The organism is Methanothermobacter sp. EMTCatA1 (assembly GCF_002356395.1).
In the GTDB taxonomy this organism is placed as follows: domain Archaea; phylum Methanobacteriota; class Methanobacteria; order Methanobacteriales; family Methanothermobacteraceae; genus Methanothermobacter; species Methanothermobacter thermautotrophicus.
This window is the reverse complement of record NZ_AP018336.1, coordinates 519,045-574,441: the sequence shown is the minus strand read 5'-3', so window position 1 is coordinate 574,441 and position 55,397 is coordinate 519,045. Positions and strand designations below refer to the sequence as shown.

General features: G+C 49.7%; 65 protein-coding genes, 1 tRNA gene and 1 CRISPR repeat array (2 of these 67 cut by a window edge). Of the genes, 33 read left to right on the top strand and 33 right to left on the bottom strand.

The features are described from left to right. The 5 genes from purF to tca_RS03010 all read left to right on the top strand — a co-directional run. Positions 1-648, top strand: the final stretch of a protein-coding gene (gene purF, locus tca_RS03030) for an amidophosphoribosyltransferase (RefSeq protein ID WP_048175428.1). It extends 759 nt beyond the left edge of the window; the window shows 648 of its 1,407 coding nt (coding positions 760-1,407); its start codon lies beyond the left edge, outside the window; the stop codon is at positions 646-648. Between the two features lie 63 nt (positions 649-711). Continuing rightward, positions 712-1,908: a peptidase U32 family protein gene (locus tca_RS03025; protein WP_048175427.1), complete on the top strand. Its 1,197-nt coding sequence runs from the start codon at positions 712-714 to the stop codon at positions 1,906-1,908. Positions 1,909-2,053: 145 nt separating this feature from the next. Continuing rightward, positions 2,054-2,527 carry a CBS domain-containing protein gene (locus tca_RS03020; protein ID WP_048176560.1) on the top strand — a complete coding sequence of 158 codons (474 nt, stop codon included), beginning with the start codon at positions 2,054-2,056 and terminating at the stop codon, positions 2,525-2,527. A gap of 18 nt (positions 2,528-2,545) precedes the next feature. Continuing rightward, positions 2,546-3,343 (top strand): Ni-sirohydrochlorin a,c-diamide reductive cyclase ATP-dependent reductase subunit, encoded by a 798-nt coding sequence (gene cfbC / locus tca_RS03015; protein WP_048175426.1) that lies wholly within the window; start codon positions 2,546-2,548, stop codon positions 3,341-3,343. 130 nt (positions 3,344-3,473) lie between these two features. Beyond that, entirely contained in the window at positions 3,474-3,656 is a 183-nt protein-coding gene (locus tca_RS03010; protein WP_048175425.1) for a hypothetical protein, read from the top strand. Here tca_RS03010 and tca_RS03005 read toward each other — a convergent pair whose 3' ends face one another. Continuing rightward, positions 3,657-4,070, bottom strand: a complete 414-nt coding sequence (locus tag tca_RS03005; RefSeq protein ID WP_048176558.1) for a DUF123 domain-containing protein — start codon at positions 4,068-4,070, stop codon at positions 3,657-3,659. It lies immediately after the preceding gene. Between the two features lie 226 nt (positions 4,071-4,296). Here tca_RS03005 and tca_RS03000 point away from each other — a divergent pair, with 226 nt between their 5' ends. After that, entirely contained in the window at positions 4,297-4,467 is a 171-nt protein-coding gene (locus tag tca_RS03000) for a hypothetical protein (protein ID WP_173402627.1), read from the top strand. 72 nt (positions 4,468-4,539) lie between these two features. Continuing rightward, positions 4,540-4,956 carry a DUF371 domain-containing protein gene (locus tca_RS02995; protein ID WP_269899813.1) on the top strand — a complete coding sequence of 139 codons (417 nt, stop codon included), beginning with the start codon at positions 4,540-4,542 and terminating at the stop codon, positions 4,954-4,956. Positions 4,957-5,075: 119 nt separating this feature from the next. Here tca_RS02995 and tca_RS02990 read toward each other — a convergent pair. Next, positions 5,076-5,159, bottom strand: a tRNA-Leu gene (locus tca_RS02990). A 189-nt stretch (positions 5,160-5,348) separates the two neighbouring features. Here tca_RS02990 and tca_RS02985 point away from each other — a divergent pair. The 4 genes from tca_RS02985 (at position 5,349) to galU (ending at position 7,507) form a co-directional block, all read left to right on the top strand. After that, complete coding sequence (locus tag tca_RS02985; RefSeq protein WP_048060863.1) at positions 5,349-5,654, top strand: DUF167 domain-containing protein; 306 nt, start codon at positions 5,349-5,351, stop codon at positions 5,652-5,654. 77 nt (positions 5,655-5,731) lie between these two features. Then, entirely contained in the window at positions 5,732-5,971 is a 240-nt protein-coding gene (locus tag tca_RS02980; RefSeq protein ID WP_048060862.1) for a hypothetical protein, read from the top strand. Between the two features lie 12 nt (positions 5,972-5,983). Further along, the gene (locus tag tca_RS02975; RefSeq protein WP_010876274.1) at positions 5,984-6,607 is read left to right on the top strand and encodes a hypothetical protein; all 624 of its coding nucleotides are present in this window, start codon (positions 5,984-5,986) and stop codon (positions 6,605-6,607) included. Between the two features lie 42 nt (positions 6,608-6,649). Then, a complete protein-coding gene (gene galU, locus tca_RS02970) occupies positions 6,650-7,507 on the top strand; it encodes a UTP--glucose-1-phosphate uridylyltransferase GalU (RefSeq protein ID WP_010876273.1) in 858 nt (285 codons plus the stop codon). Between the two features lie 75 nt (positions 7,508-7,582). Here the strand turns inward: galU and tca_RS02965 are convergent, their stop codons facing one another. The 3 genes from tca_RS02965 to galE all read right to left on the bottom strand — a co-directional run bounded on the left by tca_RS02965 (position 7,583) and on the right by galE (position 11,821). Beyond that, positions 7,583-8,845, bottom strand: coding sequence for a CPBP family intramembrane glutamic endopeptidase (locus tca_RS02965; RefSeq protein ID WP_010876272.1), 1,263 nt, complete (start codon positions 8,843-8,845; stop codon positions 7,583-7,585). A 70-nt stretch (positions 8,846-8,915) separates the two neighbouring features. After that, positions 8,916-10,847 carry a hypothetical protein gene (locus tca_RS02960; protein WP_048176557.1) on the bottom strand — a complete coding sequence of 644 codons (1,932 nt, stop codon included), beginning with the start codon at positions 10,845-10,847 and terminating at the stop codon, positions 8,916-8,918. Next, positions 10,844-11,821, bottom strand: a complete 978-nt coding sequence (gene galE / locus tca_RS02955) for a UDP-glucose 4-epimerase GalE (protein ID WP_010876270.1) — start codon at positions 11,819-11,821, stop codon at positions 10,844-10,846. The genes tca_RS02960 and galE overlap by 4 nt, the downstream gene beginning before the upstream one ends. Before the next feature lie 143 nt (positions 11,822-11,964). Here galE and tca_RS02950 point away from each other — a divergent pair, with 143 nt between their 5' ends. Both tca_RS02950 and tca_RS02945 read left to right on the top strand, forming a co-directional pair. Continuing rightward, a complete protein-coding gene (locus tag tca_RS02950) occupies positions 11,965-12,384 on the top strand; it encodes an EamA family transporter (protein ID WP_269889795.1) in 420 nt (139 codons plus the stop codon). 74 nt (positions 12,385-12,458) lie between these two features. Continuing rightward, positions 12,459-12,920, top strand: a complete 462-nt coding sequence (locus tca_RS02945) for a GyrI-like domain-containing protein (RefSeq protein WP_048060861.1) — start codon at positions 12,459-12,461, stop codon at positions 12,918-12,920. A gap of 70 nt (positions 12,921-12,990) precedes the next feature. Here the strand turns inward: tca_RS02945 and tca_RS02940 are convergent, their stop codons facing one another. Beyond that, on the bottom strand, positions 12,991-13,524 hold the full coding sequence (locus tca_RS02940) for a hypothetical protein (protein WP_238374236.1): 534 nt from the start codon (positions 13,522-13,524) through the stop codon (positions 12,991-12,993). 72 nt (positions 13,525-13,596) lie between these two features. On the opposite strand from tca_RS02940, the gene tca_RS02935 reads away from it, so the two are divergent. The 4 genes from tca_RS02935 to tca_RS02920 are packed head-to-tail and all read left to right on the top strand — an operon-like array spanning position 13,597 to position 15,612. Beyond that, positions 13,597-13,983, top strand: coding sequence for a GerW family sporulation protein (locus tca_RS02935; protein WP_010876265.1), 387 nt, complete (start codon positions 13,597-13,599; stop codon positions 13,981-13,983). Positions 13,984-13,990: 7 nt separating this feature from the next. Further along, on the top strand, positions 13,991-14,545 hold the full coding sequence (locus tca_RS02930; protein ID WP_269889794.1) for a DUF2953 domain-containing protein: 555 nt from the start codon (positions 13,991-13,993) through the stop codon (positions 14,543-14,545). 24 nt (positions 14,546-14,569) lie between these two features. After that, on the top strand, positions 14,570-14,773 hold the full coding sequence (locus tag tca_RS02925; protein ID WP_048175416.1) for a hypothetical protein: 204 nt from the start codon (positions 14,570-14,572) through the stop codon (positions 14,771-14,773). A 29-nt stretch (positions 14,774-14,802) separates the two neighbouring features. Beyond that, positions 14,803-15,612: a CPBP family intramembrane glutamic endopeptidase gene (locus tca_RS02920; protein WP_048060859.1), complete on the top strand. Its 810-nt coding sequence runs from the start codon at positions 14,803-14,805 to the stop codon at positions 15,610-15,612. A 35-nt stretch (positions 15,613-15,647) separates the two neighbouring features. On the opposite strand, the gene tca_RS02915 is transcribed toward tca_RS02920, so the two are convergent. From tca_RS02915 to tca_RS02900, 4 genes are all read right to left on the bottom strand, one after another. Beyond that, the gene (locus tag tca_RS02915) at positions 15,648-16,508 is read right to left on the bottom strand and encodes a sulfurtransferase (protein ID WP_010876261.1); all 861 of its coding nucleotides are present in this window, start codon (positions 16,506-16,508) and stop codon (positions 15,648-15,650) included. 105 nt (positions 16,509-16,613) lie between these two features. Then, on the bottom strand, positions 16,614-17,018 hold the full coding sequence (locus tag tca_RS02910; protein ID WP_010876260.1) for a hypothetical protein: 405 nt from the start codon (positions 17,016-17,018) through the stop codon (positions 16,614-16,616). Between the two features lie 39 nt (positions 17,019-17,057). Next, positions 17,058-17,987: a magnesium transporter gene (locus tca_RS02905; RefSeq protein ID WP_143485753.1), complete on the bottom strand. Its 930-nt coding sequence runs from the start codon at positions 17,985-17,987 to the stop codon at positions 17,058-17,060. Between the two features lie 10 nt (positions 17,988-17,997). After that, positions 17,998-20,247: a histidine kinase dimerization/phosphoacceptor domain -containing protein gene (locus tca_RS02900; protein ID WP_010876258.1), complete on the bottom strand. Its 2,250-nt coding sequence runs from the start codon at positions 20,245-20,247 to the stop codon at positions 17,998-18,000. Between the two features lie 98 nt (positions 20,248-20,345). Between tca_RS02900 and tca_RS02895 the strand changes: the two genes are divergently transcribed. Beyond that, a complete protein-coding gene (locus tca_RS02895) occupies positions 20,346-20,801 on the top strand; it encodes a methylated-DNA--[protein]-cysteine S-methyltransferase (protein ID WP_231855346.1) in 456 nt (151 codons plus the stop codon). Between the two features lie 49 nt (positions 20,802-20,850). Here tca_RS02895 and tca_RS02890 read toward each other — a convergent pair whose 3' ends face one another. Then, on the bottom strand, positions 20,851-21,123 hold the full coding sequence (locus tca_RS02890) for a hypothetical protein (protein WP_048060858.1): 273 nt from the start codon (positions 21,121-21,123) through the stop codon (positions 20,851-20,853). 257 nt (positions 21,124-21,380) lie between these two features. On the opposite strand from tca_RS02890, the gene tca_RS02885 reads away from it, so the two are divergent. Continuing rightward, a complete protein-coding gene (locus tag tca_RS02885) occupies positions 21,381-22,709 on the top strand; it encodes a YifB family Mg chelatase-like AAA ATPase (RefSeq protein WP_286709122.1) in 1,329 nt (442 codons plus the stop codon). A 170-nt stretch (positions 22,710-22,879) separates the two neighbouring features. After that, positions 22,880-23,902: an adenylosuccinate synthetase gene (locus tca_RS02880; protein WP_286709121.1), complete on the top strand. Its 1,023-nt coding sequence runs from the start codon at positions 22,880-22,882 to the stop codon at positions 23,900-23,902. Between the two features lie 205 nt (positions 23,903-24,107). On the opposite strand, the gene thiD is transcribed toward tca_RS02880, so the two are convergent. From thiD to proS, 4 genes are read right to left on the bottom strand one after another with little or no spacing between them, the layout of a single operon-like run. Continuing rightward, positions 24,108-24,869, bottom strand: coding sequence for a bifunctional hydroxymethylpyrimidine kinase/phosphomethylpyrimidine kinase (gene thiD, locus tca_RS02875; RefSeq protein WP_286709120.1), 762 nt, complete (start codon positions 24,867-24,869; stop codon positions 24,108-24,110). Between the two features lie 13 nt (positions 24,870-24,882). Then, on the bottom strand, positions 24,883-25,554 hold the full coding sequence (cofC, locus tag tca_RS02870) for a 2-phospho-L-lactate guanylyltransferase (protein WP_286709119.1): 672 nt from the start codon (positions 25,552-25,554) through the stop codon (positions 24,883-24,885). Then, on the bottom strand, positions 25,551-26,252 hold the full coding sequence (locus tag tca_RS02865; RefSeq protein WP_286709118.1) for a hypothetical protein: 702 nt from the start codon (positions 26,250-26,252) through the stop codon (positions 25,551-25,553). Before tca_RS02865 ends, cofC begins: the two co-directional genes overlap by 4 nt. 54 nt (positions 26,253-26,306) lie before the next feature. Next, entirely contained in the window at positions 26,307-27,704 is a 1,398-nt protein-coding gene (proS, locus tag tca_RS02860; protein ID WP_286709117.1) for a proline--tRNA ligase, read from the bottom strand. 132 nt (positions 27,705-27,836) lie between these two features. Between proS and tca_RS02855 the strand changes: the two genes are divergently transcribed. Genes tca_RS02855 through rpiA form a run of 3 tightly spaced genes read left to right on the top strand, consistent with a single transcriptional unit; the run spans position 27,837 to position 30,006 of the window. Next, positions 27,837-28,880 carry an NAD(P)-dependent glycerol-1-phosphate dehydrogenase gene (locus tag tca_RS02855; protein WP_286709116.1) on the top strand — a complete coding sequence of 348 codons (1,044 nt, stop codon included), beginning with the start codon at positions 27,837-27,839 and terminating at the stop codon, positions 28,878-28,880. Further along, entirely contained in the window at positions 28,881-29,324 is a 444-nt protein-coding gene (locus tag tca_RS02850; protein ID WP_286709115.1) for a UPF0179 family protein, read from the top strand. Between the two features lie 13 nt (positions 29,325-29,337). After that, positions 29,338-30,006, top strand: a complete 669-nt coding sequence (gene rpiA, locus tca_RS02845; protein WP_048175399.1) for a ribose-5-phosphate isomerase RpiA — start codon at positions 29,338-29,340, stop codon at positions 30,004-30,006. 75 nt (positions 30,007-30,081) lie between these two features. On the opposite strand, the gene tca_RS02840 is transcribed toward rpiA, so the two are convergent. The 4 genes from tca_RS02840 to tca_RS02825 all read right to left on the bottom strand — a co-directional run bounded on the left by tca_RS02840 (position 30,082) and on the right by tca_RS02825 (position 35,807). After that, a complete protein-coding gene (locus tag tca_RS02840; RefSeq protein WP_048175398.1) occupies positions 30,082-30,288 on the bottom strand; it encodes a hypothetical protein in 207 nt (68 codons plus the stop codon). A 690-nt stretch (positions 30,289-30,978) separates the two neighbouring features. Then, positions 30,979-33,061: a CRISPR direct-repeat array (repeat unit 30 nt; unit sequence GTTAAAATCAGACCAAAATGGGATTGAAAT). A 168-nt stretch (positions 33,062-33,229) separates the two neighbouring features. Continuing rightward, complete coding sequence (locus tag tca_RS02835) at positions 33,230-34,036, bottom strand: metal ABC transporter permease (protein ID WP_048175397.1); 807 nt, start codon at positions 34,034-34,036, stop codon at positions 33,230-33,232. A gap of 94 nt (positions 34,037-34,130) precedes the next feature. Next, positions 34,131-34,877, bottom strand: a complete 747-nt coding sequence (locus tca_RS02830) for a metal ABC transporter ATP-binding protein (RefSeq protein ID WP_333473167.1) — start codon at positions 34,875-34,877, stop codon at positions 34,131-34,133. Between the two features lie 42 nt (positions 34,878-34,919). Then, on the bottom strand, positions 34,920-35,807 hold the full coding sequence (locus tca_RS02825; RefSeq protein WP_048175396.1) for a metal ABC transporter solute-binding protein, Zn/Mn family: 888 nt from the start codon (positions 35,805-35,807) through the stop codon (positions 34,920-34,922). A 116-nt stretch (positions 35,808-35,923) separates the two neighbouring features. Here tca_RS02825 and tca_RS02820 point away from each other — a divergent pair, with 116 nt between their 5' ends. Next, on the top strand, positions 35,924-36,307 hold the full coding sequence (locus tag tca_RS02820) for a CopG family ribbon-helix-helix protein (RefSeq protein WP_048175395.1): 384 nt from the start codon (positions 35,924-35,926) through the stop codon (positions 36,305-36,307). Positions 36,308-36,377: 70 nt separating this feature from the next. On the opposite strand, the gene cobM is transcribed toward tca_RS02820, so the two are convergent. The 7 genes from cobM to tca_RS02785 form a co-directional block, all read right to left on the bottom strand. After that, entirely contained in the window at positions 36,378-37,112 is a 735-nt protein-coding gene (gene cobM / locus tca_RS02815) for a precorrin-4 C(11)-methyltransferase (RefSeq protein ID WP_048175394.1), read from the bottom strand. Positions 37,113-37,175: 63 nt separating this feature from the next. Next, complete coding sequence (locus tag tca_RS02810; RefSeq protein ID WP_269899623.1) at positions 37,176-38,051, bottom strand: DUF166 domain-containing protein; 876 nt, start codon at positions 38,049-38,051, stop codon at positions 37,176-37,178. 10 nt (positions 38,052-38,061) lie between these two features. Next, positions 38,062-38,307 (bottom strand): TIGR00304 family protein, encoded by a 246-nt coding sequence (locus tca_RS02805; protein ID WP_269889790.1) that lies wholly within the window; start codon positions 38,305-38,307, stop codon positions 38,062-38,064. 51 nt (positions 38,308-38,358) lie between these two features. After that, on the bottom strand, positions 38,359-38,589 hold the full coding sequence (locus tca_RS02800; RefSeq protein ID WP_269899622.1) for a hypothetical protein: 231 nt from the start codon (positions 38,587-38,589) through the stop codon (positions 38,359-38,361). Between the two features lie 13 nt (positions 38,590-38,602). Then, positions 38,603-38,812, bottom strand: a complete 210-nt coding sequence (locus tca_RS02795; RefSeq protein WP_269899621.1) for a hypothetical protein — start codon at positions 38,810-38,812, stop codon at positions 38,603-38,605. Between the two features lie 211 nt (positions 38,813-39,023). Further along, on the bottom strand, positions 39,024-39,293 hold the full coding sequence (locus tag tca_RS02790; protein ID WP_286709114.1) for a hypothetical protein: 270 nt from the start codon (positions 39,291-39,293) through the stop codon (positions 39,024-39,026). A 42-nt stretch (positions 39,294-39,335) separates the two neighbouring features. After that, a complete protein-coding gene (locus tca_RS02785) occupies positions 39,336-39,779 on the bottom strand; it encodes a methyl-coenzyme M reductase family protein (protein WP_269899620.1) in 444 nt (147 codons plus the stop codon). 57 nt (positions 39,780-39,836) lie between these two features. Here tca_RS02785 and tca_RS02780 point away from each other — a divergent pair, with 57 nt between their 5' ends. From tca_RS02780 to tca_RS02750, 7 genes are all read left to right on the top strand, one after another. Further along, positions 39,837-40,274, top strand: a complete 438-nt coding sequence (locus tag tca_RS02780; RefSeq protein WP_048175389.1) for a hypothetical protein — start codon at positions 39,837-39,839, stop codon at positions 40,272-40,274. A 12-nt stretch (positions 40,275-40,286) separates the two neighbouring features. Beyond that, complete coding sequence (locus tca_RS02775) at positions 40,287-40,808, top strand: hypothetical protein (RefSeq protein WP_231855344.1); 522 nt, start codon at positions 40,287-40,289, stop codon at positions 40,806-40,808. Positions 40,809-40,954: 146 nt separating this feature from the next. Continuing rightward, a complete protein-coding gene (locus tca_RS02770) occupies positions 40,955-41,332 on the top strand; it encodes a roadblock/LC7 domain-containing protein (RefSeq protein ID WP_048060853.1) in 378 nt (125 codons plus the stop codon). A 2-nt stretch (positions 41,333-41,334) separates the two neighbouring features. Then, on the top strand, positions 41,335-42,510 hold the full coding sequence (locus tca_RS02765; RefSeq protein ID WP_269899619.1) for an ATPase domain-containing protein: 1,176 nt from the start codon (positions 41,335-41,337) through the stop codon (positions 42,508-42,510). Continuing rightward, positions 42,511-43,212, top strand: coding sequence for an RAD55 family ATPase (locus tag tca_RS02760; RefSeq protein ID WP_269899618.1), 702 nt, complete (start codon positions 42,511-42,513; stop codon positions 43,210-43,212). Position 43,213: 1 nt separating this feature from the next. Continuing rightward, on the top strand, positions 43,214-43,888 hold the full coding sequence (locus tag tca_RS02755) for an RAD55 family ATPase (RefSeq protein ID WP_048175386.1): 675 nt from the start codon (positions 43,214-43,216) through the stop codon (positions 43,886-43,888). A 169-nt stretch (positions 43,889-44,057) separates the two neighbouring features. Next, positions 44,058-44,942, top strand: a complete 885-nt coding sequence (locus tca_RS02750; protein WP_286709113.1) for a tetratricopeptide repeat protein — start codon at positions 44,058-44,060, stop codon at positions 44,940-44,942. Between the two features lie 11 nt (positions 44,943-44,953). Here tca_RS02750 and tca_RS02745 read toward each other — a convergent pair whose 3' ends face one another. From tca_RS02745 to metG, 4 genes are all read right to left on the bottom strand, one after another. Further along, a complete protein-coding gene (locus tca_RS02745; protein WP_048175384.1) occupies positions 44,954-45,925 on the bottom strand; it encodes a glycosyltransferase 4 family protein in 972 nt (323 codons plus the stop codon). A gap of 150 nt (positions 45,926-46,075) precedes the next feature. After that, positions 46,076-46,540 (bottom strand): DUF1699 family protein, encoded by a 465-nt coding sequence (locus tag tca_RS02740; RefSeq protein ID WP_048175383.1) that lies wholly within the window; start codon positions 46,538-46,540, stop codon positions 46,076-46,078. Positions 46,541-46,544: 4 nt separating this feature from the next. Continuing rightward, complete coding sequence (locus tca_RS02735) at positions 46,545-48,122, bottom strand: DUF530 domain-containing protein (RefSeq protein ID WP_048175382.1); 1,578 nt, start codon at positions 48,120-48,122, stop codon at positions 46,545-46,547. A gap of 37 nt (positions 48,123-48,159) precedes the next feature. Further along, a complete protein-coding gene (metG, locus tag tca_RS02730) occupies positions 48,160-50,115 on the bottom strand; it encodes a methionine--tRNA ligase (protein WP_048175381.1) in 1,956 nt (651 codons plus the stop codon). A 263-nt stretch (positions 50,116-50,378) separates the two neighbouring features. Between metG and tca_RS02725 the strand changes: the two genes are divergently transcribed. Together tca_RS02725 and priS are read left to right on the top strand one after the other, a co-directional pair. Beyond that, entirely contained in the window at positions 50,379-51,683 is a 1,305-nt protein-coding gene (locus tca_RS02725) for a DNA primase (protein ID WP_048175380.1), read from the top strand. A gap of 3 nt (positions 51,684-51,686) precedes the next feature. Then, positions 51,687-52,649, top strand: coding sequence for a DNA primase catalytic subunit PriS (gene priS / locus tca_RS02720; RefSeq protein WP_048175379.1), 963 nt, complete (start codon positions 51,687-51,689; stop codon positions 52,647-52,649). Between the two features lie 26 nt (positions 52,650-52,675). Here priS and cca read toward each other — a convergent pair whose 3' ends face one another. From cca to tca_RS02705, 3 genes are all read right to left on the bottom strand, one after another. Next, the gene (cca, locus tag tca_RS02715; protein WP_269899612.1) at positions 52,676-54,040 is read right to left on the bottom strand and encodes a CCA tRNA nucleotidyltransferase; all 1,365 of its coding nucleotides are present in this window, start codon (positions 54,038-54,040) and stop codon (positions 52,676-52,678) included. Between the two features lie 140 nt (positions 54,041-54,180). Further along, positions 54,181-54,735 carry an RNA 2',3'-cyclic phosphodiesterase gene (gene thpR, locus tca_RS02710; protein ID WP_010876222.1) on the bottom strand — a complete coding sequence of 185 codons (555 nt, stop codon included), beginning with the start codon at positions 54,733-54,735 and terminating at the stop codon, positions 54,181-54,183. After that, a protein-coding gene (locus tca_RS02705) for a hypothetical protein (RefSeq protein WP_048175377.1) crosses the window boundary here: on the bottom strand, positions 54,732-55,397 show its 3' portion. The gene runs 285 nt beyond the window's last position; the window shows 666 of its 951 coding nt (coding positions 286-951); the start codon falls outside the window, past its right edge; it ends in the stop codon at positions 54,732-54,734. Before tca_RS02705 ends, thpR begins: the two co-directional genes overlap by 4 nt.

The window sequence follows — 55,397 nt, the reverse complement described above, 5'->3', positions numbered from 1 at the left end:
CCGGACAGTGTAATCGACGGGCGCAACGTATACAGGGTCCGCCTCAATATTGGGGAGGCCCTCTACAGGGAGCACCCGGCCAACGCAGACGTGGTTGTACCCGTACCTGACTCATCCATCCCGGCGGCCATAGGATACTCAAGGGCCTCAGGGATACCCTACGGTGAGGGCCTGATAAAGAACAGGTACGTGGGCCGTACATTTATAATGCCGACCCAGGAGGAACGTGAAACAGCGGTTAAACTCAAGATGAACCCCATAAGGTCCGAACTTGAGGGTAAACGCATAGTACTCATCGATGACAGTATAGTGAGGGGGACAACCTCAAGGGCACTCATTGACATCATAAGGGATGCCGGGGCAGAGGAGATACATCTGAGGATAGGTTGCCCACCAATAAAGTCCCCATGCTACTATGGCATAGCAATGGCAACAAAGAAGGAGCTCATAGCATCCAGCAGGAACGTTGAGGAGATAAGGAGGATAATAGGTGTTGATTCCCTGGGCTACCTCAGCATCGAGTCCCTGGTGGAGTGCATAGGTATAAAGAAGGGATTCCTGTGCACGGGATGCCTTGATGGGGACTACCCCACACCCCTACCATCTGACATAAGTGAATATGAGGCCATGAGGTCCTGCTCCAGGTGATGGGGCCCTGGCTGCAGATTTTCATTGTTGTATAAAATTAAGGATTGTTTTTCAGTGATTGAGATGCCTGAACTCCTATCACCGGCCGGAGACTTTTCTTCCCTCATGGCAGCCCTCAGGTCAGGGGCGGATGCAGTCTACATTGGACTCGAGGGCTGCAACATGAGGGCGCGGGCAGATAATTTCAGGGTAAGTGAGGTTGCAGAGGCTGTGGAGAGGGCCCACGACCACGGCTCAAGGCTGTATGTCTGCACCAACACGGCCCTCAGGGATGATGATGTTGAGAGGCTCAAGAATATCTTTCCGGAACTCCACTCCGCAGGTGTTGATGCTGTCATAGCCTCTGACCTTGCAGCGGTGGACCTTGCAGCTGAATGCGGTCTGGATGTCCATGTAAGTGTACAGGCAAACATTACAAACACCCGTACACTCACCATACTCAGGGACATGGGGGTCTCAAGGGCTATACTCTCAAGGGAACTGTCCCTCAGAGAAATCGCAGGGATTGCGTCGGCTTCACCGGTTGAGGTTGAGGTCTTTGTTCACGGAGCCCTCTGCACCGCCATCTCAGGGAGGTGCTACCTGAGTTCCTACCTCTATGGCAGAAGTGCAAACTGTGGTGACTGCCTGCAGCCCTGCAGGAAGAGCTGGAGACTGGTATCAGAGGACGGTGAATTCGACCTTGAGGTGTCAGCTTCAGAGGCTGTAAGGAGCTACCTCCTGAGTCCCGCGGATCTCTGCATGATCGAGCACATACCTGAACTTGTTGATGCAGGGGTCCATGCACTTAAAATTGAGGGCCGAGGGCGCCCTGCTGATTACGTTGCAACGGTGACAGGTGTCTACAGGGAGGCCCTGGACAGGTACCTCAGTGGTGAGTGGAGATTTGAGGAGCGCTGGCTCAGTGAACTTCGAAAGGTCTTCAACAGGGGCTTCAGCACGGGATTCTATTTCAGCGAACCTGAGAACGGTAGCAGTGGAAACATATCCGAATACATCAAGGAGGACATTGGAGAGGTAGTTAATTATTACAGGAAGGTCGGTGCAGCAAGGCTACGACTATGGAGACCCCTCAGGGTGGGTGATGAGGTTATAATCCAGGGAAAAACCACCGGGGCCCTCATACAGCGTGTTAAGTCCCTCCAGATAGAGGGGGAATCGGTAGAGGTGGCTGAAGGTGGGGAGGTTGGGCTCCTTGTTGAGGACAGGGTCCGGCCAGGGGATCTTGTCTACAGGAGGGTTAAGAGGTCTGATTCCTGAGAACCCGGTTTCTGAAAACCCACCTTCGATGTTCCAGTTGTTCCTTTTTTTCTGGCCTCCTAAACATCATCTTTCCAGGTTAGTATGTGGAGGGGGACTGTTATTTTTAAAAGTGATGGTCCACATATTAAAGATGGGTGAACAGATGATAAGGGTAAAGGATGCTATGCAGAGCGATGTTATAACCGTTAAGAGGACCAGCAGTATCCATGAGGCGGCAAGGGTACTCAGGGAGAACAGGATAAGCGGTGCCCCGGTTGTGGACGAGGACGGGAAACTTGTGGGTATCATCAGTGAGGGAGATATAATGAGGCTCATAGAGGTCCACTCCCCCAGCCTTAACCTCATCATGCCCTCACCACTGGACCTCCTTGAACTCCCCCTCCGCATGAAACACGAATATGATGAGATAGCGAGGGGTATAAGGAAGGCGGCGGTCATGCGCGTGGAGGAGATAATGACCCCTAAGGTTGTAACCGTGCCCCCACGCGCCTCGGTCTCAGATGCAGCTGAGCTCATGGAAAGGCATGACATCAAGAGACTGCCAGTGGTTGATGAGGATGGCAGGCTGGCCGGGATAATAACGAGGGGAGATATAATAGGGGCCTTTGTTAAGTGATCGCTCAGTGGTGTATCAATGAAGAGGATAGCCATCTATGGTAAGGGAGGTATAGGTAAATCCACCATCGTCTCAAACATGGCGGCGGCTTACTCATCGGAGCACAGGGTCCTTGTGATAGGATGTGACCCCAAGGCAGATACCACAAGGACCCTCTATGGTGAGAGGCTCCCCGCGGTTCTGGATGTGCTGAAGGAGAACAGAGAACCCGATGTTTCTGAGGTAATACACACAGGATTTGGGGGTGTAAGGTGCGTTGAATCAGGTGGCCCTGAACCAGGTGTGGGGTGTGCCGGGAGGGGCGTCATAGTTGCAATGAACCTCCTGGAAAGGCTTGGAGTATTCCGGGAGGACATTGATGTCGTTATCTATGATGTCCTTGGTGACGTTGTCTGCGGAGGCTTCGCAGTTCCCCTGAGGGAGGACTTTGCAGATGAGGTCTACATAGTTACGTCCGGGGAGTACATGTCCCTTTACGCAGCCAACAACATTGCACGGGGCATAAGGAAGCTCAAGGGTAAACTTGGAGGTGTCATATGTAACTGCAGGGGCATCAGGGATGAGGTGGAGATCGTATCTGAATTTGCTTCAAGGATAGGTTCAAGGCTGATTGGAGCTGTTCCCAGAAGCCATCTTGTCCAGGAGAGTGAGCTTGAGGCCAGGACTGTCATAGAACGGTTCCCTGAGTCTGAACAGGCCTCTGTTTACAGGAAACTCGCGGAGGATATCTACAGGAACACTGAATTCACGGTACCCGAACCAATGGATCAGGAGGAGTTTGAGGAATTCTTCAGAAAATTCAGGGTTGATGGTTAATGAAGGTGGTTCCTCGGATTCATGATTGGTTCCGGGTTGTTGAAAATTCAGGGTTGAGGGTTAATGGTGGTTCCTGAGATTCATCCTATCACAGGTTGGTCTTTCATGGTCTCTGATGGAGGATATGGTTATGGAGAGGTTTGAGCAGCTTGGAGTATTCCATCTGGCAGCTGGATTTCTGATAGTGATTATGGCTGTATGGGCACTCGACCCATCCGGTGCCCTTGGAACTGAGCCCCAATGGCACGCAACCCTTAAGTTAATCTTTGGGGCCGTGATGATGGCTGCAGGGGTTAAACTCCTGAGGGGATAGTCATATCCCCCATTCATGGACCTCAGCTCCCAGTTCCCTGAAGGCCCTCTTTACAGATTCGGTGGCATCATTTTTATTTTTGAAGTGATGCAGGTGTGATTTACACCTGCAGTCTGAACAGCCGAAGCCCCTGACAGATTTTTTGCCATGGAGCTTCTCTGAAACTGCACATTCAAGTCTTCTTTTATCTGTTGTGTAGAGGACACATTCAACCTCTGCACCGTCCAGGAAGTGGTCTATGTGCCACCTCCTCCTTTTCTCGGAGCTGAGGTGTCTTTTTATCCTTGCCTCAAGGGAGCTGAAGCCGGAACCAACATATACATAGAAGCCTGGAGGGAACCTTACGGTTCCAAGGCTTCCGATCCTCCTCTCAGTCCCTCTGCAGTTTATAATGAGACAGTATGTTCCCTTCATCAGCATCATTTCCTGATTTAACGGTTTTCATAGGTGCATATCTTCTGTACATCATGTATAATAATCTTAGCTGAACATTTACTAATTTAAGAGATGTACACTCATTTCAGGTAATAAATCGAATGGTTATTATCACAGCAAGAAACTTTTAGTAAAATTTATATCCATCACAATTTAATATTAATTCTGGTTTCTGCAGGGTACCATTACCAGTGGGGGTGATACCATGGCAGTGGCAAAATGGTTGCTTTACATAATTGGTATAATACTGGTACTGATGGGTATACTGGGTTACCTTGGGATTCCGTTCCCGGCTCTCAAGGACCCGGCATGGCACGCTGCCCTTAAAATAATTATCGGGCTTGTAGCTCTCTGGGGAGGTACGAAGGCAGAGTAGATTTTTTGCCAGCCAAACTCTTTTTTTGGGCCCTGCAGAAACCCAATTTTCCATGGTGATCCAATGGGAGTGTTGAGATATACTCTGAGGGCAAGGGGACATCCCAATGTCACAGCAGGCCACAGGACAACCTTTGAGGTCACTGTGGACCCTGAGATAGGTGAAACAGCAGACTGCATAATAGGTGTTTCATCATCTGATTCCATATCAACACTTCCTGATGAGATGAAGAGGGCCATAGCACGTGAATCATCACTGGTCAGGGTTATACTGAGGACAGAGAATGGTTATGATGAGATAAGGGGCTACGGGCACCCTGAACTTACCCTTGACCATCCAACAGATATAGTGTGCAGGAAGAGTGATTACATCTGCAGCAGGACGCTGATGATACGGGCTGATAAGGCGGCATGTGATCTTGATGAGAATCTTGTGAGGGATCTGAGGGAGGGCAGGGAACTCACGGTTGAGATAATAGTCGAATATTAATTCTGCGTTATCTATACTTGATGGAAGCCATTGAGAACATGAGATTCACTACAGTTTTGAATCTTACTATTAAAAAAACTTTGAAGTTTATTGCCTACTGAAAATTGATGAAATAGAAGTGCAGGGGACGGGATTCGAACCCGCGAAGGGACTCCCCCACTAGGCCCTCAACCTAGCGCCTTTGACCGCTCGACCACCCCTGCATGGGAAAATCAGTGCTGATCGGGGAGTGAAACAAAGTATCTACATTTTACTATTTAAAGTTTGCGGTAGTTCAGACATCTGCCATGAAACGGGACCTGCTGGTGCCATCATATTTATGCAGATGAAAGGATATACCGATAGGCTGAAAGCTGAATTCTCAGTTATTAGCGACCTGACGGGTGATCACTATGGACTGTCTTAGGGAGGTGGGTGATGACCTTCTTGTGAACATTGAGGTATCACCTGCATCGGGAAAATTTGGGATCCCATCCTACAATGAATGGCGGAAGAGGATTGAGGTGAAGATCCATTCACCCCCCCAGAAAGGGAAGGCAAACAGGGAGATAATAAAGGAATTCTCAGAGACCTTTGGAAGGGATGTTGAGATAGTGTCAGGGCAGAAGAGCCGTCAGAAGACAATCAGGATTCAGGGCATGGGAAGGGATCTCTTCCTGAAGCTGGTCTCAGAAAAATTTGGTCTTGAAATTCCATGAATGTTTTAAGAGCTGTTATTAAATGTACAGAAAACTTTATTAGTCATCAAGATAAAAAAAACAACTGGAGGTTAGAAATGATTTCGACAGTCACAACAACAACTACCACCACGGTGACAACCGCAGATGTCATGACATACAGCATAATAGCAGTAATTGCACTTATTGGTTTCCTGGCTGTTAAGGAGGTGCTCAGCTCCGATGAAACAGGAAACGAAACATTAAAGGCACTGGTATCCGGTTCCAACGTGGCAATTCTGCCACTGCTGATAGTGTTTGCAGCGATAGTGATATACAGGGTTCTGACAATTGTCTAAAGGGGGTAAAGGATGAACAGAAATGCTTTAATACTGGCCATAGTGGTTATAATCATCATAGTGGGAGCCGCGGCCCTCATGATGGGAAAACAGACAGTCACACCCCCTGTAGCAGGCGCAACACTCCTTGCATTCGACAACCATGCCACTGACCATCAGGTACATGCGGTTGCGGTTATAGAGAACGTATCAAAGGCTGATGGCTCACTAACGAACATATACATGGATTCATGGCTTCAGCCAAATGGAAGGGTCACAGCGGATCTATCAAAGGAACTTGGCTACAATGGATCATTACCTGCCGGAACAACATTTACACTGAAGATGTGGATCGATCCACATGGTAACAAAACAGGAAACGCCACCATCAACATGACAGTAAATGGAGGTAGCCAGGACAAAATCGATGACGAAACAAATGCATACCTTCTTACAGCATCACACGCATTCTACCCGGCATCCACCATAACTTCAAACCAGATCAACGTCACACAGGACAATGCAAGGGGCGCTGAATTCCTCAAGGGTATAAAATCAATATACGTCGAGCTTCTCATAACAGTGAATGCTGATGGGACGGTTACAATAACACAGCTTGCACCTCCAGTTCTATGTACTCTTGCAGCGGGTGGTTAAAACCTTTTTTTATTTTTTTTAAGTAACGGAGGTTTTTTTTCTATGAAGGCAGTTATACCAGCAGCTGGCCTTGGGACCCGTTTTCTGCCTGCAACCAAGGCACAGCCCAAGGAGATGCTACCGGTCTTTGACAAGCCAACAATACAGTACGTTGTTGAGGAGGCAGTAGCCTCGGGTATAGATGATATACTCATAATAACAGGTAAGGGTAAGAGGTCGATTGAGGACCACTTTGACCGTTCATTTGAACTTGAATACTTCCTGAGAAAGAATAACAAGATGAATTACCTTGACGAGGTTGAGGCGATTTCAGACCTTGCAGACATCTACTTCGTGAGACAGAAGGAGCAGAAGGGCCTCGGGGATGCAATATACTGTGCAAGGAAACATATAGACGGTGAGGACGCCTTCGCTGTTCTCCTTGGGGACACCATAACATCATCAGGGGTCCCCTGCACGCGCCAGTTAATGGATATATATGAGAGGTACGGGGCATCTGCAATTGCAGTGGAGGAGGTCCCCAGGGATAAGGTGGAGCGATACGGTATCATAGATGGTGAAGAGGTCTCAGAGGGAATCTACAGCATAAGGGATATGGTTGAGAAGCCACCTGTAACTGAGGCGCCTTCAAACCTTGCCATAATGGGCAGGTACGTCCTTGAGAGTGAAATATTTGACCACATAAGGGAGGTACCACCTGGATTTGGTGGCGAGATACAGCTCACAGATGCCATGAGGTGCCTCGAGGAGGTCTATGGTTGCGTTTTCAGGGGACGGACCTATGATATTGGTAACAGGGTTGACTGGCTTAAAACATCCCTTGAGTTTGCAATGAACGATGATGAGATAAGGCCCGAGTTAATTGAATATCTGAAGAATCTCATTGATGGTTACCGGTAGCCTCCCGGCACCATGACTCTTGAATTTTTTAATGTTGAAGGGAACTCCCATTTCTTTTTTGAATTTTAATGAAAATTAGAGGAAGGGCATTATCAGGAAGAGAATGGAATTCGATATGCCGTGGGATACGGTTATCCCTGAAATGCTCCTTGTTCTCTGGAAAGCCAGCCCATAGATCATGGCGACACTGAAAACAAATATAAGGTCGTAACCGGATTTCCAGCCAACGTGAAGGGCTGTGAAGAGGAGTGAAGCATACAGAAGTCCTGGAAGTTTTCCCATAACGTCCTCTGCATTTCTCTGAAGGATCCCCCTGAAGAGGAGCTCCTCTGCCAGTCCCGTCCCTATAAGCATGACCAGAAAGCCCACCAGTAGATTTGAAACTGAGGGCGAGGGTATCAGTGCTTCGGGTCTGAGTATCTGGTACTCGATGTAACCCATGGGAAAACCGGTAAGTGCAACAGCCAGCTGCCACTTCCGACCTTTAAGATTTAATCCAACATCATCCCTTCCAAGTTTCTGGGTCCTCATGAGGGCAGCGGATGCAGCAAACAGGGGTATTGCTATTATAACATACCAGTAAAGGTGTTTAATGACCGCGAGGGGCATTGAAAGCCCCACGATCCTTATGAGTGGCAGTATCATCATGGCGGCAAGGAGGACCTTCATCTTCTTCTTTGATAGGGCCGAATGGATAAAGAGGGCGAAAAGGAGAGACGCATGAATCACGAGGCCCAGTTTCATGCTTATGAACGTCGTCGAATACTCGGCGATGATGAGAATTGCAAGGTAGAGGAGCAGTACGGAGGCGTTGTACCTTAAAATCTCTTCCCTGAGTTCTGCCTCCAGTTCCTTCATCTTTGAATATGCGACAAGGACCTTGATTTTGTCCTGGTTCTTCATGCAGATCTCATTGTACTTTCTGTATGCCTCAAGGGCCTCATCGTGTTTCCCCATCTTCTCGAGGATCCTTGCACTGTAGAGTACAGCATCTGATTCCCTTTTAAGATCCCCTGTTTTACGGAAACCCGATGCTGCAAGGTTGTAGAACCATGCGGCCCTCTTCAGTTTGCCCTTACCCTCATAGGCCCTCCCCATGCAGAGTGAAACATCAGCCTCATGGGGGTCATCCACCTCCCTGTAGAGCTCTAGGGCATTCCTGTAACTCTCAATGGCAAGGTCTGTTCTGCTGATCCTGTGGTACTCCCTCCCGATTCTGAACAGGGTGTCAGCGGTCTTCTTTAGATCACCTGATTCGGCGTATTCATCAGCGACCCTGTTAAGGTATTTTAGTCTGTCAACGTAGTCCTCGGGTCTTAGAACTCTTCTTCTCTCCAATATATCACCTGATCCATTAATGGATTGTTTCGTCGAAGCTGACTATCATGGTATTCTCTCCGTACCACACCTAATCCATTGCCATTCTGTGGAATAGCTCGCCGTCCACGTGGAGGTCCAGCTGACCTGCAGAGGGAAGTGACGCCTTTTCAAACTTCCTGACGTCCTGGAGGATGCTCATATCAAGTATGGCCTCCATTGACCTCACACCATGTCTGTATTCAGGTATCATAAGGAAAGCGTTTAGAACTCCCTCATCGATTCTAAGGCGTCCGCTGGCATCAAAAAGGTGGGGAGCCTTCCTTTCGAACATGGATCTCAGGAGTATTGCCCTGCGTAGCATGAAAAACTTGTCGCGTCTGTGCTGTGGGTCTGGACCTATGATGTTCACGTATCCTCTGAGCCGGCTTATGAAGTCCCTGACCTTGGCCTCCTTCAGAACCTCAGGGTCCTGTGACTCAAACTCCTGGAAGGTGCTGCTCGTACCCCCGGCAAATACCAGGATGCATTTGCCCAGGGGATGCATGCTGTCGCCTTCCCTGAACTCTCCGTCCTGCATCGGTGCAAGGAAGTACTTAACCCAGCCCAGTTTTTTCTCGCCGATAGGGGAGTCGAATTCATCAAAGAATGCCTGGGGGACCATACCCTCAAGTACAGCGTCTCTTATCTGGTGGAAGGCGTCTATAAGATCATCCTCGCACCTGAACTGGGATATGTTGAAGTTTAGGTGCTTTATTCGCTCAGGATCAACACTTGCGGCAAGCTGGCTCACTGCGAAGGATTTGCCGGCACCGGGGGGCCCGAACACTCCAATGCAGAGGGGTCTCTCAGGGTTATCATTTTTCATGTACTCCACCATCAGGTTCCTTATGCTCTGATAACCCTCGATCTCCCTTCGGTCTGCTGTTATAAGTTTACCGAAGTGGGCAACAGGTAGCGGACATTTTTTTCTACTGTAACCGTTTATCACAATGTATCTTGAAACTGACTCTATGTCAAATAGTGGGGGTGAACTGGCGATTGTCCAGAGTCCCCGGGGGTGTTGAGGTATTTCAACAGCCCCTATCTCATCATCTGCACTCATGAATACATCAGATATTGGGTAGTCAGGTTCGGATGAAAACCCTCTTTCAAGGAGTCTGGCAGCGGCTGTAATACCCCGCCTTATGCATTCATCCATCTCACGACCCTCTGATAGGGCCGCGGTGAATGCTGCAGTGAACGCAGAGCCACAGCCCTGCATTTTTCCCGGGGCCCTCTCTGTAAGGTCGCCCTCAAAGAGCTGTGGGTGGTAGAATAGCCTGACATCCCCCCTGTTGTAATTTATGGCGCCCTCGAGGCCTATGCGGACCACCACGTTGAGGTCCCTGAGATCTTCGAGTGATCTGTTGTTCTCCATCTGCCAGATGAAGTCCTCTGCGGTCCTCTCCCATGAGAGCCTTCTTGTTATGTTGGCACCGTGCTCCCTGAGGTCATCTGCGGTTATTATGACTATTAGCTTCTCTGGATGTTCTTCCAGGAGGTGCTCCCAGAGGCTGCCTCTGAACAGTGGTGATGACATCTTAAGCACAATGAGGGGGTCTCCACCCATGATCTGGGACGGCCACCGCTCCTCCATCTCCCTGAACCCGTTCCCAGCGTCATCGATCACTATGATGGGGGATTCATGTTCCTTTAAACTGAATGGCATTGATGGAAGACCGCTGTCCGGGCCGGTGTAACCCATGAACTTCTTGACATGATAACCATCGCCTGTGGCTTTGAGTTCCGCGAAGGAGTGTATGAACTCTGAGGGGTCAGTGTTGCCTGGCTCATCCCCTATTGATGGGTGATTAACCTCCGTAAAGTTCTTCAGCATCCTTGCTGTGAGGAGTGCGCCGCCCTCAAGCGCCTTCCTCTTGAATCCAAGGTGGTTCTTCCAGTTAAATTCTGAGACATCAGAGTCTCCCTTAACGGACCACTGTATCCAGTCAACGGTTATATCTCCTGTGACGGTTATCATGAGATCCCCCCTCTGATCCTTGAATGCCAGTTCCATGCGGTTTCTATTATATCCTCGAGTTCTGTGAATTCCGGCCTCCAGCCAAGGACCCTCCTGGCCCTACCGGCACTGCCCACGAGTTCCGGTGGATCACCTGGTCTTCTGTCATCCTCAACAGCATTTATACTGGCACCTGTGACCTCCCTGCAGGTCTCTATAACCTCCATGACTGAGAAGCCGTTCCCGTTTCCAAGGTTGAAAACCCCGCTTTCTCCACCCTCAAGGTATCTGAGCGCCCTCCAGTGGGCATCTGCCAGGTCCATAACGTGGATGTAGTCCCTCACACATGTTCCGTCGGGTGTTGGGTAATCTGTGCCGAATATCCGCACGGCGTCCCGCAGACCCAGGGCAACATCCAGGACGATGGGTATGAGGTGCGTTTCAGGGTTATGAAGCTCCCCCACCTCTCCTTCAGGGTCTGCTCCGGCTGCATTGAAGTAGCGGAGCGAGACATAGTTGAGACCATAGGCATCCCTGTAGTCCCCCAGTATCTCCTCAACCATGAGTTTGGATCTGCCATAGGGGCTTATGGGGTTGAGGGGGTGTTCCTCGCTTATTGGTATCTCCATGGGGTTCCCGTAGACTGCACAGGTGGATGAAAATATGAAGTCCCTGACGCCATGGTCCACCATGGAATCCAGGAGGTTTATGGTGTTCACGACGTTGTTATGGTAGTACCTTCCTGGTTTGAGGACCGATTCACCGACATCTGTGAATGCTGCGAAGTGCATGACCGCATCCACGTCATGGGTTTCAAAGGTCCTGTCAAGGAGTCTCCTATCACCCAGGTTACCCTCTATGAATTCACCCCACTTAACAAAATCCCTGTGGCCCCTTGTGAGGTTATCAAGGATGAGGGTTTCGTATCCCCTCTCTGATAGAAATTTATTGACATGTGACCCGATGTATCCTGCTCCGCCAACGATTAGTATCATTTTATCACACAGATATGATTCTGTCTATATTTCTGTTAACATGTAAATAAGGTTTGGTGGCCTGTTTTTGTGGGTAGGTCTTTGTGGTCTGCCTTTGCATAGCTTTAATGGTCTGATTTCATATATTAATCTGAGGTGATGTTTTGAACTACTTTGTCTTCGCGCTACTTGCAGCTCTCATGTTCGGTCTTGCCCCGGTCTTCAGCAAGATAGGTCTTGAGGGGCTTAACCCCGGTGTTGCCCTAACCATAAGGAGTTCGGTGATAACCATGATCATGCTCATATGGGTCATGTTCAATGGGGGTGCGGAGGCGCTTTCAGAGGCAGGTCCCAGGGGATGGTTCTTTCTGGCTCTTGATGGGATATCAGCGGCCCTCCTGGGACAGCTATTCTACTACTACGCCCTCAAATCGGGGGATGCCTCTGTGGTTGTCCCGGTGGTTGCAGCCTTCCCCATCTTCACGGTGATGGTTGCGGCACTACTTCTGGATGAGAGCATAACGGCGACAAGGCTTGCCGGCCTTATGATGGTTGTTGCTGGTGTGATCCTTGTTAGAATGTGATCTAACACAGTTTTTTGCGAAATTTAGATAAATTTTTATCACTTGAGGTTGATAAGATTAATGGAGAGGTTTTTATGGAGATAAGTGAGAAGATGGTTGAAGGGATTCGTGTGGCCTACATTGAGTGCAGGGGAAGCTATGAACGTATACCGGAGTACATCTCTGAGGTTGCGGGATGGGTGCTTAAGAACGGTCTGCAGATGACAGGCCGTGTATATGGGACATACTACAACACTCCAGAGGAGGTTGATGAGGAGGAACTCCTCTACGAGATAGGTGTTTCCATTGCAGGTGAGGCCGAAGCGGATGAAAGGGTTAAGATAAAGAACCTACCATCCCACAGGGTCATTGCAGCGTTACATGAGGGACCATACACTGAGGTGGGGCCGGTTATACATGCCCTCATCGAATATGCGATGGAGAATGGCTATGAGATTACAGGGCCTGTGACAGAGGTTTACCTCAACAGTCCACTGGAAGTTGACGAATCTGAGCTCCTTACAGAGGTCCAGATCCCTGTTAAACGGTCAGAATGATAATTTTGAGGGATCTAAAGATCCCCCTCAAACTTTAAAACCATTTTTAGCACAATCAGTATTTTTTGTCTTAGGTTTTCAGAGGTATTTCCACGCTATTTGAGTTTGTGCTGTGTTTTCCGGTCATATCTGTGTAGCTTACACCGAAGCCCCCTATAAAGTAGGGGTTTGACAGCGTTGCGTCATCTCCAAAGTCCTTCTTAACCTCCTCCTCTGTGGGTATGTAAATCTGGACCTGGAATTCCACCTGTTCACCGGGTCCTATAACAGAGAAGCTCCTTTCGAAGTCCTGTGAAGAAACCTTAACGTTTTTGGCGGGACCCTCACCATCATTTCTCAGTTTACACTTCAGAGTGATATTTGTGCCTGGTTTTGCAGTTTCAGGTCCTGCCTGAGTTGCGACAATCCTGGCTGAGCCTGGTTTATGGGTTTCTGTTTTATTGGTTCCCAGAGTTTCCGGGCTGGTGTTACCATCTGCACTGCCATTTCCATTTAGGATGTAGACTCCAGCGGCGCCTGCAATAAGAAGCACCACAATTAAAGAAACCAGTTTTAAATTCATATTTACCGCCTCCAGATTTAATAGAGATATGGGTCCTTTCATTATAAATGTTTTTGGATGTTTAATGGGAAAGTGCATATACTTGAACGATCACATAATATCAATGTGGTTTAAATGAAAATTGAAGAGCCGATTAAAACGACCGTTGAGGAGCTTCGCAAACTCCTCGACGTGAAGAACCTTGTGGGTGAGGCCATTGAAAGCGAGGACAAGATACTGATACCCCTGATGAAGATGGGGGTTGGATTCGGGGCCGGTATGGGTGAAGGAAGGGCTTCAACATCGGATACTGGCGCCGGAAGCGGCGCAGCTGCCGGGGCAGGAGTTGAACCCGTGGCGGTCATCGTTCTGCTGAAGGGTGTTGAGGGACCCGGGGGTGTCAGGGTCATAGATCTAACTTCAGGTAGGGGGAGAGTTATAGGTGAACTTGGATCCGCAGTCACCGATATAATAAGGGAGATCTCAGATAAGGGGGATTCTGAGGTAAAACGGGGAGAATAAGGTTTTCATGAAATTCCTCATCCTGGCGGTTCCACTGGGGCTGCTGGCTGCGCTGCTCATCTCACCCTACACCCTGGTCATCAGGGGTACTAAGAAGGGGCAGAACATGGATTTCAGGCTTCAGATCCTGCTCTGGAGACTTGGAATATTCAGAAAAAAATTTAAAGGTGCTGATAAAGAAAAGGGTGAGGAATTTGAGTTTAAAAGGCTGATTGAACTGGCACGCAGGGCCCTAATTGCCAGAAGGGATATTATGGATCTTGCAGGGAGCGTCCTATCTTCAATTAACCTTCAGAGACTGGAACTGACTGTTGATGTGGCCTCGGATGACTTGGCAGGGACCGCAGAGCTCTCAGGTTACCTCTGGACCATTTCAGCATTGACTGCAGGGGTGAGGAATGTTGAAATAATGGTCAGACCTGACTTTTCAGGTAATGAGGTGAATGGTGTCCTTGAACTCAGCTTAAGGGTGACACCCCTCAGGCCACTTCTAACATTTCTCATGCTCCTCAGGAGGAGAACTTTCAGGGAATTCATCTCAGGTCTCCGGGCTTTCTCATGACTCTTATGATGCTGGTGTGTGTTAATGAGGATAATTGAGGGGGCATGTCCCGCTGCAGCTGTGGATGCCGGTGGCAGGCTTTTAATACCCGTCTTCAGGGTCAGCTTCATCCTCACAGAAAAGGGTATAAATGCAGTCTCACTGAAACCTATACTGTGTATCGTGATGGAGGGTGAGATGAGGTACATCGTATCCCTTCAGGGTCCCTGTGACCCTCATACCCTTTAAGTTGCACTGATAAGATTCTGGTGATTATGATGGAGAATGATCGCATATCAGACTTTTTCATTGTGGCATTCATATTTTCATGGGTACTCTGGATACCTGTAGCAATGGTCTCTGCGGGCTTCAGTTTTCCCCAGCCCCTGCAGGCATTCCTTGAAAGCCCCTACAACCCTGCAGCATTCGGCCCAACACTTGCAGCCGTTCTCCTGAGCTACAGGTATGGCGGCCGGGATGAACTGCTGGCACTCCTCAGGAAAGGTGTTAATTACGACTTTCACAGGATCTGGTGGCCTGTAATCCTCTTATTCTTTCCTGTGCTAACTGCAGTGGCACTCTACCTGGGTGTCCTGTGGGGTGACCCCCAGCCGTACCTCTACTGGACCTCACAGCCCCTCATGGTCATAATGGTGTTCATTTACATATTCTTCCTCGGAGGGCCACTGCAGGAGGAATTCGGGTGGAGGGGCTATGCCCTTCCACGGCTTCAGAGGAGGTACTCGCCAATCTACGCGGCCCTGATAATAGGGTTCATATGGGGGCTCTGGCACATACCCCTATTCTTCATTGGGGGTAGCATACAGTCCCAGGTCCCATTCTGGAGTTTCATGATCCTTATAATCTCTGCCTCGGTGATATATACCTGGGTCTACAACTCCACAGGCAGTATACTGGCCACCATGATAATCCACACAACGGGAAACCTCTCATACTTCCTCTTCCCGGTCCAGGGCACCCTTGCTGGAGGAATATTCCTGATGATTCTGAACGTGGCTGCAGCCCTTGCTGTGATGTTATTTGCGGGATCAGAACTTAAAACAGACTTCGGTGGTCAGGGGCACTGAATTTTTCATGGATAAAAAAATAATTTGAGGGTTCATCAGCGTGGGTCCGGACCCGTGACTGTGGGGTTGTCCTCTATCTGGGTCCACTCGGTGAATGATCCCTCATATATCCTGACATCAGGGTACCCAAGGTACCACCTGAAGAGGAGGAACTCGTTCGTCGCCTCCCTGCCGGTGCCGCAGCTGCAGATTATCTTCCTGTCGGGTGTTGCACCCACTGAATTTACGAGTTCAAGTATCTCATCCTCTGGCTTCAGCAGGGTCCTGTTTTCTGGGTCCATGAGGTCAGCCCAGGGGAGGTTAACTGCGCCCGGTATGTGCCCGGGTTTTATCCAGGGGCCCTGCCCCTCATAGACCTCTGCCGGTCTTGCATCGAGCAGCAGAACGTCTTCATCGTCCTTTATCCTTTTGAATTCAGGGTACTCTATGTAGAAGTCCTCCTTTGTCACAGCAGAGAAACCGGATTCCTCAACCTCAGGGAATACCTTTGTTAATTCTCCACCGGCCCTCTTCCACTCTGCGAGTCCGCCATTGAGTACCAGAATGTTTTCATGGCCAAACCTTGCAAGGCTGTAGGCCACCATGGTCTGCTCGAGACCATCACCCCAGCCCTTGACTCCGCCGGTACCTGTGTATACAACGGTGGGCCTGTTTTCGATCCCTGCCTGCTGGAATATCAGCTCGACTGCTCCCTCAGGGATGTACATCGCCGGTGCCTTCCCACGGGGCTCCCTGAAGAGGCCCTCGTTGAGGTAAACTGCTCCGGGTATGTGTTCAAGTATGTAGTCGTGGATGTTTGGCTGACAGTCTATTATGGCAACATCCTCCATATTCTCCATCAGCCATTCAGGCGTCACCCACCTGACACGGCCGTCCCCCTTACCATATGGTTCCATGGAATCACTCCTAACATATTATGTAATAAGTATGTCATCGATAGATATACATTTTTCGATGGAAGCATGAAAATAAGAAACAATTAAAGAGATCGGTTGAAAATGTTATAAATTGTTGAACCTGCCATCCCTGAACCTTTCTCTGTAGTGTATGAGGGCATCGGGTTTCTTTCCTGTTATCCTTTCAGGCAGGCTCTGGTTCAGGAACCCCTCCACCACGTCTTCAAGTATCTCGAGCCTCTCCCTTGCCTCATCGAGGAGGTCCTTGGTTATCTCTATGCGGTGCTTCAGGCGGTTATTCTCATCCTCCAGTTCCTGGAAGTCCCTTAGCTTGAGGTCAAGTCTCATAACCTGCAGTCTGTTAACCTCCTCCTGCAGCCCGGATTTTTCGGATCTGATCTCATCGACCCGTCCCATGCAATCGGCGAGCTTCAGTTCAAGTTCCCTGATCTTCCTGTCCCTTTCAGCTATCTGGTTCTCAAGTTCCTCAATTTTCTCTTCAGGATCCATGTGTCTGTCTCCTTACATTAAATCTGAAATCATAGGTCTTCAAAGGAGTGATGAGGCGACACTAAGGTATATCAGTGTGGTTGTGAAGTCACTGAGTATGGTTGCCAGGGGTCCGGTTGCAACCGCAGGGTCATAGCCCATCCTCCTGAATAGGAGGGGTGAGACCGTGGATATTAAAACCGCTGCTATTATACTGAAGAACATGGATACGAAGACTATCAGTCCAAGTAAAGGGTTCATGCGGGTGACCCCTGCCATCAGCCCGGCGAAGGCAGAGGATAGGGCGCCTATTGCAGCTGCGACCAGGAACTCTCCCTTTATGTACTTGAGGTGATTCATTGATGGATCAACGGCTATCTCCCTTATTATGAGGGCCTCTGACTGGGTCCCCACGGCGTCGCTCATGTAGACCATCACGGGTATGAATGATGCCAGGGCTATGAACCCTGAGAGCAGGTCCTCAAATCTGCCTATCATTGAGGCGGTAACGGTACCACCCACCACTCCTATGATGAGCCAGGGAACCCTTGACTTCACCATGGACCCGGGGCTCCTCTTCTCATCAACCACGCGGTGGAAGACACCACCAAAGTGCAGCATGTTCCTGTCAGCCTCAACCTTCAGTATCCTTATGATTTCATCATAGGGCACAACACCCCGGAATCTGCCCCCACTGTCAACAACCGGAATGGCCTTAATTCCATGTGAAAGTGCCAGGTAGGGTATATCAAATGGGTCATCTTCGGGGGTGAAGCATATTATGTCGCGGTGCATGAAGTCCCCGAGGATTTCATCGTGGGATAGGATCTCACGGATTGATACGACACCGGCCAGAGTATCACTGTCAAGGATGTAAACGTAGTCTATGGTGTCATATTCGCCCATCTTCCTTCTTATCATCTCGAGGGCATCCTGGCTGGACATTCCAGGCGATGCAGTCGGTACTCGCTCTGTTATCCGGAACTCCATAACCATCCCCTCAGTACCTTTCTCTGTATCCAAGTTCCCTGAACCTTAAACTTACAGATAGACCATCCTCTGTTTCTATTTTCAGTTCACCATCAAGCTGGTCTGTCAGGGCCCGTATAAGGTACCAGCCCATGCTTCCGGATTTCTCCAGGACCTCCGGTGATTCAAGGCCTATCCCATCATCCTTCACGGTAAGTTCAAGGGTCCCGTTGAGGGATCTGAGCTCAACGGTTATGTTATCTGCCCCTGAGTGCTTGAGGGAGTTACTCACAAGTTCGTTGACCATGAGACCAATGGGGAGACTGGTCTCAAGGTTGAATTCAAGGTCCTCTATGCTGGAGCTGATCCTCACATCCTTCCCATGGGTCTGTCCCTGGCTCAGCTTTGAGAGGATGTTGTTGAGGTAATTCCTGATCCTTATTGTTCTGAGGTTTGTTGATCTGTAGAGGTGCTCATGGACAAGGGCTATGGACCTTATACGCTCACGGCTCTCTCTCAGGACATCTGAAAGTTCCTCTGACTCCAGCTGACGCTCCTGTATGCTCAGCAGGCTTGATATTATCTGGAGGTTGTTCTTGACCCGGTGGTGTATCTCCCTCAGGAGGAGTTCCTTCTCCTGGAGGGACCTGCGTATCTCTGTCTGGTCCTCGATTATGATTATACGTTCATCCCCAACCCGGGCGACCCCTATATCGGCGTATATGACATCTCCATTTGATCTCAGGAGCCTTCTTTCCCCTTCAAAGTCCTCTCCTGCATCCTCGGGGTGTATGAGGTCCATCAGGTTCCTTCCAATCAGCTCCCCTCTCTGGTAGCCCAGAACGGATTCAGCCCTCCTGTTACAGTCCCTTATGATCAGGTCATCACCAACCGATATTATCGGGCTAGGGGCGAGTTCAAATATCTCCCTGTACCTCATCTCACTCATCTCGAGGGCCCTTGTGGCTCTCTGGAGTTCTGTGATGTCATCCCCTGAGATTATGCTGCCCCTGAATTCACCATCCTCCCTGAGGAATACAACGTGCCATGTGACGGTTTTCCTGTCGCCCTTACATGTGAGTATCTCACCGGTCAGATGATAACCCTTACTCCCGGAGCTGATCTTTTCGGTGTATAGCTTTTCCCGCCACCCCCTGTCTTCAGGGGGTACGAAGGTCATGAACCAGTTTTTCCCTGCGACTTCCCCTGCGTCACACTCAAGGATTTCAAGGCCCCTCCTGTTTATGAGCTTCACACGGGTTTTCTCATCGAGGACCATTATGAGGGACCCCGCCACCTCCAGGTAATTTTCAGCCCTCCTCCTTTCATTCTCAACATCATTGAGGAGGGCCATGTTTTCCTTCATGGAAAGGTGCTGCCTCAGAATGAAGAGGACTATTATGAATCCAAGGGACACTAAGAGCACGGTGGATTTTTCAGCACCACCCTTAATCACGCTGTAGGCCGTTAAGAGATAGAACAGTATTATAAAGATATAGGGGGTGTATGTGACAGCTGTGACCTTTTTTTCAACATATAAGGGCTTTGACCAGTCCTCCTTAAAGAATTCATTCACTGCAATGAGGAGGAGAATGTAACTGAATGCCCAGAGGAGGTCCTGGGGTGTTCCTCCAGCATAAATTCCTGTAAGGTTCTGGTATGTGAAGGATATATCTGCTGCAAGGAGGATGATTATGCTTGCAAGGAACACGTGGAGGGTCCTTGATCTGAGGTGCCCCAGCTTGTTTATTATGAGGTCCATTATCATGAAGACTATGAGGAGATCGCCCAGGACATACAGTGTTGATACCAGGACCTCTGTGAAATCTCCTCCTGCAAAAACTGTGGGCTCAAGGAGGAAGACCCAGGCGGCAGATGCAGAGGCCACGAGGATTATCAGCAGGTCTATGATTGATCTAAGGTCAGAGTATCTTTTGATGGGTATTGTGAATATGCCGGCTGCGAAGATGGGGTAATAGAGGAGGTAGAACAGGTCTGCAACTGATGGGAAGGGATTCAGGGACAGTATACTCTCAAGTATGAACCAGGTGAAGTCTCCGAGGAATGAAAAGAACTGGGCAGCGGATAGAAGGAGCAACGTGAGGTAAAGGTGCGGGTAAACCTTCCTGGAGTATATGCAGGCATATGAAAGTCCCATGAAGGCTGCAAGGTTTGTTATGACGTTTATAAGTGAGACAGCATCCCTTTTAAAGGGCAGGAACTGGGATATGACTGAAAGAATTAACATCACCGTTATGAATATCTTGAGGTTCCTATCCATCGTGACTCCCCATTTAATAATTCATGAAACAATTTGAGTGTATGTACACCTTGATTAATATTCATGAAGCTGAAACATTTAAGTGTATGTACACCTTGATGCATCCTCTGATAGATATCGGTGTTGTATGGGGCGATGATGGTGTAACTGCCATAATCCTTCTTGAGGGGGTTAAGAAGTATTCAAATGACTCTTCTCCTCCCATGGCCATTAAGAAACTCCTGGATTCAATTAGAATGTTCCTGGATGGATGTGAAGTTGACTTTGATTTATCAGTCCTTGATTTTGGGGGCTGCACAGAATATCAGCGGAGGGTCCTTGATGTGGTCTCCTCAATTCCCAGGGGCTCGACCCTCACCTACTCTGAGGTCGCAGCAAGGGCAGGTGGGAGTCCACGCAGCGCTGCCGGTGCACTTTCAAGAAACCCATTCCCGCTTGTAATACCATGTCACCGTGTCATAAGAAGCGATGGGAATGCCGGAGGTTATCAGGGAGGTGTTAAACTCAAAAAGAGGCTTCTTGAGATGGAAGGAGTTTCTTTAGAGGGCCAGTAGAATGGAAAGATTATCATGTAGAGTGGTGCTGGTGTCTCTGGTGTCCTGTTCAGAACAGGAAGATTATCATGTAGAACAGGAACATGACGGCAGCTATGGTGATGGATTGTTTTGCCTTCCGTGGTTTTTCACCGTGCCAGATGAGGAACCCTATTATACCGGCAAGTGGAGAGAAAAGGAGGATCAGGATGAACTCAGGGGCGCTGAGACCCTCTCTACCTGTGGATGGTATATGGTCTGAGGTTTTGACATTTTGCTCTTTTCCTCTGATAGTATCGGGCCTTTCAGGGTCCATGCGGGTTCTCATCTTTCTTTTGGGCATCTGGACCACCTGGCACACTTATTTATATTAAAAGTCCCTAAAATATCTTTTCGTGGTGGGTAGCGCGGTACTGCATGGTCCACAGCACTCCTCCGGGGAACCTTTGCAGCTGATACCTTCGTAATATGGAAGTTTAACGCAGTTAATTTTCAGCAGTCACCTCCGCCGGCACCCCCTGACCATCGGGGACCAAAACTTAAGTTATCCAACCTATTATATTATCCAAGAGACAGATTTCTATGTGAAGGAGTGGTTGAATGGATTACTACCATGACGAGAAGATGCAGGAACTCTTTGAGCTGCTCAAACAGCCAAAGACACTTGATGAGATAGACCTATCAGCAAACTTCATAAAAAATCTGCTTCTGAAGATCATAGCAACCTATGGGAGCATACAGGTCAACAGGATCCATGAGATAACAGGGCTCCATGTCGACATACTGGAGGCCTGCCTCAAGGAGATGGAAAAGGATGAACTCTGCGCCCCAACAGGTGGAGGCTTCCTCTTCCCCAGCGTAACCTACACAATCAAGAAACAGGGCCAGAAACAGGCCGAAAAACTCATGAGGGAGAACCCATACATCGGCATGGCTCCGGTGAGTTATGACTCCTACTTTGAGATCATGGGACGACAGCTTGAAGGCAGGTTCCCCATAAAGATCCCCCAGGAGGTTATAAATAAGGCCTTCAGGGATGTGGTCGGCAATGAGAGTGCAAAGAGGACCCTCATAGAGGGTGCCATAGGAGGCAAGGGGCTCTTCATCTATGGACCCCCGGGTACAGGTAAGACCTTCATAACAAGCAGGATGTCGGATCTCCTGCCACCGGTGGTAATACCCAGATATGTTGAGTTCAGTGAGCAGGTCATACAGTTCTATGACCCCGACTTCCACAGGATGTGCCCTGAACAGCCAGAGGACCCACGATGGGTTAAGATATACGCACCATTCGTATTCACAGGTTCTGAACTCACCAGCGATAAACTTGAGAGTAGATACGACCCCAACAAGGGAGTCTACGAAACATCACCAATAATAAAGGCCAACGGAGGAGTGCTCCTCATCGACGACCTTGGGAGACAGAAGGAGGACCATAACGCCCTCCTCAACCGCCTGATAGTCCCCCTTGAGAACAAGAAGGACATGATCTACGTTAAGGGGTCACCCATCGTCGTCCACACCCACTTCATACCCGCATTCTCAACCAACCTTGACATAACCATAATGGATGAGGCCCACCTGAGGAGGGCGCCCCTCCATGTGCTGCTTGAAAAGCCAACAGTGGATGAGATCGTTGAGGTTTTCAGGCGCAACCTGGAATCAATGGGTGAGGACTACGACCCTGAGGTACTTGAAAGGTTTGCACAGGTATACAGACCCATAGGTGAGGGGGGAGAGGGTATGCAGCCAACCTTCGCCCATGCAAGGGACCTTGCCCAGATAGCCCAGGCAGTGAGAATAAGGAAGGGTGAGGACAGGATAACCGTCCAGACCATGGAGGAGGCACTGCAGCAGCATGTGCTGATAGCCCTCCAGAGGAAACTGACTCCCATGCTATTTGAGCGTATAATAAGGAAGAAGACATGACCCATTTCATCACAGAACCCGGGATGGAATCCAGCTACATCCTGCTGGAAAAGGGCGTTCATCCTGAGGTGGGAGACCCCCTGAAAACTGGAGGTTAATGCTGAGGTGGGAAAAACTTTTATTGGATACCCCTTAATATATGAGAGGCAGAAATTTTAGGGAGAATCACCATGACATGCACCGTTTTAGTTGGAGGAGGATGGGGTGACGAAGGTAAAGGCAAATGTATCACATATCTCTGTTACAATGACAAACCATCAATAATCGCAAGGGCCGGTGTGGGACCAAATGCGGGCCATTCCGTTGAGTTCAGGGGAGATAAGTACGGGCTCAGGTTAACCCCATCAGGTTTCTTCCATGAGGATGCAAGGCTCCTGATAGGGGCGGGGGTCCTGGTCGACCCGGAGGTCTTCCTCCATGAGATGGAGTACCTCTCAAAGTACAGTGTCGCTGAGAGGACAGGGGTTGACTACAGGTGCGCCATAATAGAGAGGAAGCACAAGGAGCAGGACCAGTCCTCCAGTTACCTCTCAAAGAAGATAGGGAGCACAGGCACCGGGTGCGGCCCGGCCAATGCTGAGCGCGTGATGCGGACTGCGAAGCTCGCCCGTGAAGTGGAGGAACTTGGGGACTTCCTGACGGACGTCCCCCTTGAGGTCAATGAGGCACTCGATGAGGGCGAGGACGTATTTGTTGAGGGCTCACAGGGCTTCGGCCTCTCCCTCTACTACGGGACCTACCCCTACGTTACGAGTAAGGACACAACTGCAAGCACCGCGGCTGCAGATGTCGGCATAGGACCCACAAGGGTTGATGAGGTCATAGCCGTCTTCAAATCCTACATCACAAGGGTGGGTGAGGGCCCATTCCCAACCGAGATCAGCCAGGAGGAGGCTGAGGAGATGGGCCTTGAGGAGTACGGTACCGTCACAGGTAGAAGGAGGAGGATAGGCCTCTTTGACATGGAGATGGCCCGTGAATCATGCATGATCAATGGAGCCACGCAGATCGCTGTAACCTGTGTCGACAGGCTTTACCCTGAATGTGAACGTGTCAGGGAGTACTCGGACCTTTCCGCTGAGGTTAAACGTTTCATTGAGGATATAGAATCCGCAACAGGGGTCCCGGTTACCATAATATCCACGGGGCCATCACTTGAGGATACGATTGACCTCCGGGATGAACTCCTTTAGACATAATTTTTTTATTCCACTGACTGAACTTTTTGTTTAAGCTTTCCAGATCCCAGTGAACCTTTATCAAACTATCAATTCTGCAGACCATACGGGTTAAGCTGTACGCAATGAATCAGATTCAAACATTTTACAGCTACAAAAAACTCATCAGGATATGATCCGGTAAGGCCGGAATAAAATCAGAATTTTTTTCAGTAATGGATTACTCAGGGTACCTGCTGTGCATCCAGAACTGATTGAGGGTACCGTGGTGCCCGTGCCTTATGGCCTCCCTCACAAAGCTGTCGGCCATCCTCAGGGCCTCCCCCAGGTCAAGTCCCCTCTCAAGGTAGGCTGCCGTTGCAGCTGAGAAGGAGCAGCCACTTCCATGGGTGTTCCGGCTATCAAGAAGTTCCCCCTCAAGAACCTCCACATCACCGTCGATCTGGATCACACTCCTCCCGCCAAGGTGACCCCCCGTGATTATGACATCGCAGAGTTCACCTATGACCCTGGCAGCCCTGATTGCATCATCCACGGTCCCTATGGGGACATCTGAGAGCCTCTCTGCCTCAGCGACATTGGGTGTCACGATAAGGGCCTCAGGGAGGAGGTGCCTCCTCAGTGCCCTCACAAGGTTCCCCTCTGAGAGTTCACCCCCGGATGCAGCCACCATGACCGGGTCAACAATCACCCTCAGACCGTACTCACGCACCTTCTCTGCAACGGCCTCGACTATCTCTGCACTGTAGAGCATTCCTGTCTTTGCATGCACAACTGGAAGGTCCTCCATCACCAGGTCGAGCTGTTCCTCCACAAATCCGGGGGGTACCGGCATTATGCCGGAGACCCTCCCCACGTTCTGGGCTGTCAGGGCGGTTATGACGCCTGCACCGTACACCCCCAGGGCAGAGAAGGTCTTTATATCTGCAAGTATACCTGCCCCTCCTGATGGGTCGAAGCCTGCGATTGAGAGCGCCAGCATGATTTCACATCCTTCAAGGTGACCTTGAAACCTCCAGCCTGTCCGAACCCCGGGAGGGTTTAACTGTGAAGCGGAGTTTTCTGAGGTACTCCCTTGCGTGGGTCCCCTCACCGTGGAGTATTATCTCACCGAGGTCCTCCGCAGTGTTTACATCGAGGGATAGGTAGAATGAGTCATACACCGACACGCTGAGTCCCCGCTCCCTGGCCTCACGTATGTGTTCAAAGAAGCTGCAGTCACCGAACCTGAGACTCATTGCAGAGGGCCTTAATATGAGGGTGTTTGTCCCGCCACCCTTCGCCGGCGCTATAACAACATCTGAACGGGATGCATGGTCCAGGAGGCTGCTGACATCTGCTTTCCCTATCAGTGGTATGTCTGAGGGGGTTATGATCACCCTGTCAAATTCCGGGGCGCAGAAGTCCATCGCCTGTTCAAGGGCACCGTTGAGGTCCCTCTCACCCTCCTCCTCAAGTATTTTAAGTCCAAGGCTGTAGGCGTATTCCAGGACATCCTCATCTGCACTTATAACCAGGACCCTGTCCACGTGTCTGGCGAGGGCCCCCGATACATCCATGAGCATGGCCTTCAGCAGTCCCTCCCTCTCTGATGGTGAAAGGGTGGGTGAGAGCCTGGTCTTTGCATGTGTGAATCGTGAGACAGGTATTATGGCGCATGTCTTCATGGTATCGCTCCAAACCTGTTTTTAAGGCCCTCGAGCATGGAGAAAATCTTGAATGGGCTCTGGCTCCTGTTAAGAAGTGAACTGTTGATGTTCACCTCATTTAACTGGTCCTCTGTGAGGCCATATTCTGATGCAATTTCAGATTTAACAGCTGTTATGTTGTCCCTGAGCTGGTAGAACCTCATATCCCTCCACTTCACCGTGGCGTAGACCTCTCCCCGGTATATGTTGAGGTCGTCTCCCCTTGCAAGGACCCAGATCATTAGCTGTGTTCTGAAGGCCTCCTGGGGGTTTTCAGGGTTTGATGATGAGATCACATCCTGCATGAGTGAAGGTACCGTCCCTGCCGGTTCAAGGTCAGAACCTTTCATGGTCCTCCTCTCGGGTTCCAGGGAGTATGCGAGGACCTCTGCAGATGACTCCGGTGCCACCTCAGCGTCTTCTGCTGTCACCAGGTCTCCTGATGTTTCAGATCTGAGGATGGTCCCTGTTTTAACCCGTACCGGTCTCTGACCGGAGTTCTTAACCTCAATGGTGTGGGGTACCTCACCGGCGCTGCTCTTCTGTGTGATCTCCACGTTGCCCTCATGGTAGGCTGTTTCAAGGTCAGGACCGCCCATGGTGACGTACCCGAGAAGCCCGCTGAGGAATGCGAACAGGAATATTGTTCCGATGACCAGGATTATTCTTCCTTTCATTCAATCTCCCATCTCATATGATGTACCGTGACCCGGAATTATTTTATTCATCATCTAATATGTTCTGGCAAGGTAAGCCCTGTAGGGGGCCTCGCGGCCACAGTTTATGCAGGTCCCGCTTCCTCCCTCCTGTATTCCCAGGATGTCCACGCGGACCTTCTCCTCAACGTCCATACCGCATTCCTCTTCACCGCACCACATGAATGATATGATGCCCCTCTTTTCATCTATTATCCTTGAGGCCTCCTCGAGGGTCTCAGCCTCCCGTATCTCTGATTCCATCCTCTCCCATGCCCCTGTTCTGAGGTTTTCCAGGATGTCGTCCATGAGTTCCCTGAGGGTTTCCTCAATGCCCTGGAGGTCGACGGTTACCTTCTCACCTGTATCCCTCCGTGATATCACGGCCGCGCCATTTTCAAGGTCCCTTGGCCCGATCTCGACCCTCAGAGGTACTCCGCGCATCTCCCACTCATAGTACTTCCTGCCGGCCCTGATGTCACGGTCATCAAGGTGCACCCTGAAGCCGGCCGCCTCAAGCCTGGATCTGAGATCCCTGCAGGCCTCCATAACCTCCTCCGCGGCCTTCTTGAATATTATGGGCACTATCACCACCTGGTGGGCTGCCACCTCAGGGGGGAGGCAGAGCCCGGATTCGTCACCGTGGATGGCTATCACCGAGGCTATGACCCTGTCGGATAGTCCGTAGCATGTCTGGTGGACGTATTCATGGTCCCCCTCAGGGGTTTCAAATTTTATCTCGAAGGTCCTCGCGAAGGTCTGGCCGAGGTTGTGGACGGTTCCTATCTGGAGGGTCTTACCATCGGGCATGAGGGTGTCGAAGGCAACAGTGTACTCTGACCCCGGGAATTTGTCCCATGGCGGCCTCCTGGTTATCAGGTAGGGGATCCCGAGGGAGTCAAAGAATTCTTTATAGATCTCCACGGCCCTTTCAACCTGCTCCTCTGCTTCAGAGGCGGTCGCATGTATGGTATGGGCCTCCTTGAAGGTTGTTATCTCACGGACCCTTATCAGGGGCCTCGTGTGTTTTGTTTCATACCTGAAGGTGTTGACCACCTGGTAGAACCTCATGGGGAGGTCCGTGTGTGACCTGACCCAGAGGGCGAACATGGGGTACATTACGGTTTCACTTGTGGGCCTCAGGGCAAGTTTTCTCTGGAGCTGGCTGAGGCCACCGTGGGTCACCCAGTAGACCTCGTCCTCGAATCCCTTTACGTGTATGGCCTCCTTTGCCAGTTCATCCTCCGGTACGAGAAGCGGGAACAGTACCTCTTCATGGTCCCTGTCAAGTATACTCCTGAGGATTTTCAGGGTATTCTTCCTTATCATGAATCCGTGGGGCATCCAGACGTGCATGCCCTTAACGGGGTACCTCTGATCGATAATTTCGGCTTCCTCTAAAATGTTATGGAACCATTCACTGAACTCTGTCATTTTTTCACCATGATAACGGTTAGGGTCTTTTTTGATAGGTTTCTGCAAAAATATATTTTTCCCTGGAGATAAACACTAATCAAAAATTATTTTATTACTCCTACTTAAAATATACTCCATTAGAGGGTTAACATGGATCCAAGGAAAATTCAGCTACCAAGGGAGATATACACAGGGCCAGGTGTTATCGAGGACACAGGGAGGATATGCAGGGACCTGAGATTTGAGGGCAGGGCCATGGTTGTAACCGGACCAAGAACCCTTCAGATTGCAGGGGAGGCTGCCATTGAGAGCCTCCAGGCCGAGGGATTTGAGGTTGACCAGGTAACCGTCGATGATGCCACCATGGCATCTGTGAGGAATGTGCAGGATGGCCTTGACGGCGTTTCGGTTGTCCTTGGGGTTGGGGGAGGTAAGGTCATAGATGTTGCGAAGATGTCCGCCACCCTTGAGGGCCTCCATTTCATAAGTGTCCCGACTGCAGCATCCCATGATGGCATAGCATCTCCACGGGCATCCATAAGGAATGGCGAGGGTACAGCATCCCTTGAGGCTTCATCACCAATAGGTGTAATAGCTGATACCGAGATAATAAGCAGGGCACCATTCAGGCTTCTGGCCTCTGGATGCGCCGACATAATATCGAATTACACAGCCATAATGGACTGGAAACTTGCCCACAGGCTCCTCAATGAGAGGTACAGTGAATCTGCAGCGGCACTTTCCCTGATGACAGCCAAGATGATAATAAAGTCTGCCGACGCAATAAAGGAGGGCCTTGAGGAGAGCGCCAGGCTGGCAGTCAAATCCCTCATAAGCAGCGGCATAGCCATAAGTATAGCCGGGAGCAGCCGACCCGCCAGTGGCTCTGAGCACAAGTTCAGCCACGCCCTTGACATGATAGCACCCGAACCGGCCCTTCACGGTGAACAGTGCGGTGTGGGAACCATAATGATGATGCACCTCCATGGTGGGGACTGGCAGTTCATAAGGGACGCCCTTGCCCGTATAAACGCCCCCACGACTGCAGCTGATCTTGGTATAGATCCTGAGTACATCATTGAGGCCCTCACGATGGCCCACACCATCCGGAGGGAACGCTACACCATCCTTGGAGACAGGGGTTTAACCCGTGAAGCCGCCGAAAGGCTTGCAAAGATAACGGAAGTGATATGATTGATAACTCTTATCGGTGAAAAACTTGCCAGGAAGGGGTCAACGTTCCTCTTCTGCGGACCGGCTGAGGAGTGCAGAGACTGCAGGTTCCAGCCGACATGTATAGCACCCCTTGAGGAGGGGAGAGTCTACCACATCAATGAGGTTAAGGACAGGTACCAGAGGTGCCCCATACACCTCGGTGAGAGGGTACGCGTAGTTGATGTTGAGAAGGCCAATATAGAGGCCCTCATAGATTCCAAGAGGGCCTTTGAGGGTTCAGTGATCTCCTTTGAGTTCCCTGACTGTGAGGTTGAGTGCAGTATGAGGGACCTCTGCTTCCCGGAGGGGGTCAGGGAGGGTGACAGGTGCAGGATTGTAAAAAATCTGGGAAAACCTGGAAAACAGTGCCCTGCAGGGAATGAACTGAGAAAGGTCCTTTTAAGACCTCTGGATAAAAAATGAGATGGAGGTATTTATGAATCTCAAGAAGATGGCTGCTTTGAGGGCGGTTGACGAAATAGGTGATGGGGATGTTGTAGGTCTTGGAACAGGTTCAACAACCCATTACTTCATAGAGGAGCTTGGAAGACGTGTCAGGGAGGAGGGACTGGAGGTTATGGGTGTACCTACATCCTACCAGTCAATGTTCCTTGCAGCGGAGTCAGGAATAAAGGTTACAAGCCTTGCTGAGCATGATGTTGATGTGGCTGTTGACGGTGCAGATGAGGTTGACCCGGACCTCAACCTTATAAAGGGTGGTGGGGCTGCCCACACCCTTGAGAAGATAGTTGACTCATCTGCCGGGAGTTTCATAGTTATTGTGGACGAATCAAAGCTTGTTGAAAGACTGGGTGCCTTTCCACTACCTGTTGAGGTCATACCTGCAGCCTGCAGACCTGTGAAGCTCAAACTCGAGTCAATGGGGGCTTCAGTGGATATAAGGTCCTCTGAGGGCAAGGACGGTCCTGTTGTTACTGATAATGGTAACTTTGTCCTTGACGCGGCCTTTGGTGTTATTGATGATCCCGGAGCCATGGAGTCCCGGCTGAACAACATACCGGGTGTTGTTGAGAATGGCATATTCGCTGGAATTGCAGATATGGTTATAGCAGGTACCTCTGAGGGTCTTAAGATTCTCAGGTGACCTTTACTGTTTTTAAGGCTGTGCTGGGAAGGCAGTGGCTACTATCATATCCATTTTTCACTGTTTTTAAGGTGATCAGAGGGTTATGGTCACAATATGTGCAAGTGGTATTATGACAGTGGTGGTGGTTTTACCACCCCTTAATTTTAATTCAAGGCTAATGTAATCTGTTTCCACCCTTTTAACCTCACCATAATATGTTTTACCGGTTATGAGGGTTATGCTGAGGTAATCACCGATCGCCGATTTAAGTGTATCCCTGAGGTCAGATCCGCACTTCATGTTCTAGTGTTCTGCACCATCTTTAATGTATTTATTGGCTTGTCTGAAATCATGTTCTTTTTCATGAATTAAGGAGAGGGGTGTTCTCTGGTTTCCTTATTCAGTACTTGCCGCTTCAAGTCTATGGGAAATGGCATAATTTGTAGATGGTTATGAAGTAGTGAGGCCTTTCCATAGTATTACTGATTGGGGGGACTCATCCATGGACCTTCAATTTAAATTCATCAGGTTCGCTCAAAAAACGAATCTAACAGTTTATCCTGTTGAATAACATGACCAGTTTACTAATAAACAATATAAAACGTATATAGACGAATTTTTAATATCCTATCACACTAAAAAATCTTAAAATTCAATTTAAGTTCATTAAATAATTTATAGGCTCAATTGAAGCCCTCTGGCAGAGTCGTTTATGAGCCATTTTTCAACCTCTTATTATAATAACCTAATGTTATTTTAAGCTTCTTTAAGGATTAGAGGTTTTAATATCAACTTAACAATCGTTTATCCTGCTAAAATTCTTTTTAAATTAATTTAAATAGTTTAAATATCTTATTTACTTATTTTAAGGCCTTCTGTTAAGTCGTCTATCCATATAAATGGAGTGCATTATCAGGGATCGACAAATTTATATGTCTGAAAGGAGAAATTTCAGAGCGATAGAGGCCAAATAAAGAAAAAATCCGCCATGTTAAAATCAGACCAAAATGGGATTGAAATGTAACTGCTGATACGCTCCTGCAAGTCCCTTATGATGGTTAAAATCAGACCAAAATGGGATTGAAATCAAAACAAGAACCCAGCCCCGGCAAAGAACAAGGAAGTTAAAATCAGACCAAAATGGGATTGAAATCAAAGAACCACCAGACAAACCCTACTACCTCTACCTGGTTAAAATCAGACCAAAATGGGATTGAAATTAATAGAACACATGACACGAAAAATCACTACGACAGTTAAAATCAGACCAAAATGGGATTGAAATGGGGTTCCTGAAGAGTGATCTTACGGGTGAGGCTTGTTAAAATCAGACCAAAATGGGATTGAAATCGATAATGTGAAGATCAACAGTGTGGCGGTGGGTTAAAATCAGACCAAAATGGGATTGAAATTGTATTAAAATTGATGGGTTCAGGAAGTATATACGTGTTAAAATCAGACCAAAATGGGATTGAAATACACACAAAGACTTCAAAAAATCAATCTCATAATCAGTTAAAATCAGACCAAAATGGGATTGAAATCCTCGCTTATTTCATCCGCCTCTTCTTCTGTGAGGCGTTAAAATCAGACCAAAATGGGATTGAAATCGGGTACTCAATAAAAGTCAAACCCGCCCTAGAAAAGTTAAAATCAGACCAAAATGGGATTGAAATACAGGACCCTGCGACGAGGACGACCTGGACCCCAGGTTAAAATCAGACCAAAATGGGATTGAAATCCAGCGCTGTTCTCAGGACAGACTCCTGGGTCATGGGTTAAAATCAGACCAAAATGGGATTGAAATACGAGGGTGGGGTTCTCATGTTTCTGCAGGAATATGAGTTAAAATCAGACCAAAATGGGATTGAAATGTGATTCCTCCAATAAGTTTTGAGACAAAGTTAGAGGTTAAAATCAGACCAAAATGGGATTGAAATCAAAAGTCACCACACCCTGCTATGTGAAGATAGTGAGTTAAAATCAGACCAAAATGGGATTGAAATCCAACTATTTGAGGAACTCCTGAAAGGGAGGGAAGGAGTTAAAATCAGACCAAAATGGGATTGAAATAATTAATAAACACCAAATCACCACTCAAAATAGGCCTGTTAAAATCAGACCAAAATGGGATTGAAATGTACATGGCCTCGGTGACGTTGTGTTCTTTGAGTACGTTAAAATCAGACCAAAATGGGATTGAAATGCAGTCTCTACACTATACTCACCATCACATTCAACCAGTTAAAATCAGACCAAAATGGGATTGAAATGCGGAGTTTGTTGCTGTCCTTTTTGAGTGTCATGCAGGTTAAAATCAGACCAAAATGGGATTGAAATGGGAGCTTGAATATGATAATGGTATCAAGGAGGACTGTTAAAATCAGACCAAAATGGGATTGAAATCTTTTTCTTTTTCTTTCTTTTTCCTTTTTTGTGTGTGTTAAAATCAGACCAAAATGGGATTGAAATAATTAGCAAAATAAAGATAAAGGATAAACAGGATGAGTTAAAATCAGACCAAAATGGGATTGAAATTGATATAGCCATATTCATTACTCCACGCTGGATTCGGGTTAAAATCAGACCAAAATGGGATTGAAATATCGATTTTGACCTGCAAAAACACCAGAACCAAGACAGTTAAAATCAGACCAAAATGGGATTGAAATAGAAATGATACGGATAGGAAACGAGATGTACAGGCTGTTAAAATCAGACCAAAATGGGATTGAAATCAAGGGTGGAGAGGGCCTGCTTCATCCGTGCCCTGAGTTAAAATCAGACCAAAATGGGATTGAAATCCATTCCAGAATCTACGATTGTATCGCCCCAACAGTGTTAAAATCAGACCAAAATGGGATTGAAATGTATTATTTAGTGTAGTATTTAATTCACTAAATACAGTTAAAATCAGACCAAAATGGGATTGAAATGCTTTTATCTCTGCTCCACACTCACCGATTTCCCAAAGTTAAAATCAGACCAAAATGGGATTGAAATGCTATGAGAAGAAGTTTTTTTATGTATAGGTCGCTTACGAGTTAAAATCAGACCAAAATGGGATTGAAATTATTGAGTATTCGATCAGAGGGTTGAATGTTAGAAATTTTAGTTGCTTTTCTGTTTATCATAGCCTACGTCTTAATTATTTCTTACATAATGGGTATGATGATTGAATACATCAAGAAAAAAAGAGGTCTTAGATGATCATCCCCTTAAGGCCGATCAGTTCATGTAATCAAAAACGTCTTTTTATTAACTGAACAGCACCAAAGAGGGCTGTGAGGACCAGCACTATAACTGCACCTGAAGATACGTTGAATATATATGAGATCCAGAGGCCTGCGAGGGCCGTGATTATACCTATAGCAGATGCCTTAACCATTATATCAGCCATATCTGAACTGAAATCCTTTGCAAGTGCTGCAGGGATCGTTAGGAGGGCCATCACAAGTATTATCCCGGCGGCCTTTATGAGAACCACAACGCTTATGGCAACAAGGACAAGGAGGTACAGGTAGAAGGCGTCGACAGGGACACCCAGAACCTCGGCGTACTCCTCATCAAAACAGATGGCAACGAACTCCCTGTTGAACAGGAGGGCACTTGATATTATGATGAGGTCAAGCACCAGCATGGTCCAGAGGTCCCCGTTGTCTACCATGAGTATGTTACCGAAGAGGTAGCTGAAGAGGTCCGGTGCATAGCCCGGGCTGAGGTTTATGAACAGTATACCCAGGGCCATCCCTGCGGACCAGAGCACCCCTATTGCAGTGTCCTCACTTATACGGGTCCTCCGTGTCACTGCACCCATCGTAAGGGCTGCAGCCACCGTGAAGGGTATGGCGGATGTGACCGGGTTCACCCCGAGGAGGTAGCCGAGGCCCACGCCACCAAAGGCTGCATGGGATATGCCGCCACTTATTGACACTATCCTCTTTGTTACAACGTAGCTCCCAACTGTACCGCAGGCTATACTTACAAGTATGGCTGCGACAGCAGCGTTCCTCATGAACTGGTACTGCAGCAACTCCAGCAAGCCCATCACTCCTTTATTGGATCGTTCACGTCATAAGGATTCAGTATCTGTGATTCAGCTGATGTTGTCATCTTCTCATTGTACTCACAGATGCCGGGGATTATTCATCTGGATGTTCTTCAAGAACTCTATGGGGTATTCCATGTGCAAGTAACTCCACGGGACATCCGTAAGCATCATCAATGCATTTAAGGGCCTCCTCAACGGTTCCATGCACGAAAAGCCGGTGGTTGAGGCAGGCAACACTGTCCACATGCCGGGCCACGGTTCCTATGTCATGGGACACTATAACTATGGTCATTTCACCCCTCAGCTCATCGATTATCCTGTAGAACGAACCCCTGAATGCAGGGTCTACGCTTGCTGTTGGTTCATCAAGCAGCAGGAGGTCCGGTTCCCTTACGAGGGCCCTTGCAAGGAATACCCTCTGGAGTTCCCCGCCTGAGAGTTCGCCTATCTTCCGGTCCCTGTATTCCAGCATTCCGACCATTTCAAGGGCCCTGAGGGCCTTTTTTCTGTCATCATCTGTGGGTGCCTCGAATCTCCTGTAGGTTCCAATCAGAACCGTCTGGAGGACGTCGATGGGGAAGTCGGTTTCAAAGTGGCTCCTCTGGGGGAGGTAGCCAATCCTTGACCTCGCCTCCTCTGGCTTCATTCCAAGAACCCTGACTCTCCCTCTGCTTGGTTTGATCTGTCCTGTTACGAGTTTGAGGAGGGTTGTTTTACCGCCACCGTTTGGTCCGATAACTGCAAGTAGTTCACCCACTGGTACCCTGAAGTTTATGTTCCTGAGTATCTCCCTGCCATTGATACAGTAGCTCAGATCCTCCATTTCAATGGCGAACACCTTCACCTCCTCCGGTTAAGCCCTTTGCCCCATGTGAACATCTCATTCCCTCCTGAGGGCCTCTGCTATCGCCTCAATGTTTTTCATGTAGTTTCCACCGAGGGGATCCACCACAACGACCTCTGCGCCTATCTCACTGGCAATCAGCTCGGCGTTCTTTCTGCTGAACTGGGGTGATACCAGTATGACCCTCACACCACCTTTTCTGGCCTCCTGGATTATCATGGAGAGTGTTCCTGGTCCCGGTTCCTTCCCCTCTCTCTCAATCGCCACCTGTTTTAATCCGTAGTCCCTGCAGAAGTAACCCCATGCGGGATGGTAAACAAGGATGCTCTCTCCTCTCCTCTTTTCAAGGGCCTTCCTGATCCTGAAGTCGAGGCCCCTGAGCTTTTCAGTGTAGAGGCCTGCGTTTTTCTGGTAGTATCTGCTGCCAGGGGGGTCGATTTCCTGCAGGCCCCTCAGGGTGTTGTTAACCATTATCATGGCGTTCCTGGGGGATGTCCATACGTGGGGGTCATAGGGGCTTTCGGCTGCATGATGGTCTTCTCCCTGGTTTGGGATTAATTCTATACCCCGTGAGGTGTTTATTATCCTCATCCGGGGGTTCATGCTCATTATCTTGTTGAGGTAGTGGTTTTCGAACTCGATTCCTGATCCCACTATGAAGTAGGCCCTGGCCTCTGAAACCTTCCTGAGGGTTTCGGGTTCTGGCTCATAGGTGTGTGGGTCGGCCCCCTCAGGTACGAGGACAACCACCTCTGCACGGTCACCGGCGATGGCCTCCACGAATTCCTTCTGGGGCATTATGGTCACAGCGACTGTGATGTTATCTCCACTGCTCCAGGGTGATGTTGTGGATGTTATGAGGTACATGGCGGCCACCGAGACGATTGTTATAACTGCGATTAGACCTGGCTTCCACCTCTCCATCCAACCACCCTGTTAAGTTATGTCCACGCCACCATATAATAATTGTTAATATAGACGATAAAATTTAATAAATTTTAACATAAAATATATAAACATTTATTAAGATAGGATCTTCCATGGTGGTTGTCAGTGTTTCACTCAGCGAAAAGCTCCTGGAGGAGATAGACGCCCTGAGGGATGAGATGGGATTCTCAGGGAGGTCAGACGTAATAAGGGTAGCTGCAAGGATGCTTATAGATGAGAAAAGGAATCTGAGAGAATTTAATGGTGAAATAAATGCTGTGCTATTCCTCATCCACCCGAGGAGGGTGGAGGATCTGGTCACTAAAATAAAGCACGACTATGAGGATATAATAGGCACCCAGCTCCACAGCCACCTCAAGGATGGGAACTGCCTCGAGCTCTTCATAATTGAGGGTGAATCCGTAAGGGTCAGGGAACTTGCAGAGAGATTCCTTGCCTGCGGTAAAATGAAACACATAAAGCTTGTTACCTTCTGATGTGATCTGTCAGGATTATTCAGCTTTTTTGAGCATATAAGGCCTTCAACTTCTGATCTAAAGGGAGATTTCAGGGCCGGTATTCATGGCTGAATCCGGCGTCATAGAGCTTCGATGCTTTGAAGTCTCCTGGTTCAAGCACCCTTCCTACAATGATCATGGCTGTCTTGCTTATACCCGCAGCCCTCACCCTTTCAGCTATATCAGAGAGTGTACCCCTCACAACCTCCTCATCCGGCCAGGATGCCCTCTTAACAACGGCCACGGGAGTATCCGGCGGGTAGTGGGTCATGAGTTTTTCTGCAACATCCCCTATCATATGAACACCCAGGAAGATGCACATGGTTGACCCGTGGACTGCAAGCTCCTCAAGATCCTCACCTGGAGGTACCGGTGTCCTTCCAGCGGGCCTTGTGATTATGACAGTCTGGGAGACCTCAGGGAGGGTCAGCTCAGTGTTCAGTGCGGCTGCAGCTGCAAAGACAGAACTCACACCTGGTATGATGGTGTAGGGTATGCTGTTTTTCTCAAGAACCCTTATCTGTTCCTTTATGGCCCCGTAGATTGAGGGGTCACCGGTGTGAACCCTTGCAACGGTCTTACCGGCCCTGCAGGCCTCCACCATTATATCTGTTATCTCCTCCAGGTCCATGTGTGCACTGTTGTGGACCTCCGCATCTTCAGGCGCATATTCAAGTATATCCCGGTTTACAAGTGAACCTGCGTATATTACAACATCAGCCCTTCTGAGGGCGCGCACAGCCTTCAGTGTTATGAGTTCAGGGTCGCCTGGCCCTGCCCCCATGAATATGACACTTCCTGTTTTATTATCTGGAGTTTCCTTTCCACTCAGATTATCATCTCCTGATTATCTTTTTCCAGGGCCCATCATTTTTATGGCCCCTGAGGGACATTCCCTCATGCACTTCTCACAGGCACCGCAGGAGAATGGGTCAACCTCTGCGGTCACACCCCTCCTTATCGTCCCCATGGATAACCTCACGAGGGGGCAGACATCCATGCATATGAATCCGCATTCAGCTCCCCTGCAGACCTCAGGATCAACCTCTGCATGGGCACCCGGCACCCCTGCGGCCCTCTTGAAGGCCTCCCTTGTGAGGTAACCTGCCACATGCAGATGCGTATCCCCGAAGCGTGGATCCACCTCCATGGATGCCAGGCAGGGGTAGTTGTGGAATTTCTCCCCTGCAGCCACGTCCACCTCATCCAGCGGGACACCCCTTATGTTCTCTGCAACATAGAAGGTGGAGCCGCAGGGTGCGCTTCTTTTAACCTTCACCGACACCACCCTGTCATTTCCCTCCATTTCAACTTCAGGTTTACCGAACCTGGATGCGAAGGTATCGATGTGGGGGTCCCCGACGGGTTCAAGGGAGCAGAAGGGTGTGGGGAAGATTGCACAGTCCACCAGGGAGTCTATCTCTGATCTCAGACCATCAGGTAGCTGGCCGGGGGCATGTGATTCCACTATGATACCTCCTGACCCTGATTCAGCTGCTATCTCAGCTGCAACAAGGTTCAGGTCACCCCCAAGTCCAGCTGCAACTGTTAGATCTGCATCAGGGGTCCTGGCCGGTAGGAGGGATGATGGGTCATCGAGGAAATCCCCGCCCTCCCCTGTGTAGTCGAAGACGGCCACAATCTGCGGGGCGAGGCCGTGAACTGCCATGGTGTTGACTACCCGGGCACCGTAATTCCCTGCGGTTACCATTATGATCCTCATCATGATACCTCTACCTGTAGAAGAGGAGATAGGCCACGACCATGAGGATCAGTGCCAGGACCACGCCGGTTATTGCCATGTTCCTGTCGCTTCCAAAGATTATGGGTATGGGGCCTATCATGACAACGCCGGCGGCCTTCACCTCACCCTTATCCTTTGACTGGGAGCCAGCTGTTATGGCCCCCCCGATGAAGGTTAAAAGTATACCCGCTACTATCAGAATTACTCCGGCTGTTATGAAGACTTCTCCTCTCATCTTATCCTCCACAGCATTATCTGTGGGAGGTTGTATTTATTGCTGATGTGTTCACCCACCTTTCAACCTATCCCAGTCTTCAGTGACTGGAATCCGGTATTCATATTCTCCTTCATGTCTTCTTTCGAGCAGTTCCATTTCAACCATCGTATCGAGGATTCCGTCAGCAGGGATTCCTGTGAGGCTTTCTATTTCATAAGCGGATTTCCAGTCACTCCCTGCAAGCATATGGTGTATCCTGAAGCAGGATAGTATTCTATCCCCTGCATCCGCCGCAACCACGGGTATCTCAATTTCACCCTATCCTTGAGGCCTCACGGGCGACGTTCTCCACTTCATCTTCAGGAACTACGCAGAGGGCTCTCAGCTCATTTCTGAGGAAAAATATTCCTCTTCTAATTGTTAAACTGTCTCTGCGGATCACAAGACCACCAGTATCCTCAATGAACTCCCTGAACTCATTGAATCTGTAATAACCTCCACAGGATACTACTATGCTGTACATGGATCCATGAGTTGTTCATACTTTTATTTAAATTTTTCCTATGAACCCTGAATGGTGTGTGCCGCAGTTCCGGGGGTCTATCTGTTTATGCATAACCAATCCCGCGGCACAGGTGACAGGTATCAGGTAAGGAGATTAATCAGGGATCTGGATATCAGAATAACAGGATATAATGTGCAAAATAAAAAAGAAATTATTGATGGGGTTAGAATCATGGCTTAACGTATTCCAGGGATACGCATTCCCAGGGCTGGGTTTCGGTGTTGATGGTGGCGTAGAGTTCCATATCAGGGTTCCTGAAGAGGTCCTCACAGCTGAAATCAAGGTCATCCGACACCTTAACCGGGTATATACGGCCCCGGTTGCTCCTTACAATTATTTCTCCTTCCCTGCTTATACCTATCACGAGCTGTTTTATTTCATCAGTCATTTCAAGTCCTCCACTATAAAGGTATGGTGAATCCTCTGGATAAGGGTTCATGGAGGGGCACTTCACATTCCTGGTTAGCCTGTTTTAGTCAGTTCATTTTTGTTCTGAAAGACGGTACTCGTTCACCCCGTTCCTCCTTCTTACCTCCAGAAGCTCCATCTCCACCATCTCATGGAGAAGTCCCCCATCCACTCCAATTTCATCTTCAGATGTCCAGGATGCTTCACCTGCAAGCTGGTCGTAGACCCCCATGAGGGACTCAATCATGTCTCTGGTTTCATCGTCGGTATCAAGGCCCTCCACCTCACCCTTTATTCTGCGGGCTGTTTCAGTGAGGGCATCCTCATCGCAGCGGGGAATTATGCAGAGAACCCTGACCTCGTTTCTCAGGAAATACTGACCGCGGTGGACACTGAATGTGTCCCTCTGTATTATGATACCGCCTGCATCCTCAATGAACTCCTCAAGTTCATGGAAGTTGTGGGGGCCTCCAGTGAAGACCACGAGGGAGTACATGTTACACTCTATGTAGATCAACCTATAATACACCAGCGTTAGTAATATTTATATAATAAAATTTATTAATAAATTTCCATGGATTCAGAAGGTGTTGTGACAGCAGATACAGTAACCTGGCTCTTCTTCACACTCCTGCTGGCATCAGTGATGGTATCGATTGCCGGTGCAAGGCTTGAAGGTGTTTACTCAGATGAGAGGCTCCTTGAGATGAGGATACTCCTGGACGATGTGGCAGAGGCCGTTAACCTTGCCACTGCAGGCGGACCGGGTCATGAGGTGGTGGTGGAACTACCAGAGCGCCTCAACCACACTGATGACTACAGGGTGCTGGTCAACTCAAGCGGGGTCTATGGCTGGGCAGACGGCCAGAGGGCCTTCTCCAGCATTTACCCGGTGGTTGTTGCTGATGGTTATGGCAGGACCCTGGTTTACCTTGAACCCGGTGGGAGGTACTCCATCAGGAACACGCCCCGGAATAACCGGACGGTTATCATGATCTCAGGAGCGAGCTGAGGAGGGTGCCAGGTGCATACTTTCATATCTAATAATCCAGGGTCCGGCAGGGGTCAGGCTGCAGCAGAGTACATGATGCTGGCCGGCTTCTCAGTGCTCCTGGCACTGATATTCGCAGGACAGATACAGTTACAGCTTGAACTGATGGAGGCACACTCAGCTGCAAGGACCGGGGCATCTGAGGGAGCCTTCACCGACACCATCGCTGTGTACCCGGGTGTCACCTTTGATGAGTACCAGTCACTGAAGCCGGAACTCCTTGAACCATCCAGTGTGAGGGTTGTGAGGGTTGAACTGATTGAAGATGGCTACAGCAGCACCTATGGGAGGAGAAAATTCCGTCTAAGGGCCTGGCTATCGGGTCCACCCATGAAACCATCCCTGAGGGAGTCCATCTCCGACCGTGTTAACTTCTGCATCAGGAGATCCATCTCAAGGACCTTCGGCACAGAGAACCTCACAAACACCTACCATAACCCTGCCTTTTCAGATCACTATGTGTTCACAACATCAGAGGCCATCTGGGTGCAGTGAGATAACTGAATAGGATATAAGTGACCAGTAACTGAGAGGACAAAATCTAAAGGGATATAAGTGGCCAGTAACATAATTAATCTGTAATACTCCTCACAGGGGTTGCGGCTTATGATAACCGGTCACAGGGTTACTGGGGTGTATTGATGACCAAGACAAAGAAGGAAAAGCTGGATGATGTTCTATCTGCCTTTATGCAGGTGGGTCAGATAAGGGCTGCGGGTATTGTTTCAAAGGAGGGACTTCTCATAAATGCAAGGACACCTCCGGATGTTGATGCAAGGATATTCTCAGCCCTCTGTTCAACGATAATGGGTGCTGCAGAGGCAGCTTCAGGTCAGATGAATACAGGAACGGTTTCTGAGATAACCGTGAGGACCGAGAAGGGGATAATCATACTCAAACCTGCAGGGGAGAAGGCCATATTCACGGCCCTGGCAGAACCAGAGGCCCAGCTCGGGCTTCTGCTATTTGAGATGGATTCACGTGCAGCACAGGTGGATGAAATCCTCAGGGAGATGTGAACATGCATAAGACATACATTCCGAAGCTCGACGACCTTCTGGGCGGCGGGGTGAAGGAGGGAGCCTCCATCATGTTCTCAGCATCCCCGGGTGTTGACTATGAGGCATTCGGTTACCAGATGCTAAACGGCCGGCTGGATGAGGGGACCAGCGGTTTCATATTCACAAATGTTGAGGAACCTGAGAGTATAATATATGAATTCAGATCCTATGGCTGGGATATAGAGTCACATATTGAAAATGGGAACCTTTTCTTTGTAGATGGTAGCTCACCATTCCTCGGGATGCCATCAGATCAGCGTTATACCGTTAATGACTACTCTGAGATAAAGGATGTTGTTCTTAACGCCATAAATGATATACCTGGCGGTGTTGGGATAATAAACAATCTCTCAGTCATTATAGACTACCTTGGCAACGGTGACACCCTTGAGATAGTTGAAGCCTGGAACAGGAAGGCCTCTGAACTGGATGTGAACCTCGTCTACCTCTTCACCGAGTGGGACTATGAACATGAACTCATTGATAAGCTCAGGGAGAGCATGGACTGTGTCGTGAATCTCAGGACCATCGAGGAGAGGGTCATCATCGGGCAGGGCTTCATGGTGGCCAATTCAACCTGGTCAGAGCCCCCATCAACCATGGTACTCTTCTTTGTTGTCCAGCCAGGAGGCGTTAAGGTCTATGTACCGAAGATACTTGTAACAGGTCCCTACAACTCCGGGAAATCAAGCTTCGTCAGGGCAATAGCCACGAAGTCTGTCTCGGTGGACAGGAAGGCCATCTCAGCATTCCCCACAACCATTGCAATGGACATAGGCCACCTTGAATATAAGGGCTTCATGGCGGATATCTTCGGGACCCCGGGCCAGGAGAGATTTGACATGATACTTGACGTACTCTCAAGGGAGGCTGTGGGCGCATTCATACTCATTGATTCAACTGCACCCGAGAGCTTCGCAAGGGCCAAGGAGATGATAAGGAAGACAAGGGCCGAAGCCATACCCAAGGTCGTTGTTGCAAACAAGCAGGACCTTCCGGGAGCCCTTTCACCTGAGGAGATAAGGGCGAAGATGAAACTCGGAGAGGACGTCCCCATAGTACCCGCCTCGGTGACAGAGGGGTGGGGTGTAATGGAGGCCCTCGACACTCTCCTAGGACTTCTATACGGTGGTTGAATGATTGTCAGAATTCCTTCCGGGATAAGGGGCCTCGATGAACTCATGGGGGGCGCTTCAATACCTGAAAACACGGTTACCATGGTTTACGGTCCACCGAAGGTAGGTAAATCAATATTCGCCTACGGGTTTGCAGCCGGCGGGGCTGAGATGGATGAACCGTGCCTCTACATATCTGCAGATTACGGATTATCCGACCTGAAAAGGAATATGGCTGTGCTTGGCATGGACCCTGAATCATACATGGAGAAAGAACTCCTCTATGTGATAGACGCCATATCCAGCATATCAGGTCCTGCAGCTGATGAGGGCAGCACATACTTCTCCTCATCGGTCCACAACCCCACAGATATTATGGTGAAGCTCGGGGTTGCCATAAGGAACATCACGAACCGTTACAGCATGTTCAGGTCGGTCCTTGACTCCCTCACAACCCTCATGGCCTTCAATGATGAGATGCTGATAGTCCGTGTTCTTACAGCCTACATAATGAGGATCAAGGAAGCCGGTGGAACAGCTGTGGTGACCTACACCGAGGGTTCGGCTGATCTGAAGGTGGAGACCATGCTCAAGGCGGTTGTTGATAACATCATACACCTCGATGGATCCGAACTTACAGTTGAGGCGATGGTGGGAACAGGCAGGGTCAGCGCCCCCTACACCATAGACGATTCAGGCATTAGGGTGGTCCACGAGGGATAACATGAGCGAAAACTACAGCACAGGTATAGCGGGTCTTGACGCTGTTCTCGGCGAACTTGAGCCAGGGCACCTGATGCTGTTAACAGGCCCCCCCAAGGTTGGTAAGACAGTACTTGCAACAGAGTTCACCTACCGGGCACTCCAGAGAGGGAACCCCTGCCTTTTCATAGCGGCTGAATACGGTTACAGGGATCTTCAGAGGAACACCATGGCCTTCAACTGGTTCATCCAGTCCCTAGCAGATAAACTTCATGTGATAGACCTCCCGACAGGTCTTGCAGGTGGTAAACCCCAGGACTCTGGAAACGTGAGGTACTCAGCCCTCCAGAACACAACTGACCTCATGGTGAAGGTGGGGATATCGACGAGGAGCCTCTACCAGGAGGAGGGCACCATGGTATCCGTGTTTGACTCAGCATCCATTCTACTGGCATTCAACCCCCCAAAACTTGTTCTGAGGGTCCTGAAGGCCTACAATGACCGTGTGAGGGACGCGGGCGGCATCGCACTTGTGACATACACAGCCGGTGTTGCTGATGAGGATATAGAGGAGGAGATACCCGGCCTCTTTGATGTGCACATCCAGATGGATGGAGCCGTGATATCCGCTGTAATGGATGGTGAAAGGATGGAGGCACCCTACAGGATAACGGATCAGGGCATTACAGTGGGCTGATCACATTAAGGGCAATTGAACCCATCTTTATAATCACCCATATCAGAAAATACCGGGGTTTCCTGTCTCCCGGGAGTATTTAAATCTGGACTGGCTATTACATCCGCCGGGAAATATGTATTTAAATCTGGACCGAAATAATACTATTATATAAATCTCCGGGGCTATGATGATGATATTTGCTGTTCTGGGAATCTTTGATTTTCTCAAGGGTGAAGATGAGGGTGAATCACTTGAGAAGTATCTTCGAAAACTTGAAGATCTTCTGGAGGAAGAATTTGACACCCTTGTAAGGATAGCAGGATTCTACGCCGAGGAGGGTGATACCCGCGAGGCCCTTGATTACCTTGAAAGGGCCTACAGGGTGGCCTCTGAAATGAATGACGAGGAACTCATGGCCTTTGCCCTTGACTCCATGGGTGATGTCTACCTCAGTGATAGAAAGGTTAAGACCGCCATGGAATACTTCATGGAGGCCCTCAGAATCTACACATCAGTTAACTCACCTCTAAGGGCAGATCTAAGGGAGAAGATCAAGGAGGTTGAAAAGATCAGGGAGGCCATGGATATAGCCAGCATCAACAGGCTCCGGGAGGAGTCCGAATCCGGGATGCCGGAGGTTGACCTTGAGGTCATTGAACCCCTGCTTAACAGGCTGGTTGACAGTGTCCAGTCCCTAACACTCTATGAGTCAGGTTCCTATGAGGACTCAATCTCACAGATAAGGGAGGCCTACCAGATTGCCAGGGATATAGGTGACACATCCACCGAGGCATCACTCCAGCTAGTCCTTGGCCTTTATTCCCTTAAAAATGAGGACTTTGATGAGTCCCGGAGATACCTTAAAAAGGCTGAGGCGCTCTTCAGGAAAACAAATAATGAGCTTGGCCTTGCAGTAACCCTGGTACTCCTCGGGACCCTTGACTTCATAGGGAATAATGCTGATGGTGTTGCATCCAGTTTCAGGGCCGCAGTTGAGATACTCCAGAAGCTCGATGAGAAGGAACTGGAGTCAGTTACCCTTGAACTTCTGAACACATTATACAGTTTTTAGTGACTCTAACGTTAGAAGGGGTCAAGTGGAAGTATAAATGCCAGCAGTACCCCAAGGAACCCGAAGAATATCCCTATGGACCACACTATCATGACGACCTTCTTCTCGGTCATCGGCCTCCTCAGTATCCACCTTATAAGTGAGTTGAAGCCCTCCGGGGGTGCTATGAGTTTACCATCCTCTGCAATTTCTGTGGGCCTGTGTCTGTGCCTCTCAACGACACCTGCACTGTAGAATTTCAGAATCCCATCTATGATATTCGGTAGCAGGACTATGAGGGCTATTATCTTAACCCTCCCTATGAATGCAACCGATGCTATGCAGGCACCTATTATCAGTGTTCCAACGTCACCAGGGAACACCCTTGATGGGTACCTGTTGTACATGAGGAATGCCAGGAGGGCCCCCAGCATGGCCATGGTTATTATTGAGACATCATACTTGCCCATTATTATACATGAGGCTGTGAGGGCCGTCATTGCAATTGAACCGAGCCCTGATTCGATACCATTCAGCCCAGCCAGCATGTTGGTCAGGTTTGAAGCTATTGAAACGGCTACCGGCATCATGATCATGTAGAGTATCCCGACCTTCGGAGGGGCAACCCAGATTATGGGAAGACCCGCAAGGAAGAGCAGGAAGAGTTTTTCACGTGACGAGAGCCTCACAAGGTCGTCCACCATTCCAACAATGCCGACAAGGAGTATGACAAGGAGGGTCACCATGAGCTCGTACTGGAGTTCAGGGAAGAAGCACATACCTATGAACATCCCTATCGTGAAGCCGAAGAGTATCCCGATACCACCCATCTCAGCCACTATGGGCTTTGAGATTTTGTGTATGTCATTACCGACAACATTGGCCTCCTTCAGCTTATTTATGAGGCGTGGCATCACCGTGTAGGTGGATGTGAAGGCTATTATACAGCATATCAGTGACACGAGTAGCACAGATGAATATTCAAGGGTAAGTTTCAGAACCATGGAAATCACCATAAACATAATCTGGCATGTGATGTGGCGGGTTATAGTTTTTCATTAAAACCATATGGTTTATACATTTTTGGTTTTCATCAGCCGTTCTTCAGAGGATCATAACTGGTAATCCATCTTAACGTAACCTCTAGTCTTCAGTCAGCCGTTCTTCAGAATGTAATAGACTGTTCTGAGGGGTATCCCAAGGTCCTTTGAGATCTTCCTTGCAGGCATACCATTCCTGGCCATCTCACGGACCCTGAGACGGGTGTTCCTGTCATACTTCCTCTTCTTACCCCTCTTTAGTTTGATGTCACCCTTGAGGTAGTATACCGTTTTGAGGGGTATGTTCGTAATCCCGGAAATCTGCTTTGGAGTTTTACCCTCCTTCAGGAGGCTCTGAACCAGCTTAACATCCTTATCTGTGTACTTCCGCGGTCTTCCTATTCTCTTCACAGGTCTCACATTAACTCCAAGTTCCTCAAGGGCATCAAGGTACCTTCTTGAGGTCCGGTGATAGATACTTATTGGGCAGGTGATCTCCTTGAGGTCAGGGTTCTTCTCAAGGAGTTCTATTATCCTCCTTGAGGTCAGCGGCTGATTCACGTGAATTTTCTCTGCCATGGGATCAATCACCTTTTATGAGATTTAGGAACATCTTTGCACGGTCCGTTGAGGGTTTACCCAGGTTCTCTATGTTCCTCTTCTCCTCAACAACCTCCTCCACACTGACATGGAAGATCTCAGCGCAGGTTTCAATGTCAGCTTCACCCTCCATGTGGAGCACAGCGGCACCGAAGGCGAGCGGGTTCGGTTTCATGTGGAGTCCCTTCATCTTATCCTCGATCTCAAACTTCTTAAGGAGAACATCCCCGAGTTTATCGATGTAGACCATTCCCCCCTCCCAGCATGTATTGAGCAGATCCACAGCGTCCCTGCTGAGCTCATCGAAGGTCCTCACCTGGCTCCTGTCAAGGACCGGCCGCAGGTTCGGGAAGGGTCCTGAGTGCTTTGACCTTCTGTCCAGTGACGTGCCCAGGTAGTAGAGGGCAACGTCCCAGAGGACGAGGTTCACGGGAACATCCCTGAAGAGCTCCCGCTTAACCTCCTCCATCACCTCAAGGTCCTCCCTGAGTTCCCGGTTCAACCTGCCCCTGGCGTCCCCGAGACCTGCCTCATGAAGTAGAGCGTGCATCTTCTGGACCCTCACCTCCTGCAGTTCCTCCTCTGAGAGCCTCAGATCAGGTGAATAGGTCCTGGCCTCGAAAAGTATCCTCCTGTATCTCTTCACGGCATCATAGTCCCGCAGCTTCTCAGTGTAGACCCTCTCCTCTATATCCATTATTATGTCATGTGACAGGCCGGCGTATCCCAGGGCCAGGGCAGTCCTGGTGTAGCGATCATTTATTATGCTGGATTTCTTCCTGTGGAACTGTATCAGTTCTATCCTCACGTTTGGACCGTACCTCTGCCTCAGCATCCTCTCATAGTCGTCATCGTCACTGTCAATGGTTATGCGCCTTCTTATCCACCTCCCATCCTCAAGGACCTTTATCACGAGGGTGGCTGATCTCACAGCCCCCTTCTTCTCGTTCTTGAAGAGCCTCATTATCTTCTTGAAGGCCTTCCTGGCCCAGAGGCTCAGCTCTGACATCTTGACCATGTAGTCACCTGAGAGGGGGAGGTGGGGTATTATTTCAGGCCGGCAGATGGCAGATCCGCTGAATTCAATCTCCATCATACCTGAGCCACATGGGCACGTCACACCATCCAGGACGTCCTGGTATTCGACCTCAGAAAGCCGGAGGGACCTTGAGCAGTCAGGGCACCGCAGGAGGGCGTACTCCTCAAGGTTTCCGAGGGCTATCCTGTGGGATGAGATGGCGGAGTTCACCCTGTCAAGGAGGTTCTTCTTTGTAGAGGCCTTCATCCGGAAGTACTGGGCGTGCCTTTTAATATCATGGACGTCCTCAGCGATTTCAGGGGAGTACTGACTGCTGTACCCTGATATTGACCTGAAGGGATACTTGAATCCCCTCAGCTCCATGGCCTCCTTGAGATCCTGAAGTTCCTCGAGGTTCCCTCTCAGGTAGGTGTACAGGTCAATGAATCCTTCCACGGACTTTAAATCATCCAGTGAAACCTTCCTGTCCTTTATGCTCTCAAGGAACCTCTCTGACCTTGCAATGAGACCTGATTCATTCATTTATCATTCTCCAGACACAGGGTACAGGGCCTTCCAGTCACCTTATCCTTTCCCCGACTCCGGCGTCCCCGGGGTCGAGCAGGTTGAGGGATTCTCCTGTTGCAAGGACCATACCCTCTGACTTCACACCGAAGAGTTTCGCGGGTTTGAGGTTCACAAGCACTGTAACCTTCCTCTCAACAAGGTCTTCGGGGCTGTATTTCTCTGCAAGTCCTGCAACAACCTGCATCTCCCTCTCACCCACGTCTATCATGAGCTTCAGGAGTTTGTCTGATCCCTCTATTCGTTCGGCTGACCTTACCACGCCAACCCTTATGTCCATACTTGCGAAGTCGTCGATTGTCACGGTTTCCACTTCATCATCCTCCTCAATGAGTTTTGCTTTCTCCTCCTCAATTGCCTCGTCGGGTATCTTGGAGAAGAGGGGCTTCGCCCTCTCTATCACCTGTCCCTCTTCGAGTTCATGGAATCCCCAGGGTTCATCCTCCAGGTTCATGATGGAGAGTATCCTGCCTGCTGCTGATGGCATGAAGGGCCTCAGGAGTTTCCCGAGGTTGGCTGCCAGGAGATTGCAGAGGTGGAGGCAGGTTGAAGCCCTGGCGGGTGACTCCTTAACGGCCTTCCAGGGTTCCTGGTCATTGAAGTACTTGTTACCCATCTTGGCAAGTTTGATTATGTGCATCAGGGCATCCCTGAACTGGAATTTATCCAGGAGTTCACCGACGGTGTCATGGGCTGTCCTGATTGATTCAAGGAATTCCTGGTCCTCAGCTGTAAGTTCACCTGCAGCCGGGACCCTCCCGTCAAAGAACCTGCCCGTGAATGAGAAGGTCCTGTGGAGGAAGTTCCCGAGGACATCGGCCAGTTCATCGTTGACCCTCCTCTGGAAGTCGTCCCAGGAGAAGTCAGTGTCCCTGGTGAGTGGTGCGTTGACGGTGAGGTAGTACCTGAGGAGGTCCCTGTCAAACCTTTCAAGGAAGTCTGATGTCCAGACCACCCAGTTTTTACTGGTGGACATCTTCTGGCCCTCAAGTGAGAGGTATTCGCCGGCTATTATGTTCTCAGGGGTCCTGCAGCCATAGGCCATGAGGAGGGCTGGCCAGAATATGGCGTGGTGGTATATTATGTCCTTTCCGATGAAGTGGAGGGCGCCGGAGTCCCAGTATTCCCTCCAGTCCCTCCCGGTTTTTTTGCTCCAGGCGGCTGCAGATGAGATGTAGCCAAGGAAGGCCTCACCCCACACGTATATGATCTTACCATCGTTCCCCTCCAGGGGTACCGGGACACCCCAATCCATGTCCCTTGTGAGTATCCAGTCCTTCAGGCCCTCGCGGAGCCACTGGAGGGCGTAGTTCCTCACATTTGATGGCATCTCTGAGCCCTCGATCCACTCCCTGATTTCATCCTGGAACTGGCTCAGGCGGAAGAAGTAGTGCCGGGAGTCCCTGACCTCTGGCTCTGACCCGCAGACCATGCAACGCGGATCCTCAAGCTGGAGCGGCTCGAGGTGCCTTCCGCAGCCCTCGCAGTGGTCTCCACGCGCACCCTCACTTCCACAGTAGGGGCAGGTGCCCTCAACGTACCTGTCCGGGAGGAATCGCTGGCAGTCCCCACAGTAGAGCTGTTTTATGTCCTTCTCGTATATGAAGCCCTTCTTGTAGAGTTTAAGGAAGAATTTCTGGGCTATCTCGTGGTGGAGATCATCTGTGGTCCTGGTGAAGCTGTCAAAGGATATGTCACACCTCTCAAGGTCCCCCCTTATCATCTCATGGTAGCGGGTGGCGACCTCCAGGGGGGTCCTGCCCTCGGCCTCTGCCTTCACGGCTATGGGAGTCCCGTGTTCATCGGTGGCGCAGACGAAGAGGACATCATCGCCCCTGAGTCTCCGGTACCTTACATATATGTCTGCAGGTATGTAGGTTGACCTCAGATGACCGAGATGCGTGGGGCCGTTGGCATATGGAAGTGCGCAGGTGATAAATACTTTACTCAACTCAAACTCCTCCTTGAATCATGAACCAGATCAGAATAAGACGGGTCGATTTAAGGCAATTAAATCCAGTTTAATTTACGGTTTACTTCTATATAAATTTATTTGAGTCCATGTCTTGCGGTCATAATCAGGGCAACACGCCCCTGAGGTACTGGATTCAGGGAAACTGCAACCTCAAGGCCAGATCAGCATGCCCAAAACTGCGCTTCGATGTGATGGGACACTTCGATACCTTTATGGGTCAACCGGTATAAGATTTAAACATGGTATCTTCACTCTTCATAAACCCCTTCTCAGAGGATGCCAGGGAAATCGTGAGGAAATACGGATCACTGGACACCATAGCCGATACAAGGGATGAGCTCCTTGAGATAGGGAGGCGCACACGCGGACAGAACCTTGCAGACAATTCTCTCCTCCCGGGCAGCATAGCTGAACTTGCAGTTAAACGCCTGGAATGGTACCTCAGGAGACAGAGGAAGGACTTCAACCACAGGGACTACGCCTACCTGATGAACCCTGAGATTGAGGAGTACGATGTGCTGGCCTTCTATATCCTTGCCCAGGCAGCAGGCGCTGGATTCATGAAGGCCTCAAGGGAGGCGAGGCTGGTGGTTGAGTCTGCAGGGGCCATGGTGGAGGACCGCCTCAACGTCCTCGGGAGTGAAAGGGAGGATATCATAGCTGATGTTCTCTATGAACTGGGTTCAGAGGGCCTCAGGTGGACGGAGCTGGCCGACCTCCTGGGTTCAGGGAAACTGAAGCTCACAGACCTCATCCTCAAGAGGGGGAGGGTCATAATAGACAGGGACGAATTCATAACGAGCTTCCAGGACAGTATAAGGGACAGGAGTCCTGACAGGCTCTACGACATCCTCGTAGGTCTTGAGGTCAGGGAGACGATGATATCCCGCATGATAATGCAGAGGACAGAGGAGTATATAGGGAGGGTCAGGGAGATGAGTTCAACGGTGGAGGTCCACCCCCTGATACTTGAAACAGCAGAAAGGATAAGGGAGACCGTTGAGAGGATAATGTCATTCACAGGGGGCCCTGTTAAATCTGCAAGACCCGGTAAGCTTGTCCCGGAGGCCTTCCCGCCATGCATAAGGGGGACACTGGATGGGGTTAAGTCCGGTAACAGGAACGACGCCATAGTGCTCCTTCTAACGTCCTTCATATCCTATGCACGTCTATACCCATCGGTCTTCAGGGACAGGACCCCCATGAAGGTCTCTGACCTTGACCCTGACCTCAGGATAACCCTGGGGGAGATCCTGCCGGTGATCTATGATGCCGCTGATAGATGCGAACCACCCCTCTTTGAGGACGATCCACAGGAGAAACTGAACATAACTGCGAAGCTGGGCTTCGGTGTCCATGACATGCCTGAACTGGAAAATGAGGGCGAAAGCAAATGGTACACACCCATGAGCTGTGAGAAGATCAAAATACACCTCCCGGACCTCTGCAGACCTGATAAACTCTGCAGCAGCATCTCCAATCCACTGACCTACTACAACAGGAAGAGGTGGAAGCTCAGATCAAGCGGGGAGAAGGAGGAATAATACATGTTCGAACCGGCAACACCCCTTGAGAGGAAGAGGTACTACCGTGAGGAATGGAATGTCAGGGACCTCCCTGACTTCATAGCTGATAACCTCCATATGAGGGAATTCGGGTTCGACCACAATGGCAGGGGACCCAGTGACAGGTACAGGACCTTCAGGGATGAGAGGAGCCTGTCAAGGTTCATGAGGGTCCGTTACCCATTCGCAGCATACTCCTCGGTGGCGTTCTACAGGGAACCTGGAAAGAGGAAGGGGTGGCAGCGGTCCGAACTCATATTCGATGTTGATGCCAAGGACCTCCCTGTGAGGTCATGTGACTGTGAGGGGGTGTGCCCCACATGCCTTGATGAGGCAAGGGAACTGGTCCTCATGATGGTTGACACCCTGAGGGGGGACCTGGGCCTGGACGACATCCATGTCATATACTCTGGGAGGGGCTACCATGTTAGGGTCCTCGACCCTGAGGTCATGGAGCTCGGCTCGGAGGTGAGGGCTGAGATACTGAGGTACACCGCGGGTGCAAGGGAGCCGCGGAGGAAGTTTACTGATGGGGTATCATCCTATGAAATGGAGCACTTCTCCATACCACTGGGATATCACAGGGTATTCACTGAGAGGGCAAGGCATGTGCTTCTTCACCTGAGGGGTGATGAGGATATCGAGGATGTCACCGCGAGGACAGTTAAGACTGCAGTCAGGAACAGGGACCTCATACTTGAGGACAGGTGGGGGGAGTTCAGGTCAGTGATAGGTCCCAGGGTTTACCCGAGACTTGTTAAGGGGATATCGAAGATTAACATGAGGATGCTTGATGCCAAGGTGACCATTGACCTCAAGAGGATACTGAGACTCCCAACATCACTGCACTCAAAGGTCAGCATGATCTGCATGGAGGTTAAAAATCCTGAGACCTTTGACCCCCTTAAGAGCGCTGTCCCGAGGTTTGTGGAGGAGAGGGGATAGGTCAGTAGATAATAGGGGTTAAGGGATCATCTTTCAAGGGCCTTCCAGGGGTTCAGGAATGCATCCATGAACTCAAGAAATTCCTTTTCAGCTTCTCCAATTACATCATCAAGGAGATCAACACTGAAGCCCCTCCTGATCTCCGCCCCTACGTGTTTACCCATCCTCAGCCTATCCGGCTTTGAAAGCAGGTCCCTCAGATATGAAACTGCTGATCTGTGCCTCCTGGGGGATTCGATGGTGAGCCTGGATCCCTCAACCCAGACCCTCTCATGCTTCCTGAGGAATCTCTCCCTGTGGCGCCGGGACCATACAGGGGGACCATACCTCTTCCGGTAGGAGGGGAGCTCCCATACATCCATCTCAAGGACCATAAATGCCGATCTGCTCTCATCACTCCAGTAGTCAGCTCCCAGGACAGAGAAACCCTCCGCCTCAAGGTTCTTAACCACAGAATCAAGGGTCTTCCTCAGCTGGGGGTAGAGGGCATCTGAGGGTACATCCGGGACTCCCGTTGAGATGACGATGACCCTTGAACCCCTGCATCTGAGGGTCCCGGTTATTTCAGCGGCATCTGTGGAGTATCTGGGGGGTTGAAAGTACTCTGGGCCCGGGTTTCCCAGGAAGTTCAGGGATGCGGTTACAAATTCAGCCATCCTCTGGAGTGTCAGGGCCGCTGCAACGTTTCTGTTTCTATCAACAGGGTCAACCACCACCAGGGGATCCTCGAATCCCTTGCCTGTCCCGTGGCCCTCAAGGTCTATTATGTATCCGGGCCTCCACTGAAGGGCGCCCTCGAGGACTCCCTCAAAGTCGCCGTAGCAGAGCACCAGCAGCTCGGCAAGGTAGCCTGCGAAGCCACCAACACGGAACTCTGAACCATAGGTCCCTGTTGACTTCATGAACTGCTTAAGGAGGAGCACGTCATCCTTCTGCTCATCCCTGAGGTTCTCCTGTATGTACCTTGTGTGGAGTATGGTCCGATCAACGGCCGACCTTAGCATGGATGCATCATCTATCCGGTAGCAGGGGACAAAGTCCACCTCATAGCCGTCAATGTAACCGGTTACATAGGGGTGGGATGCGTATCTCTCCTCGGCTTCACCACTGAACCTCTCTATGCATCCATAGCCGAGTCTGAGACCATTCTCCTTGAGCTCATCCTCTGAGGTCGTGAGGGGAAAGTGTATGAATATGTCAATGTCTGCAGCACCTGAAAGCCAGGTCCCCTTGGCAACTGAACCCACGAGGACGGCCTCGGCGTCTATTCCCTGTTCCTCTGCGAGTACATTCAGGCACTCAACGAGACTATCTGATAGTTCCATGACCCTCCGGTATTCATCACCGTTGGGTTTTATGGTTTTGAGTATGTTGCTGTAGTCTATGGTCATAAATCATCACCATGAAGAATTGAAGTAAACTGCAGATAAACTAATCCAGGATAGGAACCGGAGTGAGAGTGCACCAGCTATCCATATAGGGGGCCATGAATCAAAAAATTTTCTGCCACTCATGGGGTCGGATCAGAACCTCAAAGTCTGAAGACCTCCATATCAGTGTAGATTGGCCCTGCAGGTGTGAGTTCACTCCTCTTGAGGGACACCTCACTGACCCTCATTGATCCGACCTCAACGTTCTGAAGTTCCCCTATGAGCTCAGCGAGTTTATCCCTGTTCCTCGGTCCCTTAACCCTCCCTACTGTGAGGTGGGGTACGTAGTCCCTCTCAGGACGGAACCCCATCTTCACGAATTCCATGTCAAGGCTCCTCTGAAGATCTGAGAAGGTTTCAGGGTTTTCAACTCCTAGCCAGACCACACGTATGTATCTGGGGTTCGGGAAGACACCAGCCCCCCTTATGCTGATTTCAAAGGGCTCATAGCCTCGGAGGGTGTCCCTCACCACATTCTCTATCCTCCTGAGCTTACCCTCACCAACATCACCGAAGAACTTGAGGGTGAAGTGCAGGTTCTCTGGTTCAACGAATTTGACCTGGGCATCCGCAGATTTGAGGGTATCCTGTATCCTGGATACATGGTCCCGCAGTCCCTCATCGAGGTCAACTGCAAGGAATGCTCTGACCTTCATTGCTTAACCTCCCCACTATGTTCAAGGCTTCTGAGCCTTTCAAGGCTCTCCCTGGGTGTTTCGATGGTGTTGAGGATGTACAGATCCACCCTGCTGAAGAGTTCCATGAAGAAGTCCCTCCTGAGTCCTGTTTTCCTTTCATCCCGTATGAGCTGGTGGGGGTTGCAGAAGTCGTTTCCGGCCATGTACTCCAGGCCCTCCCTGGCATTCAGCCTCCTGAGTGGAGGGTTTGCAGGGTTTCTCTCAAGGAGCACGACCCTTTTGAGGGTGGTGGAGTCCCTTATCCTGTCCCTGAAGAGCATGCCCACATCTGCGACGCCCCTCCCCATGCTGTCAAGTTTAACAGATCTTATGATATCCGAGTACTCACCCCAGACATCCCCGATGTCATCCCTTATGTAGGAGTTCTTTTCTGAGGCGTATACCAGGACGCCGTTCTCAAAGAGGCGGGTGAAGAACCAGTCATCTGATATGTAGCTGTAGTCCCTATCAAGGAGGAGGCCGTAGGTGAGGGTCGTCTTCCCTGTCCCGGGTGGGCCGATGATGGCCAGACCATCCCCCTTCCTGTCAAGGGCTGAACCGTGGACAGAGTAGCGGCGATGCTCTGAGTGATACTCCTCGAAGAAGTCTGAGACCGCTGCAAGGGCTATGCTCTTAACCCA

What these genes read in the sequence shown, in the direction of transcription:
- thpR (WP_010876222.1), bottom strand. Translation starts at nt 54,735, where the DNA reads ATGAAGGTCAGAGCATTCCTTGCAGTTGACCTCGATGAGGGACTGCGG.
- tca_RS02835 (WP_048175397.1), bottom strand. Translation starts at nt 34,036, where the DNA reads ATGGGCTTGCTGGAGTTGCTGCAGTACCAGTTCATGAGGAACGCTGCT.
- tca_RS02885 (WP_286709122.1), top strand. Translation starts at nt 21,381, where the DNA reads ATGGATTACTACCATGACGAGAAGATGCAGGAACTCTTTGAGCTGCTC.
- tca_RS02825 (WP_048175396.1), bottom strand. Translation starts at nt 35,807, where the DNA reads ATGGAGAGGTGGAAGCCAGGTCTAATCGCAGTTATAACAATCGTCTCG.
- tca_RS02940 (WP_238374236.1), bottom strand. Translation starts at nt 13,524, where the DNA reads ATGAAAGGACCCATATCTCTATTAAATCTGGAGGCGGTAAATATGAAT.
- tca_RS02925 (WP_048175416.1), top strand. Translation starts at nt 14,570, where the DNA reads ATGAGGATAATTGAGGGGGCATGTCCCGCTGCAGCTGTGGATGCCGGT.
- tca_RS02765 (WP_269899619.1), top strand. Translation starts at nt 41,335, where the DNA reads ATGCATAAGACATACATTCCGAAGCTCGACGACCTTCTGGGCGGCGGG.
- tca_RS02725 (WP_048175380.1), top strand. Translation starts at nt 50,379, where the DNA reads ATGGTATCTTCACTCTTCATAAACCCCTTCTCAGAGGATGCCAGGGAA.
- tca_RS02915 (WP_010876261.1), bottom strand. Translation starts at nt 16,508, where the DNA reads ATGGAACCATATGGTAAGGGGGACGGCCGTGTCAGGTGGGTGACGCCT.
- tca_RS02780 (WP_048175389.1), top strand. Translation starts at nt 39,837, where the DNA reads ATGGATTCAGAAGGTGTTGTGACAGCAGATACAGTAACCTGGCTCTTC.
- tca_RS03005 (WP_048176558.1), bottom strand. Translation starts at nt 4,070, where the DNA reads ATGAAGGGAACATACTGTCTCATTATAAACTGCAGAGGGACTGAGAGG.
- tca_RS02750 (WP_286709113.1), top strand. Translation starts at nt 44,058, where the DNA reads ATGATGATATTTGCTGTTCTGGGAATCTTTGATTTTCTCAAGGGTGAA.
- cfbC (WP_048175426.1), top strand. Translation starts at nt 2,546, where the DNA reads ATGAAGAGGATAGCCATCTATGGTAAGGGAGGTATAGGTAAATCCACC.
- tca_RS02920 (WP_048060859.1), top strand. Translation starts at nt 14,803, where the DNA reads ATGGAGAATGATCGCATATCAGACTTTTTCATTGTGGCATTCATATTT.
- tca_RS02945 (WP_048060861.1), top strand. Translation starts at nt 12,459, where the DNA reads ATGGAGATAAGTGAGAAGATGGTTGAAGGGATTCGTGTGGCCTACATT.
- tca_RS03000 (WP_173402627.1), top strand. Translation starts at nt 4,297, where the DNA reads ATGGCAGTGGCAAAATGGTTGCTTTACATAATTGGTATAATACTGGTA.
- tca_RS02910 (WP_010876260.1), bottom strand. Translation starts at nt 17,018, where the DNA reads ATGGATCCTGAAGAGAAAATTGAGGAACTTGAGAACCAGATAGCTGAA.
- tca_RS02900 (WP_010876258.1), bottom strand. Translation starts at nt 20,247, where the DNA reads ATGGATAGGAACCTCAAGATATTCATAACGGTGATGTTAATTCTTTCA.
- tca_RS02985 (WP_048060863.1), top strand. Translation starts at nt 5,349, where the DNA reads ATGGACTGTCTTAGGGAGGTGGGTGATGACCTTCTTGTGAACATTGAG.
- proS (WP_286709117.1), bottom strand. Translation starts at nt 27,704, where the DNA reads ATGACAGAGTTCAGTGAATGGTTCCATAACATTTTAGAGGAAGCCGAA.
- tca_RS02880 (WP_286709121.1), top strand. Translation starts at nt 22,880, where the DNA reads ATGACATGCACCGTTTTAGTTGGAGGAGGATGGGGTGACGAAGGTAAA.
- galU (WP_010876273.1), top strand. Translation starts at nt 6,650, where the DNA reads ATGAAGGCAGTTATACCAGCAGCTGGCCTTGGGACCCGTTTTCTGCCT.
- tca_RS02840 (WP_048175398.1), bottom strand. Translation starts at nt 30,288, where the DNA reads ATGAAGTGCGGATCTGACCTCAGGGATACACTTAAATCGGCGATCGGT.
- thiD (WP_286709120.1), bottom strand. Translation starts at nt 24,869, where the DNA reads ATGCTGGCGCTCTCAATCGCAGGCTTCGACCCATCAGGAGGGGCAGGT.
- tca_RS02890 (WP_048060858.1), bottom strand. Translation starts at nt 21,123, where the DNA reads ATGCCCAAAAGAAAGATGAGAACCCGCATGGACCCTGAAAGGCCCGAT.
- tca_RS02735 (WP_048175382.1), bottom strand. Translation starts at nt 48,122, where the DNA reads ATGAATGAATCAGGTCTCATTGCAAGGTCAGAGAGGTTCCTTGAGAGC.
- tca_RS03020 (WP_048176560.1), top strand. Translation starts at nt 2,054, where the DNA reads ATGATAAGGGTAAAGGATGCTATGCAGAGCGATGTTATAACCGTTAAG.
- priS (WP_048175379.1), top strand. Translation starts at nt 51,687, where the DNA reads ATGTTCGAACCGGCAACACCCCTTGAGAGGAAGAGGTACTACCGTGAG.
- tca_RS02935 (WP_010876265.1), top strand. Translation starts at nt 13,597, where the DNA reads ATGAAAATTGAAGAGCCGATTAAAACGACCGTTGAGGAGCTTCGCAAA.
- tca_RS02770 (WP_048060853.1), top strand. Translation starts at nt 40,955, where the DNA reads ATGACCAAGACAAAGAAGGAAAAGCTGGATGATGTTCTATCTGCCTTT.
- tca_RS02820 (WP_048175395.1), top strand. Translation starts at nt 35,924, where the DNA reads ATGGTGGTTGTCAGTGTTTCACTCAGCGAAAAGCTCCTGGAGGAGATA.
- tca_RS02740 (WP_048175383.1), bottom strand. Translation starts at nt 46,540, where the DNA reads ATGGCAGAGAAAATTCACGTGAATCAGCCGCTGACCTCAAGGAGGATA.
- tca_RS02755 (WP_048175386.1), top strand. Translation starts at nt 43,214, where the DNA reads ATGAGCGAAAACTACAGCACAGGTATAGCGGGTCTTGACGCTGTTCTC.
- tca_RS02810 (WP_269899623.1), bottom strand. Translation starts at nt 38,051, where the DNA reads ATGAGGATCATAATGGTAACCGCAGGGAATTACGGTGCCCGGGTAGTC.
- tca_RS02960 (WP_048176557.1), bottom strand. Translation starts at nt 10,847, where the DNA reads ATGATAACCGTCACAGGAGATATAACCGTTGACTGGATACAGTGGTCC.
- tca_RS02745 (WP_048175384.1), bottom strand. Translation starts at nt 45,925, where the DNA reads ATGGTTCTGAAACTTACCCTTGAATATTCATCTGTGCTACTCGTGTCA.
- tca_RS03010 (WP_048175425.1), top strand. Translation starts at nt 3,474, where the DNA reads ATGGAGAGGTTTGAGCAGCTTGGAGTATTCCATCTGGCAGCTGGATTT.
- tca_RS02980 (WP_048060862.1), top strand. Translation starts at nt 5,732, where the DNA reads ATGATTTCGACAGTCACAACAACAACTACCACCACGGTGACAACCGCA.
- tca_RS02760 (WP_269899618.1), top strand. Translation starts at nt 42,511, where the DNA reads ATGATTGTCAGAATTCCTTCCGGGATAAGGGGCCTCGATGAACTCATG.
- tca_RS02795 (WP_269899621.1), bottom strand. Translation starts at nt 38,812, where the DNA reads ATGTACAGCATAGTAGTATCCTGTGGAGGTTATTACAGATTCAATGAG.
- cofC (WP_286709119.1), bottom strand. Translation starts at nt 25,554, where the DNA reads ATGAAGACATGCGCCATAATACCTGTCTCACGATTCACACATGCAAAG.
- cobM (WP_048175394.1), bottom strand. Translation starts at nt 37,112, where the DNA reads ATGGGGGCAGGGCCAGGCGACCCTGAACTCATAACACTGAAGGCTGTG.
- cca (WP_269899612.1), bottom strand. Translation starts at nt 54,040, where the DNA reads ATGACCATAGACTACAGCAACATACTCAAAACCATAAAACCCAACGGT.
- tca_RS02895 (WP_231855346.1), top strand. Translation starts at nt 20,346, where the DNA reads ATGCATCCTCTGATAGATATCGGTGTTGTATGGGGCGATGATGGTGTA.
- tca_RS03025 (WP_048175427.1), top strand. Translation starts at nt 712, where the DNA reads ATGCCTGAACTCCTATCACCGGCCGGAGACTTTTCTTCCCTCATGGCA.
- tca_RS02805 (WP_269889790.1), bottom strand. Translation starts at nt 38,307, where the DNA reads ATGAGAGGAGAAGTCTTCATAACAGCCGGAGTAATTCTGATAGTAGCG.
- rpiA (WP_048175399.1), top strand. Translation starts at nt 29,338, where the DNA reads ATGAATCTCAAGAAGATGGCTGCTTTGAGGGCGGTTGACGAAATAGGT.
- tca_RS02905 (WP_143485753.1), bottom strand. Translation starts at nt 17,987, where the DNA reads ATGGAGTTCCGGATAACAGAGCGAGTACCGACTGCATCGCCTGGAATG.
- galE (WP_010876270.1), bottom strand. Translation starts at nt 11,821, where the DNA reads ATGATACTAATCGTTGGCGGAGCAGGATACATCGGGTCACATGTCAAT.
- tca_RS02855 (WP_286709116.1), top strand. Translation starts at nt 27,837, where the DNA reads ATGGATCCAAGGAAAATTCAGCTACCAAGGGAGATATACACAGGGCCA.
- tca_RS02790 (WP_286709114.1), bottom strand. Translation starts at nt 39,293, where the DNA reads ATGAACCCTTATCCAGAGGATTCACCATACCTTTATAGTGGAGGACTT.
- tca_RS02865 (WP_286709118.1), bottom strand. Translation starts at nt 26,252, where the DNA reads ATGAAAGGAAGAATAATCCTGGTCATCGGAACAATATTCCTGTTCGCA.
- tca_RS02930 (WP_269889794.1), top strand. Translation starts at nt 13,991, where the DNA reads ATGAAATTCCTCATCCTGGCGGTTCCACTGGGGCTGCTGGCTGCGCTG.
- tca_RS02975 (WP_010876274.1), top strand. Translation starts at nt 5,984, where the DNA reads ATGAACAGAAATGCTTTAATACTGGCCATAGTGGTTATAATCATCATA.